This is a genomic window from Gordonia rhizosphera NBRC 16068, assembly GCF_000298195.1.
Taxonomy (GTDB): Bacteria; Actinomycetota; Actinomycetes; order Mycobacteriales; family Mycobacteriaceae; genus Gordonia; species Gordonia rhizosphera.
The window spans coordinates 1-57,152 of the sequence record NZ_BAHC01000118.1; the positions used below are offsets into that span (position 1 = coordinate 1).

Here is a 57,152-nt window from a genome sequence, read left to right on the forward strand (position 1 = left end):
CGGTGCCGCTCGCCGATCTCACCTCGGCAACCAGGTGATGCATGGTGTCGGCGTTGAGGTGTCGCCAGCGCAGCGTGTGTTCGAGCCGTCGCAGCCCGTCGGGGACCGCATTGAAGTCGCCGGCGAACTGCAGGCTCTTGACCAAGGAGCCCTGTGCGGCGACGAAGACCCGGACCAGCCCGTCGGGAGACTTGAACGTGGCGCTACCGGTGCCGTCCGGCTGCGCGTGCTGTTCGTCAAGCCAGGACGTGTTGGCGTAGCGGCTGACCACCAGGCCCGTGGCGGCGGTGCGCTCGGACTCGGCGGGTTCGTCGTCGGACAACGTGATGCCGAAACGCGCGGCGAAACCCTCGGCGATCACGTCACGGAGGACGTCCATGCCGATCGGGCGTCCGAGCTCCCGGCTGACGGTGGTGACCCGCTCGGCGACCGCAGCCGCGCCCTTGTCGGCCAGTTTGGCGGCCGGGATCCGCAGCACCCGGAGCATGAAGTCGATGTCGAGATCGACCAGCAGGCTGGTGTGGAACAGCAGCGCGCCGGAGGTGTCGAGATACATTCCGAGGCCGGCGATCTTGCGGCCGCCGGCGAGCAGGTCGTTCTTGCCGCCGAATTCGGCGCGCACCCCGAGTCGGCCCAGCCCTTCGACGACGCCGCCGCCGAGTTCGGGGATCAGCTGCCGAAACGATGCGGCCCCCGCCGGCAGGACCAGGGCGACGCCCAGTTGGCCCCGGCCCATGACGATCGCGCCACCACCGGTGGCGCGCCGGCTCACGGCGGTGCCGGTCGCCGCGCATGCATCCAGGTCCACCTCGGCGTCCAGGGTCTGATAGCGGCCGACGAGCGCGGCGTGATCGGCGTAGGTGTAGAGCCGCAATGTCGGTCGCGGAGTGGCGGCGTCGCGGGCGACCCGCGCCATCAACGCCTCGTCGAGCGCGAGACCCTCGGCCGCACCGGCCCCGTCATCGCTGAGCAGTTGCCACATGGTCATGTCAGCTCACCCGCACTTCGGCGTAGGCGTTCTCGGCGTCACCGGCCCAGGTGAGCGAGCAGCAGTACTCATAGCGATTTGTCGTGATGCCACGTGACTCGGCGTAGCCGATCACCCCGTCGGCCGGATAGGCGATCCCGTTGAGTCCGAGATCGACGGCCGCCTGGTCGAGGTCGACCTTGACCGACCCCATCGGCCGGGCGCAACCCAGGTTCACCGGGATCGCGGGTGCGGCTTCTCGTGCGGTGGCGAAGAACGCGGTGACGTCCTCGGTGGCCGGCGGGGGCAGATGCGCCATCGGGGTGCCGACCAGCGGGACGAGTACGACGAGAATCAGTGTGCTGACCGGGTATTCGGTCACCATCTCCAGCGCGCGGTACTCGCCGCGGAAGGTGCCGTAGTGCAAGCCGAGCACGATGTGCGGGATGATGCGCAGACCGTTGTCGGCGAGCACCGCCAGCGACCGTGCGAAATCCGCGGTGGTCAGGTCGAGGTGATAGACGTCGCGGATGGTGTCGTCGGAGCCGATGATGTCGAGCATCACGCCGTCCACACCGGCGGCGGCGAGTCGCTCGGCGAGTTTCGGTGAGACGACCCCGGAATGCACGATCACCTTCATGCCCAGTTCCTCGCGGATGCGCGGCACGTCGGCGAGGTGGGGTGTGAGGGGTACTCCCCCGGTCCGGGTCGATCCGCCCGAGACGAGGATTCCCTCACTGCCGCCGGCCTTCATGCGTGCGGCGACGTCGAACAGGCTCTCACCGGTGGGGATGCCGGCCATACCGCTCAACACCTTGGTCTGGCAGTGGTCACACGACAGCGCGCAGGCCGAGCCGGTGACCGACACCGGCAGAAACCGCTTCGGGTTCACCGGCTTCCATTCCGGGGTGCTCCACTCCTTGAGGCCTGGTGCATAGAAATCCATGACGTCGCCGAAGTGGCGGGTGCGGATCGCGAAACCGGTGGAATTCATTCCGCCACCAGGCCCTTGTCCCGGTAGGCGGCCACCTCGTCGGCGAACCACTCTCGGGCCGCTTCGCCCTCGAGGAGATCTCCCACGCCATCAGCGACGGTGAATTCCGCCAGCCAGCCGTGCCCGTAGGGGTCACGCAGCACAGTTTCGGGGTCGGCCAGTACCTCCGCGTTGACCGCGGCGATTACACCGGAGACCGGCGCGGTGAGCGGGCCGACGAATTTCGCGGCCTCCAGGCTGCCGAACTCGTCGCCGCGGCCGACTGCGGAGCCGGCGGGCGACATCACCAGTTGGGCCAGCGCACCGTACGTGTCGGCGGTGAGTGCGTCGAATCCGACCCGCACCCGCCCGTCGCCGACCTCCTGGACCCATAGGTGGGTGTCCGGGTGGTAGCGGCGGTCCAGCCGGATCTCGTAGCCGCCGAGTTCGAGTGGGGTGGTCATGCTACCTCCGCGTGTGCCGCACGTATGGCCGAGACGAGCGGTGCGGCCTCCCGCTCGCGCTCCAGTTCCCGTCGCGCCTCGTCGATTTCCATTCCGACCAGATGTTCGCGGCCGGTGGCGATTTCGATCTTTCCGTCGGCGACGCCGAGCACGACGCGGTCCGCCTCGTCTCCCCAGACGTGCACCCATACCCCGGCGCGCACCTTGACGGTGCGGACGGGCCGGACGGGGCCGGGCGTTCCGGTGAGGTACTCCTCGTCGAGCAGACGGCGGTCCATCCGGTGGACTTCCCGGGTCTCGGTGTCGGTGAGTCCGTCCTCGTGCGGGTCGGCGCCGAAGTGATCGGCGTACTCGGCCACCATCGCGGCCTGCCAGTCGGCGGGGTTGACGGCGGTCGGCGCGATGTAGCGACGCATCAACTGCGCCACGACGTCTCGAACGTCGGGATCGAGTCGCAGCACCCGGGTGGCCCGTGCGTGGTCGAAGTCGGTGATGAGGTTGCCCACGACGGTCGCGGCCTCGCCCAGTTGCCCGGCACCGTGCCCACACACCTTGGCCGGGCCGACACTGATCTCGCCGAATGCGTCGAGGTCCGCGTCGACGCCCAACCTGCCAAGGGCCCGGGCGGCGGGGCGCAGCAACCTGGCCAGTGCGGTGGCCCGGCGGGCGGGAAGGTGTGCGACGGGCACGGTGATCTGGAAGAACAGCTGGTCGGGGTCGCAATAGACCGGACCGCCGCCCACCATCCGTCGGTAGACCGGCAGACTGCCGGCACGGCAGTACTCGGTGTCGACCTCGGCGATGTCGCGGTGATAGCCGATGCACACGTAGGGCCGATCCGGGCGCACGAACGACAGCACGGGCGCGTCGCCGGCACCCATGGATCGACAGACCGCATGCCAAACCGTCTGGCTGCGTAGCGTTTCCACCGTCCCGAAGTCGATCACCCGCATCCGCATCACGCCTTCGGTGATCCCATGGCGGTGTCGAGCAGTTCGGCGATGTCGAGTACCTGCAGGTGCTCGTTGCCGGTGGACTTGGCGGCATCGGAGAAACGCGACACCTCGTAGGGGCAACAGACCGCCAGGATGTCGGCACCGGACTCGGCGGCCTCACGCACCCGGCGTTCGGAGAGGCGTTCGGAGACCTTGTCGCTCATGAAGCCGTCGAGCCACATGCCCCCGCCGCCACCACCGCAGCAGTAGGCGTTCTCGCGGCAGCGGCCCATCTCCACCAGGTCGATCCCGGGGATGGCACGCAGTAGGGTGCGCGGCGCGTCGTATTCGCCGTTGTGTCGGCCCAGGTAGCAGGGATCGTGGAAGGTCACCCTGGCCTCGATCGGCGTGGTGAGCTCCAGCCGATCCACGAGCGGGGCGAGGAACTGTGTGTAGTGGGCGACGTCGTAGGTGTGACCGTGCTTGGGGTATTCCTTCACCAGTGCGTTGAATCCGTGCGGGTCGGGCGTCACGATCCGGTTGAACTCGTATTTCGCCAGCGTGGCGGTGACGTCCTCCATGAGCGACTCGAAGAGTCCGCGTTCACCGGCGAGGCGCTGGGAGTCGCCGAGCGTCTTCTCCTCGGCGCCCAGGATCGCGAAGTCGACCCCGAGCGCGTGCATGATGCGTGCGAACGCCTGGGCGGCCTCCTGTCCGCGTGGGTGGTAGCTCCAGTAGTCCTCGACATAGAAGAGGACGTCCACGGGGGCGGGGTCCTTGGGCAACTCCCGCACCGGAACCCCGGCCTTCTTGGTCCACGCCGCGCGCCGCCGCGGGTTGGCTCCCATCGCGTTGCCCTGCCGGAAGGTCGCCTCGAATACCTGTGTGAGTTCGTTCGGGACCTCACCGCGGCTGATCGCCTCTTCCCGCGCGGCCGGCATGATCTCGACCATGTTGACCTCCTTCGGGCACACCCGAAGGCAGTTGGCACAGGTGGTGCACATCCACAACTCGTCACTGGCCAGCAGGTTCTCGCCGATCTGGACCTTCCGGTGCAGCTTTCGCGGCCCGTACTCGCCGACCACGTCGACCGGACACACCGGCACACATTTGCCGCAGCCGTAACAGCGTTCCAGTGATTCGGCTCCGGTCAGGGCGTTGAGCTCGGCGAAGCCGTCCGGTCCGGTGTCGGTGATCACCCGCGGTTCGAACATGCGGTTCCACATCGAGGTGAGTTCGACCTCGCGACCGCTGATCGTCGAAGCCACCGTGGCGACGTCGAATTCGACGACGTTCGGTGGAACCTTGCGTCCTCCGATCGGCATGGTCAGGCCTTCCTGTGCGGGGCGTAGTGCACGCCGAGCAGCCGCCGGGTCAGCTCGGGCAGCGCCGGCAGCATCTGGGTCAGTTCTCTGGTCGTCCGCATCGACAGCACGGTGTTCAGGTAGATCCCGTACACGGCGGCGAGAAAGACATCGGTGCCGAACAGTCCGCTGCCCAGGTCGGTGAAACCGGCCGCCTTGCCGGTCTCCTCCACGAAGGCCACGGCCCGGCCGACGTTCAGGTAGACCTCGCCGCGACTCGATCCCCACGTACCGAGGTCGGTGTCGTCGGTGGTCACCAGGGCGAGTGCACCGGTTTCGGCGGTGGGATCCCACATCCACCGGGTCCACAGCCAGTACCGTGCCGGATCGAGAAAGTGCAGCAGTTCGCCGGGCAGATCCTCGGCGATCTCGGGTAGTGGCTCGAGCAGTGCGGTGAAACGGTCATAGCGCGTGACGATTCCCCCGGTCCCGTGCAGGAGATCGGCGATACCGGTGGCGAGGTCGGCGGGATCGACCAGTGCGAAGATCTTGTTGGTCTTGCGACGTGCGCAGAAGACCCAGCCGAGCAACTCGCGCAGGCTGTCGACATCCATGACGGTGGCCGGGTCGTCACCGGCCAGCGACCTCATGGCCGCGGACTTGCGCTGCAGGTCCGCACCGATGGCCGCCAACTCGTCGGTGCTGCAGAGTTGCAGTACGCGCTCGAAGAACTCCGTCGCGGCGGGGGTGTCGACAACCTGGTCCTGCATCATCGGTGGTTCAGCTCCCTGCCGCCGCCGTGACATGACCGCGGATGAACGCCACCGCGCGCATCGCAGCGTTCGCCGCCGACGACACCGTGTCCTCGAGGTCGGCCGGACCCAGTGCGGCACCGCAGGCGTAGATGCCCTCGCGGCTGGTGGCGACCGGGTCCAGTGGGCCGCCGACCGCGTCGACGAAACCGAATCTGTTGGGACGGATCCCCAGGGTGCGGCTGACTTCTCGGGTACCGGCCGAGGGCTCCATCCCCACCGACAGCACGACCATGTCCATCAGCAGTTCCATCGGCCGGCCCATCGTGGTGTCCTCGCCGCGCACGATCAGCTGATCACCCTTGGCCAGCACCTCGGTGATGATGCCCTTCACGTACTGGACGTGATGCTTCTCCTGTGCCGCCCAGTAGATCTCGTTCTCCCAGTACCCGTACATGCGCATGTCGATGTAGAAGATGTAGACCTTGCAGTCGGGTAGCAGTTGGCGAACCTCGATCGCCTCCTTGGAGGCCACCCCGCAGCAGACCTTCGAGCAGTACTCGTTGCCGATCTGGCGATCGCGGCTGCCGACACACTGTACGAAGCACAACTTCTTCGGTGGTTCACCATTCGACGGTCGAACCACGCTGTGCGACTTCAGCATCGACTCGAGATCGGGCAGCGTGACCACGTCGTCGAACTCGTAGTAGCCATATAGCTGTGTCTCTCGGCCGGGATCGAAGTGCGAGAATCCGGTGGCCACCACGATCGCACCGCACTCGATGATCGCCGGACCGTCCGGCCCGGTCACCTCGAGCCGGAAGGCGCCCGGGTCACCGGAGAGCGCGGTGGCCGTGGTCTGCATGCGCACGTCGACCGCCGGGTTGCCGGTGACCAGGTCGGCCATACGCCGCAGCAGCGGTTCGGCCTCCTCGCCATGTGGGGTGATCCCCGCGTAGTTCTCCTGAATCGGTGTCCCGCCCAGGACGTCGGTCCGCTCGAGCAGCACGACGGGTGTGCCGACCTCGGCGATGCCCTGCGCCGCACGCAGGCCGCCCGGACCTCCCCCTATGACGACAACGGTGTCGAATGCCATGGCTTCCTCAGGGTGCACTCATCCCGCCGGAGAGCCCTCCGGCAAGAATTGTTTCCAATGTGATTGTCGGGTATGGACGTCCCTAGTCCATGTCGTCCCAGTCGAGATACTTCTTCTCGCCCCGTTCGAGTTTGGCGATTCCCTCTTGGAACTCCGCCCACGCCTCGTCGGGATCGATGCCCATCTTGCGGAGCAACGGTCTGTAATCGGCCGAATGCCAATGCAGCTGGCACACCTTGTACGGATGCGCGCCCATGGCCAGGGCCGCGAACTGCGCATCCGATAGGACCGCGACGCCGACATTGCGGTCGTGCGCCTGTGCGGCGAACTGGCTCTTGTCCAGCGTCGTCACGCATCCGGTGTCGTGGGTCAGCACCACATCGGGGTCGGCCTCCTCCTTCATCCGTTCGATCTTGCGCAGCGTGGAGAACGATCGGGTGAAGTCACGTTGCACCAGGATGTGGCGGAATCCGAAGCCGCAGCAGTCGAACCATGTCGAGTATTCGCGCACCTCGGCACCGACGGCCTGGGCGAGCCCGGTCACCACTGCGGTGCGCTGTCCTCCGTAGATGTCCGGGTCGTAGATCGCGTCGCCTTCGACGAGTTTGTAGTAGTGGCAGGCCGGGTGCACGGTCACCGCGATGTTCGACAGGTCCCGGACCTGGTGTGCGGCGATCTCGTCGCGCATGGCGTAAAACCACTCCGAGTAGTGCACGATCTCTTCGGGCAAGACCAGCGGTTTGCCGAGCTTGTCCATGACCTTGCGGACGTCCGCGCGGAGCTCGGGGTGGGCGAGCAACTCGTGGCGCACCTCTTTGTAGTGCCCGTACGAGGTCCCGCAGTGGATCAACGGGTAGTAGCCGGTCTCATAGGCGGCGGCGAAGTTCCGCACCGCGACCGCTGCCTGCGCCGCGGCGTTCGACGTGGCGCTGGCGTAGTAGTTCCAGGCCGTGCAGGAGGTCTGGTCCTTGGGGTCGTGGTAGTCGTAGCCCAGCTTGCGCATCACCCAGAAGATCGACGTCGAGTAGCCGGGGATGTGCCCGCACTGCCCGCACGATTTGTGATGCCACAGGTGGCCCTTCTGAATCGCCTTGGGCCGCCCGAATTTGGTGGGAACCTCCACGACGTCGCCGGTGGCGCGCTGCACGACGATCTCGCCCGCGCGCTCGAGTTCGTCGAGCTCTTCGCGGAAGTCCGGATAGCGCCCTTCGGTCCGGGTGAAGCCGGCCGCTTTCTTCGACCGGATCGCCTCGATCGGGATGGTTGTCATATCTCGATCCCTTCATCCTCGAGGAGCTCCTCCATGAGCTCGGAAAGAATGGAATGCAGTGACCGGTCGATCTCGGCGATCATGTCGAGCGCCCCGGTCGTCAGCCAGATGAGATACAGCTCGACCAGCGTCCGCTCGGAGACCTCCCAGCCGGTGGACGTCGTGTGCAGGGTTTCGGACGGGAGTGCCCGGCGCCAGAGATCCAGATTCTCCGACACGTCGCCGGTCTCCGGTCCCCAGTCCGGAAATGCGTCGCGCTGCAACATGTCCGGCGAGACCTGGGTCCCGGTGGACATGATCTTGTAGATGATCCGCGAGTATCCGGCCAGGGCTTCCTTGGCCGAGGCCAGCCCGTTGTTCACGGCGACCTCCCGCATGATGGTGATGATCCCGCCAGGGTTGTTGCCGCGCGGGCAGCGCAGACACGAGAAACACTGGGAGCACTCCCAGATGTCCTCCTGCATCTGTTGATAGACCAGTTCGACGTCCTCACGGGCCGAGGCCTGGGCGATGCGGCGCGGGCTGAAGTCGTAGAACCGTGCCGAGGGGCAGGCCGCGACGCAGATCCCGCACTCATAGCAGCCGTACAGGTAGTCCTTGTAGCGGATGTCGGACTTGACCTCGTCGAAGAGCCGCTGCTTCTCCTCGAACGGCACATCGGGGTAACCGGCCACATCGGGGCTTTTGAAGTACACCGACGGCATCGGCTGTGTCACCGTCATCAGAAACTCACCACCGCGTCGGCGGTGATCGCGAGGTCGTTGAACGCGGCCCCCCCGATCATCGTGACATCGTCTATCAGGTCGTCGAGTGTCAGGTCGTTGAGGTCCAGGGAGGGCTGGCACACCAGGAGCCGGACATCGAGTCCGGTGGCCTGGTCGATGAAATACGAAAGTGGTTGGCCGCGGTCTCCTTTGGGGCCGATTTTGTCGATGACATCGCGCTGGAGCAAGGTCGGCCCGTACATGGTGAAGTAGATCATCACCTCGGCGTCCATCGCCGCCGCCGAGGCGGCCAGGAAGAACGGCGTGGCGCAGCGACCGGGGTCGTTGACCCCGTGGGTCTGAACGTAGAGAACCTTCGACTCGCCCTCACCGGTCCACATCGGCTCAGCCCGCCTTACGGATCAGAACATGGAAGACGTCGCCATCCTTGGTGATGCCGACCAGTTCGTTACCGGTCCGCCTTGACCAGGCGTTCATGTCGGGTTCGACGCCGGGATCTGTCGCCAGTAACTCCAGCATCGATCCCGGCGGCAACTTCTTGATCGCCTGGGCTGTCTTGACGACCGGCAACGGGCAGTTCAACCCAATGCAATCGAGGACTTCTGTCACGTGTGACCCCCATCCAAAAAGTGATGCGAATGTGAACCAGGTCCCATCTGTATGCAAAGATTCTCATATAGTATGGCTCTCGTCAAGCACGAACGGACCCGATCGATGACGATGTCCAACCTGCGATGCGATATGTGTGATCGACTGCTACCTGGGCTTATCCCCGGCACCGGGGACATGCCGGGATCAGGCGTGCGTTTCTCGTACCATCCCGGCGATCCCGGGATGCGCGACGATTCCGGCTTGCTGTGCAGCGAGTGCTGGTCAGCGTGGACCGGCGGGCTCGGCGAGCCGACGCCCCGTGTCTGCGCGGTGTGCCGGACACCGGTGGCGCGTACCTCGAGCCTGTTCGTCTCCAGGATCGATGACCGCCAGACCTGGCAGTTCTGCGCCCCACACGCCGCCGAACTGCTGAACCGCCTACGCACCGTCGAACCGAAGTTCGACCCTGCGTCCTTTCGGCTTCCGCTGGACCGATCCGAGAAAAGGAGCTTGTGATGAATGAATCCGCCGCTGCCAGCACAGCGGTGCCGACCGACCGGATTCTGGAGGCACTGTCCGACGTCGTCGACCCGGAGATCGGCATCAACATCGTCGATCTCGGCCTCGTCTACGGGATAAGCATGGAGGGGGACGTCGCGATTCTCGACATGACCCTCACCTCGCCGGCCTGCCCGCTGACCGACGTCATCGAGGGCCAGGTCTTCGCGGTGCTCGACGGCCTGGTCGCCGACCACACCATCAACTGGGTGTGGGTGCCGCCATGGTCACCGGACAAGCTCACCGAATCCGGCCGAGAGCAGGCCCGCGCGATCGGTCTGCGGATATGAGGTATGGATTCGCGATCGATCAGCGCACCTGCATCGGGTGTCATGCCTGTACCGTTGCGTGCAAGACCGAGCACGAGGTGCCGGTGGGTCAGTTCCGGACCTGGGTGAAATATGTCGACCAGGGCATATTTCCGAACAACACCCGGGATTTCGGGGTGATGCGCTGTAACCACTGCACCGATGCGCCGTGCGTGGCGATCTGCCCGACCAAGGCGTTGTTCAAGCGCGAGGACGGCATCGTCGATTTCGATCGGGACCGGTGCATCGGCTGCAAGAGTTGCATGCAGGGCTGCCCGTACGACGCGATCTACATCGACGACGACACCCACACCGCCGCCAAGTGCAACTTCTGCGCGCACCGCGTCGACAACAACATGGAGCCGGCGTGCGTGGTGGTCTGCCCGACTCATTCGATCTGGGTCGGCGACCTCGACGACCCGACCAGCGGTATCTCCGAACTGATCAACACCAACCCCGTCACCGTCCGGGCCCCCGAGCAGAACACCGGTCCGAACGTCTTCTATCTGGGCGCGGACCGGGCCGTACTCAATCCCCTCGCGGCCCCGGTGGATTCCAACTACATGTTCTCCACCCCCGATCCGCACCGCCTCGAGGTCGCCGCTGATCTGGCATCCGACCCGATCAGCCATGCCCGCACCACGATGAACACCGCCCATCCGAGACCGTGGGGCTGGCGGGTCACCACCTATCTGTGGGCCAAGGGTCTCGGTGGCGGGGCGTTGGTCGTCGCCGCCCTCGCGGTGCTGCTGGGGATCGACCTCGGTGTGCTGACCACCATCGTCGCGCCCGCCCTCGGGGTGGTCGGCACGGCGGCGACCGGCGGCCTGCTCATCTGGGACCTCAAGCGTCCGGAGCGGTTCCACTACCTGCTGATCAAGTCGAACTTCCGTTCGTGGCTGGTGCTCGGTGCCTACGCGTTGGCATCCTTCGCGGCGGTGTCGGGGATCTGGCTGCTGTTCGGGATCGGGGTGGAATCGGGACTCATCGAGTACTCCGACACCGCTTTCACCGTCCTCGCGTGGCTGGCGTTGCCGACCGGGGCGATGGTCGCCGGCTACACGGCCTTCCTGTTCGGTCAGGCCGAGGGCCGCGATCTGTGGCAGTCGCCGCTGCTGCTGTGGCACCTGCTGGTGCAGGCGGTCATGGTCGGCGCCGGTGCGCTCGCGATCGCCGCCGTCTTCGCCGACACCTCGGCCACCGGGATCCGGCTGATCGGTGCGGCCCTGACGATCGCCACCATCGCGCATCTGCTGATGCTGCTCGGTGAGTACAGCGGCAGACATGCCACCGCCGGGGCGGCTGCGGCCGCGCACATGATCACCCACGGCCGGTACGCCCTGTCGTTCTGGGGCGGCGCCGTCGTCCTGGCGGTGATCGGCGGCGCGGTCGCGGCCACCGGGTGGGCGACCGAGACGGTGTGGCTCCTCGGCCTCGCCGGTGTGGCAGTGCAGATCGCCCTGCTGGTCTACGAGTCCGTCTTCGTCCGCGCCGGGCAGGACGTTCCGCTCTCGTGATGTGCCCACCATCCCTCACACGGTGCGCTCACCCACCGTCCCACCCCCAGGAGGTACCCCTGTGACCGACATCGCCGACGAGACACATCCGGCCGAGAAGCTACCCGGGTCCCGCACGCACGAACAGCTGCGCAATTTCCCGCCGGTCTCGCAGTGGGACAACCACGTCGAGTACGACGCCAAGGCGCACCCGCGCAAGGTGCCGCACAGCTACATGCTGGTCCCGACGACCTGCTTCAACTGCGAGTCGGCATGTGGCCTGCTGGCCTACGTCGACAAGGACGACCTGTCGATCCGCAAGGTCGAGGGCAACCCGGCACATCCCGGTTCCCGGGGACGCAACTGCGCGAAGGGTCCCGCCACGATCAACCAGATCAACGATCCGGAACGGATCCTGCACCCGCTGCGCCGTACCGGTGCGCGCGGCGAAGGCAAGTGGGAGCAGATCAGCTGGGACGAGGCGCTCGACGACGTCGCCGGTCGAATCCGGCAGGCCATCGTCGAGGGCCGCACCAACGAGGTCATGTACCACGTCGGCCGGCCGGGCGAGGACGGGTTCGCCGAGCGGATGCTGCAGGCGTGGGGTGTCGACGGGCACAACAGCCACACCAACGTGTGCTCGGCCGGGGCCCGGCTGGGGATGACGCTGTGGGCCGGCTACGACCGGCCGTCGCCGGACCACGCGAACGCCAAGGTGATCCTGCTGCTGTCCAGCCACCTCGAGACCGGCCACTACTTCAACCCGCACGCCCAGCGGATCATGGAGGGCAAACAGGCCGGCGCCAAACTCATCGTGATGGACCCGCGGATGTCCAACACCGCTTCGCATTCCGACGTCTGGATCGCGCCGTGGCCCGGCAGCGAGGCCGCGATTCTGCTGGCCATCGCCTCCTACCTGCTGCGCACCCGCGCCATCGACGTCGACTTCGTGCGCCGCTGGTTCAACTGGGACAACTATCTGGAGAACCGCCACCCCACCGCAGCCAGAACATTCGACGCCTTCCTCGACGCACTGGAAGCCGACTACGCGCAGTACACCTTCGAGTTCGCAGCACAGGAGGCGCAGGTCCCGGTCGAGCGCATCGAGGAAACCGCACGGCTCGTCGCCGAGTGCGATCATCGGCTGTCCGCCCACGTCTGGCGGTCCGCGGCGGCCGGCAACCTCGGTGGGTGGCAGGTGGCGCGTGCTCTGTGGTTCGTTCTCGGGCTGACCGGATCGATCGGCACCGTCGGGGGGACCAACCCCAACGGCTGGGCCAAGTTCATCCCACACGGCCCGGAGGTGCCGGCCCATGCCGGCTGGAACGAGCTGATCTGGCCGCGCGAATATCCCTTGAGCTGCAACGAGATGTCGATTCTGTTGCCGCACTTCCTCAATGAGGGACGTGGCCGGATCGAGGTCTACTTCTCCCGGGTGTTCAATCCGATCTGGACCTATCCCGACGGGTTCACCTGGATGCAGGCGCTGACCGACACGCAACGGGTGGGGCTGCACGTCGCGCTCACCCCCACCTGGTCGGAGACCGCGGAGTTCGCCGATCTCATCCTGCCGGTCGGCCACGCCACCGAACGCCACGACACCCAGTCCTATGAGACCCATGCCGCGAAGTGGCTCGGCTTCCGGCAGCCGGTGCGCCGGGTGGCGATGGAACGGCTCGGCGAATCGGTCGACGACACCCGGAAGGCCAATCCCGGTGAGGTGTGGGAGGAGAACGAACTCTGGTTCGAGTTGTCGTGGCGGATCGACCCCGACGGCTCGTTGGGCATTCGCCGACACTTCGAGTCGAAAGAACACCCCGGAGAGAAGGTCACCGTCGACGAGTACTACGGGTGGATCTTCGAAAACCGTGTGCCGGGTCTGCCCGAGAAGGCGGCCGCCGAAGGCATGACGCCATTGGCATACATGCGCCGATACGGTGTCGTCGAGGTCGCCGACAAGGTCTACCGGCAGGACGAACGCGAGCTCACCCCGACCGAACTCGAGGGTGCGGTGCCCGACGCCGCCGGTGTGCTGCGTAAGCCGACGACCGACGGATCGGTTCCGCCGCTGATCGGCGAGGCCGGTGCGGTCGGCGTGCAACTCTCCGACGGCAGCAAGGTCGCGGGCTGGCTCACCCCGAGCCGTAAGCTCGAGGTCTACTCGAACACCATGCGTGACTTCGGGTGGGAGGAATACGCCACACCCGGTTACATCCGCTCCCATGTGGCCCGCGGTGAGATCGATCTCGACCGGGGCGAGTTGGTGCTGATCCCGACGTTCCGGCTACCGACACTGATCCACTCCCGATCGGCCAACGCCAAGTACCTCAACGAGCTGTCGAACTCGCACCCGTTGTGGCTCAACTCGATCGATGCGGCCCGCCACGGGGTGGCGTCGGGGGACCTGGTCCGGCTCAACACCTCGATCGGCTACCTCGTCGCCCGGGTCTGGGTCACCGAGGGCATCCGGCCCGGAGTGTGCGCGATGTCGCATCACATGGGCCGGTGGCGCCTGCACGGCAACGAGGGCAGCCGCTGGGCGCAGGGGCTGGTGGACATCACCCATCCCGATGGCCCGGACACCCATCTGCTGCGTTACCGCGGCGGTATCGCCCCGTTCGACTCCGACGACCCGGACTCATCTCGCATCTGGTGGACCGACCCCGGGGTCCATCAGAACCTCGCCTTCGGGGTGCAGCCCGACCCCCATTCGGGGATGCACTGCTGGCTGCAGAAGGTCCGAATGGAGAAGGCGCACCGGGGCGATCAGTACGGCGACGTCTACGTCGACACCCGGCGGTCGACGGAGGTGTACCACCAGTGGCTGGCGATGGCCCGGTCCACGCTCGGCCCCGGCGGCCGGCGCCGGCCCGAGTTCCTGATGCGCCCGGTGAAACCGCAGCGCAAGGCATTCCGGATCGGAGGTGAGGACAGTGCGCGTTGACCTCGAAGCAGTGCAGGCCGCGGTCGAAGCAGTACGTGATCCCGAAATCGGCAGGCCGCTGGGAGAACTCGGCATGGTCGGTCCCATCTCGATGGGCCGCGGTGGCCGGGTGAGGATTCAGCTCCGACTGACCACGGCGGCGTGTCCGCTGGCCGACCAACTCCACGCCGCAGCCGTGGCGGCAGTCCGGGCGGTCGACGGTGTCGGCCGCGTCGAGGTCGAGATGACGACGATGCCGGCGCGCGAGCGCGCCGAACTCGCCGAACATCTCGGCCGGGTCGCCACGCCGTTGACGGGCGGGCTGGAGTCCGGCGACACCCAGATCTATGCCGTCGCCAGCGGCAAAGGTGGTGTGGGGAAGAGCACGGTCGCCGCGAACCTCGCTGCGGCGCTTGCCGCGTCCGGGAAGCGAGTCGGTCTGCTCGACGCCGATGTGTGGGGGTACTCGATCCCGCATCTGTTCGGCGTCCGCCGCTCCCCTGTCGTCCTCGGCGAGCTGATGCTGCCGGTGCCCGCCCACGGCGTGTCGCTGATGTCGATCGGTTTCTTCGTCGACGAGGAGCAGCCCGTCGTGTGGCGGGGTCCGATGATGCACAAGGCGATGGAGCAGTTCATCACCGACACCTACTGGGGCGACCTCGATGCGCTCTTCGTCGATCTCCCGCCCGGTACCGGCGATGCCACCTTGTCGCTGCTGGAACTGCTGCCCACTGCGACACTGCTTGCGGTGACCACGCCGCAGGAGACCGCACGCATGGTGGCGACCAGGGTGGCGCGGATGGCCGCCGAGATCGGACGTCCCGTTGCCGGGGTCATCGAGAACATGTCGACCGCTGAATGCGCCGAATGTCGCTCTCACACTGCGATATTCGGTACCGGGGGCGGTGCTCGGCTCGCCGCGGAGGCCGACGCACCACTACTGGGACAGGTTCCCCTCGACATCGCGCTCCGCGATGCCGCCGACCGGGGAACGCCGGTCGTCGTCGATTCGCCCCGGGCGGCGTCGGCGCTCGAGTTGCGCCGGATCGCCGGCTCGTTGCCGAGATCGCGACGCAGCCTCGCCGGCCGATCGCTACCGCTCGCGGTCGTCTGAGTGCCATGTGACCCGGGTTCGTCCCCGGCCTGAGCGGTCGTCAGGCGGACTCGGGCTGGCCGCGGTCGACGCCATCATCCGCGCGCACGGCGGTTCGGTCTCGGTGACCTCCGGTGAGCGCACCGAGTTCGTGGTCCGGCTCCGGCCGCGTATCGCGCACGAGCAGGCGACGACGGGGCAGGCAGAAGATTGACCGGCGTGGCAAACGAGATCACGGTGCGCAGTGACGAAATGCTCGGCGAATGCTCGGCGAATACGCCGATCACAACCAGTGCGGAGGCGTGAGTTCGGCACCACCGACCAGATCGACACTGCCCCGCCCGGCCGCCCACCGAACCACTGCCGGCAGTGGACCCGCGACCACCGCCGTGTCGTGTCCTGACTCGGTTCCGACCGCCACCGGCTCCCGGCCATCGACGTGCAGCACGATCCCGGTCCCAGTGCCTTTCCGGCGCCACATCCCGATGATGTCGTCGAGCAGCGAGTCGAGCACGACGTCGGGAAAGTCGCCGAACCGGCCGCCGTTACCGAGATCGACGGCGTGGATCCAGACCTCCCGGGTGCGCATCCAAAGGGTTTCCGCGGCCGGCACCGTGCGCCCCTGTGCGGTCCGGACCTGTGCCGACCACGCCGCATCCGGCAGGTTCCGCCACTTCTCGTCGAGACGGGCAACGGTATGGGCGAACAGGTTCCGCAACACCGCCGGGCTGAGCGTGGCGCCCTCGTCGATCTCCGCGGCGCGTTGCTGCGGCGAGGCGTACATGGGCGTCTCGACTCCGGTGGCGGCCCAGTCGAGCAACCGGCACAACGCCGCCGCGTTGTAGCCGACATGGGCGAGCAGGTGACGCCGGCCCCATCCCTGCAATGCCGACGGCGCGCCGAGGTCGGCATCGGTCAGTTCGGCGAGCCGCTGGTCGAAGTAGGCGGTGCCGCGACGGGCGATGGTCAGTCGCTCGTCGCGGTCCAGAGTGTGAAAACCCATGTCGTCTACTTGATCACCGTCTTGTTGCGCACGGTGCCGAGCCCACCGATGCTGACCTCGACGGTTTCACCGTCCTGGATGTAGCGCGGTGGTTTGCGGGCATGCCCGACCCCGCCGGTGGTGCCGGTGATGATGACGTCGCCGGGCCGCAACGTCACGATATGGGAGATGTAGTCGACCAGCCGGGCGGGCGTGAAGACCAGATCGTCGGTGGTCGACGACTGCACCACCTCGCCCTCCAGGCGCGCCTCGATGGGTGTGCCGAGCTGGTAGTCGGTGACCAGGAACGGTCCGAATCCGCTGGTCTTCTCGAAGGTCTTGCCCTGATCCCATTGCAGGGTGCGGTACTGGTAGTCGCGCATCGTGTAGTCGTTGATCACCGAGTAGCCCGCGATGTGGTCGGTGGCGTCCTTCTCGTCGACCTGGTAGGCCGTCTTGCCGATGATGACGGCGAGTTCGGCTTCCCAGTCCAGTTGCGATCCCGCGTAGGCGGGCACGACGACGTCATCATAGGGGCCGGTCAGCGCGTCGGCGAACTTGGCGAACAGCGTGGGATACTCCGGGAGTTCGCGTCCCATCTCGGTGATGTGGGAGGCGTAGTTGAGGCCGACGCACACGATCTTTCCCGGGTGCGGGACCACCGGTGCGAAGTTCGCACCGTCGAGGCCGATGCTCCGCCCGGATGCGGACGTCGCGATCTGCTTCCAATCCGAGTCGGCCAGCAGTGCCGAGAGATCCGGGAACCCGTCGATGACGGTGGCGGTGGTGTCGGAGTCGGCGCGGACGGCAACGGTGGTGCCGCCGTCGCGGAGGGTGGCCAGTCGCATGGTGATTCGTCTCCTGTGACGTGTGTGCGTTGAATGGGTCAGGCGTGTTCGGGGAAGTGCGTGCGGTTGAAGTGCAGGCGTTCGACGATCGGGGCGTCGGAGAATGCGAACAGGTCGATGCCGTCGTCGGTGTCCACCGACCATGTGGTCCAGGACGGAACGACGATCATGTCACCGGTGGCGACCGAGTGCTCCTGATCTCCCAGCGTGATTCGTCCCTTGCCGTCGAACACCTGGAAGACCAGCGAGCCCACGTCGCGACGGCTGCGGGTGTGCGAGCCGGCGCGGATCCGGTGGAACTCGGCACGGATCGTGGGCATGACATCGCCGCCGGTGGTGGGGTTGGTGTAGCGCACAGCGGCGTGGCCGGGTTCGACGGTTGCCGCAAAGCCCTCGTCTTCGAGCGCCAGTTGCTCGGCGAGGGCGGCGTCGGTGTGCTTCCATCGGTAACAGGCGATGGGCGAGCTCGTCTTGGCGTCCAGGCCGACGAGCGGGCGCAATCCGGGATGGGCCCACAGCCGTTCGGAGCGCGAGATGTCCGGGGTGGAGTCGTCGGTCACCCCGTCGGCGCCGAATTCGAAGAAGCCGGTGTCGGTGTAGTTCACGAACGGGATGTCGAGGCCGTCGATCCAGGCCATCGGCTGATCCGTTTCGTTGTGGTGGCCATGGAAGTTCCAGCCCGGGGTGAGGAGGAAGTCCCCGCGGCACATGGCCACCGGATCACCGTTGACCACCGTCCAGACTCCCTCACCCTCGACGACGAATCGGAAGGCGTTCTGGGAGTGACGATGTTCGGGTGCGGTCTCCTTCGGGCCGAGGTACTGGATGGCGGCCCACAGGGTGGGGGTCACATACGGCACGCCGCCGAGGCCGGGGTTGGCGAGCGCGATGGCGCGGCGTTCGCCGCCCCGGCCCACCGGAACGAGGTCCCCCGCCCGCTGCGCGAGCGGATAGAGCGTCGACCATCTCCACACGAACGGAACAGCTTTCGACGTCGGGACCATCGGCATCAGGTCGCCGAGCTGGGTCCACAACGGGTTGAGGTGGTTGGCCTCGAAATCGGCGTAGAGCGTGTCGAGTTCGGGGTCGGAGTCGAGGGCGTCGGTGCTCATCGTGTTCTCCTCGGGACGGGGGTGGCGGGCTGGCGGCTTAGTGGTCCTGTTCAGAACCACTTAGGTGGAGGACAGTTCACGTTCGAGGCGGGCGCGGATGTCCTCACGCATGGCCTTCTTGTCGATCTTGCCGACCTTCGTCGTGGGCATCTGGTCGACGAGGACGAGACGTTCGGGAATCTTGAAGCGGGCCACGCCCGCGGTCTGCATCAGGTCGGCGACGTCGGCGAGTGTGACCGTGTGTCCGTCCGCGACGGTGAGATACAGGCAGAGCCGTTCACCGAGAACCGGATCGGGCATGGCGACGGCGGCGGCCATCTCGACGCCGGTGAGCTGGTAGGCGAAGTTCTCGACTTCTTCGGCGGAGATCTTCTCACCACCCCGGTTGATCATGTCCTTGTCGCGGCCGGCGACGACGAGGTTGCCGTCCGGACGGCGGATCACGATGTCGCCGCTGCCGTACCAGCCGTCCGGGGTGAAGGCGCGCGCGTTGTGCTCGGCGGCCCGGAAGTAGCCGCGCGGGGTGTAGGGGCCGCGGGTCAACAATCTGCCGGGAGACCCGTCGGGCACCGGGTCACCGAGTTCGTCGACGATGGCGATCTCGTCGGCATCGCTGACCGGGCGGCCCTGCGTTGTTTCGATCGTCCCGGTGGGGTCATCGAGGCGGGTCATGTTGATCAGGCCCTCGGCCATGCCGAACACCTGCTGCAGGGTGGCACCGAGGACCGGTTGCACGCGGGCGGCGAGTTCGTCGGGCATCCGGGAGCCGCCGACCTGCAGGACACGCAGCGAGGAGCCTTTCAGCGTGTGGTGCTCCCGCTGATGTTCGATCCACGATTGCGCAACGGCCGGGACCGCCGCCGTGACCGTCACTCGTTCGGCGTCGATGGTCTGCAACGACCGCTCCGGCGCCGGGCTGGGAAGCAACACCACTCGCCCACCGGCAACCCAGGTACCGAGGATCCCCGGACAGGCGAGCGCGAAGTTGTGGCTGATCGGCACAGACGCGAGATAGACCGTGTCCGAATCGATTTCAGTGACCTCGTTGCATTTGCGGATGTTGTACGCGTAGTCGTCGTGAGTGCGGACGATCAGCTTCGGCAGACCGGTGGTGCCCCCGGAGAGGAGCAGACAGGCGATGTCCTGGCCGGCCGGCTCGAACGGCTCTCGCTTGGCCCCGGGCACCGTTGCGATGCACTCGGCGAGAGCGAATTCGGGAGTCGCGGAATCCGGCAGACCTGCACTGAGCTCCCCGAGCACGAAGATCGATTCGATGGTCGTGGCATCTTCGGCGACCTGCTGGGCCACCACGCGGAGATCGGTGGAGCGGTCGGTGGCGGCGATGACCAATGCGCGCGCCTCGGCCAGGCGCGCGAGGTGGGTCAGCTCGGTGCGGCGGTGCGCAGGAAGTGCCATCACGGGGATCACACCCGTGCGGAAGCACGCGATGGTGAGAGCGCCGAATTGCCAGCAGTTCGGCAGTTGAAGCAGTATGCGATCCCCCGGGGCCAGACCGTGGTCGAGCAGTCCTCGCGCACAGGATGTGGACGCATCCCAGAGTTCGCGATATGTCATCCGGACGTCTCCGTCGATCACTGCGGGATCGTCGGGCCGGATCTCGACCTGAGCAGCGATGAAGGACTGGATCGAGCGGTCCTGCCAGTACCCGGCATCGCGGTAGGCGGCCGCGGTGTCATCGGGCCAGCGGACGACGCCATCGATGGCCAGTGGTGTACGTGTACTCATGACTGCTTACCTTTGCTGGTCGATGTCGGCACGATGACCGCGTCGAGTGCGATGAGTCCGGACGTGGTGAGGCGCAGCGGGTTGATCTCGATGTCCTCGACTTCGGGGTGTGCTTCCAGGAATCCGATGAGCGTGGTTGCCACGCGCGCGAACGCCGCGCGGTCCAGGGTCGGGCCGCCACGCCATCCGTTGAGCAACGGTGCGCAGTCGAGGTCGTCGAGCATCCGGGCCCCGCCTGCGACGGTGAGTCGGCTGCTGCGGATGGAGATATCTCCGATGGCCTCGGCCGCGGTTCCCCCGAGGCCGGCGACGAGGATCGGTCCGAATGCCGGGTCTCGTCGTGCCCCGAGGATCAGTTCGACACCCGGTGGCGCCATCGTCTCGAGCAGATAGGCGGGCGCACCGATGGCATCGAGTGCGTCGAGCGCGGCATCGAGCCCGCCGGGTGTGCTGACACCGAGGTGGACTCCCCCGACATCGGTCTTGTGCAGCACCGTGGCGTCGAGGATCTTCACTGCGATCGGCTTCGTGAGCTCGGTCAGCGCACGGTGTGCCGCCTCCCGGTCACGGCAGACCCGGCGTTGCGGAGTGGCGATACCGAGATCGTCGAGCAGATCCTTCGCGGCCGCCTCGTCGAGACCATCGGTGACAGCCCCAGCTGTAGTCGCGGGGATGGCAACCGGTGCGTCGGCCGCGTAGAACCGTTGACGTGCGTCACGCACAAGCGCGTCGACGCCCACGGCGAGTGACGTCGGGGACAGCAGCGTAGGGGCACCGACCGACTCCGCATTCCGCACCGGGCCCTCGACGACCCCGGCGGGGCCGCCGATCCCGAGAACGACCGGGCACGTCTCGGTCACTCGCGACTGGCGGACTGCGTCACCGAGGTCGATCGCACCGGGTTCGGCCAGGCTGTAGACCGCCACCGCATCGATCTGCGGATCGGCCGCGGTCATCGACAGGACCCGGGCAAAGGTCGGGCCGGGGCGCCCGGTGTCCACCGGATTCTCCTGGAAGGTCAACGGCGGTAAGACCTTTGACAGGTTCCGTATCGTCTCGTCGGCCAGGCGGGGGATGGCCACCTTACGGGTCTGCAGTTCGTCGAGGATCATGAGTCCCGGCCCCGCCTGCGCGGTGACCACACCGATCGCGGGGTCGGGACCCGGGGCCAGGCGGGTCTGGCTGAGCACCGTGAGCGCGTCGACGAGTTCGAAGTCGTTGTCGACGATCACCGCGCCGGCCTCGGCGAGCAGCGCGCGACTGGTTCGCCAGGAGGTGGCCAGCGAGCCGGTGTGCGACTCGGCGAAAGCAGAGACGTCGCTACGGCCCACGACGATGGCGACCACCGGTTTACGGGTACTCACCTCGCGCACCGCGGCGAGCAGTGCGCGGCCGTCGTCGACGTTCTCGATGTGCAGGGCGATCGCCGAGATGGTCGGATCGTCGCCCGCATACCGCAGGACGTCGACGATCGAGACGTCGACGCTGTTGCCGAGTCCGACACCCAGGCCGATGCCGACGCCCCGCTCGGACAGCAGGAACGAGAGCGCATGGTTCATTCCGCCACTCGCGGCGACCACGGCCACGCTACCCGGGCGGATTTCGGGGACGGTGGGAACGAAACTCGCGATCACACCGTCGGGGCGGAAGAAGCCGGAGGTGTTCGGCCCCAGCACCCGAATGCCCGTCCGGGCAGAGATCTCGGCGAGCTGAGCCTGCAGCGCGGCACCGGGCTCCCCAGTCTCGGCGAATCCGCCGGAGCAGATCAGCGCCGACCCGGCACCCAGGCCTGCGGCCTCGGTCAGGGCAGCGGGTGTCGCCTCGGCGGGAATGCAGAGGACCGCCAGGTCGATGGGTGCGCCGTGGACGTCGACGGCCGCGCCCAGCGTCGGATGGAAGGGTGCTCCGTCCTCACGGGGATTGATGCCATACACCGAGGGCGTCGTACCGGAGACCGCGGTGAGCATCGCGGATCCGAGCTTGCCGGGGTTGGCCGACGCGCCGACCACCGCAACCGATGACGGCCGGAAGAGCCGATCGAGCGGGACCGTCGGGGGTGTCGGCGCGTGCCTGCTGGTCAGTGCGGTCATCGGTGTGCCTCCGCGAGTGCGCCGGACGGCGCCCCGGTCATGACCTGCGGCTCGTACGCCACCGCATCGGCGCGACCGGACAAGACCATCGTTGCCGCATTGTCGCGCTCGTCGACGGCTCGCCGGGCACGTACGGCCGACGGCGGGTCGACCACGATGACGGGAATCGCATGGCCGAAACGGATGTGTTCGGCAGCCAGGGCGCGCGACAGCGGTGTCCCCCCTCGGATGACGATTCCGGCCGGGCCCTCGGAGCACAGTGCATCGAGATGCGCTTGGGTTTCGGCGCTCAGCGACGTCGTCGCCAGGTCGGGGGCCGTGAACACGACAACCGCGCCGGGAGCGGTCCGCTCCGACGTGGCCACAGACGAACTGCCGTCGCCGATCTGCAGGGTTCCGCCCGATCCGGCATCGCGGAGGGACAGGAGTCGTGTGGAGAAGGTGACGCCACCGACGGTCAGTGGCGTGTCCAGGGGCCCAGCGCCGTAGGTCTCGAGCCAGCCCCGTTCTGCCGAGGCCACGTATTCGGGATCGCGCCGGGAGATCTTCTGTTCGGAGATCGCCCGGCTGAAGAAGTGAAATCCGAATTGCCACGGCGCGAAGGCCCGGTAGTACTCGCCGAAGTGATCCCACCACGACAGGCTCGGCAGTGAGGAGTCCTGGATGTGGGCCACCTGCGGGTGACGAACGGTCTCGAAGTCGGACAGCGCGCCCGCGATGTCGCCGGGCTGGGCCGACAGTGCGTCGGCCAGTGCCGCGGCATCTTCCATCGCCATCTTGGTCCCCGATCCCACCGAGAAGTGGGCCGTGTGAACGGCGTCGCCGATCATGACGAGGGGTACGCCGGACTCCGTCGTGGTGTGCCACCGGCGGGTGCGGCGGGTGCGGAAGTTCGCCCATCGGGAATTGTTGGCCACCAACTGATGGCCATCGGTCTCGTCGGCGAAGAGGTTCTCCAGATAGCGCTGAGTGACCTCATCCGACGGACCGGGCGGGGTGGACATGTCGAATCCGTCGAGTCCCGCCGCACGCCAGGCCTCCTCGTCGGTCTCGACGATGAAGGTGCTCAGCCCCGAACCGATCGGATAACCGTGGACGGCGAAGTTGCCGTGTTCGGATTGCTTGTGCAGGAACGTCAGCCCGTCGAACTGATAGGTCGTACCGAACCAGATGAACTTGACCGCCGCCTGGTCGACGGTGTGTCCGAGACCTGCCGAATAGCGTTCTCGGGTCACTGAGTTGGCGCCGTCGGCGGCGATGATGAGGTCGTACTCGCCGCCGGCCGCCAGATCGTCGACATCGACCGGTGTGGCGAAGAGCAAACGGGCACCCAACTGTTCGGCTCGCTTTCGCAGGGCGTCGAGCAGTACCCGGCGGTGGATCGCCGCCATCCCGTTGCCGCCGGCCGACACCGTCTCACCATGGGCGCGGACCTCGATGCGGTCCCAGTGGGTGCCGTTGGTGCGCAGTGCATCTCGGAGAACCGGGTCGACCGTGTCGATGTTGTCCAGGGTGGCGTCGGAGAACACCACGCCGAAGCCGAAGATGTCGGTGGCCTTGTTGCGTTCGAAGACGTCGATGCGTGCACCCGGAATCCGGTGCGCGATCGCGATCGCGGCAAACAAACCACCGGGGCCGCCGCCGATGCACGCGACACGTAACGGAGAAGAAGATGACATGAAAAGAAGCCCTTCGACGAGGAGCGGGTCGAACTCGCGGGGTACGTCCTACACACCGAGTATGTAACACCCATAGCGGAAAAGTCAATCACGATGTTACATATCGCGGTCGTCGAGCCCGACGCCGATCGTCGACACCACCAGATCCTCGGCGGGTTCCCGTAGAAGTTCGTGCGCTTCGACGAAGACCTCGTGCGCCAGCCGCCCGCGCCAGCCCGGCGGCAGGAGTTCCTCGGGTAGATCTGGGTCACGGAACGGGTATCGCCGATAGTCCTGGATGAGCCGCATGCGCTCGATCAGTGCGTCCCGGCCCGCCATGCCGCGTCGATAGCGCGCCATCCGGGGCTGATACGTATCGATGAAACCCTGGTAGTCGACTCCCAGGTCGGTCAGGTCCCAACACCGTTCGGCGATGATGCGGTCCACCGTCAGGCCTGCGGTGGAAGATTGCAGGAACTGCACACACAGCTGGTCGCCACCGCCGAGCATCTCGCTGAGCTGCTTGCGATTGTCGTGGGGCGAAAACCACACCGCGCCTGCGTAGTTACCGAACCCGAACCAGGTCAGCGCGGTTTCGATGCGCTTGCGCTGATCCCGGTCGATGCCGTCCCCGTCGAGAAGCGCCTGCGTCCAGACCCGGTTCCAGTCGTCGAATGCCCGATCGAAGATGCGACGCCGGCCATCGTCGAGGAGATGCCAACTCTTCTCGTTGAGTCGGTAGGTCACCTCGCGCCCCGATTTGTCCGAATCGAACCACCCGTCCTTGCGCAAACGTGTCATCACCACGCGGACGGTGGCGGGCTCGACATCGAACAGACCCATCAGTTCGGTGAGCGGCCCCAGGCGGACCGCTCCGCCGGCGTACCGGAAGTATTCTCCATACAAGTCGAAAACAATGGCGCGTGGACGCATCGCGCTCTCCTTCGTGTATCGACCGTGTCACCGGAGGTACGGACTTACGGGCGTGAGACCCCGAGTCGGCGTGTGTCCCGATCGGCCCGCTGGAAGACAATCTATCGCGATTTCGCCAAACCTGTAACAAAGACCTGAAAATTCCGGTATCGATGTTACATAGTGGTGATCGTCACACATGGCTTTGCACACGAGGCCGGCTGGCCGGGCCGCGCAAGGTCCGTCACCGAGATGATCCGGGCATGCTGTGTCGGGATCACCGGCCGATCCCCGCCCGTCACCGAGAATTCGCACAACAACACGGAGTATCAATGTCTGATCAAGTAGATGCGCTGTCGCACACCGAGACCCTCGCAACAGAATCAGCCGACGGTACGACGATCGGGTACCACCGGCTGGGCGAGGGGTCGCCGATCGTCATTGTTCATGGGAGCATCTCGGGCGCCGATTCGTGGCTGCCGGTGGCCCAGGAACTCGCCGCACATCACACCGTGTACGTTCTCGACCGGCGCGGTCGGGGGCTGAGTGGTGACGCCGAGGACTACGACCTCGGCACCGAAACCGATGACATCAACGCCGTCATCGATGTGGCAACCCGGGAAACCGGCGAACCTCCCGCCCTGTTGGGCCACTCCTATGGAGCCATCTGCGTGCTGGAGACGATCCGCCGGGGTGGTGCGGTCACGTCCATGGTGCTCTACGAACCGCCACTCGCGGTCGATGGCCCCGTGGCCGGCGAGCACCTCGCCGAGTATCGGGCAGCGGGTGCCGAGGGCGATTGGGATGGTGCGATGCAGGTTGCGTGCGAACACTTCCTCCGCATCTCGCCCGAGGAAACCGCCGGGCTGCGCTCGACCCCGCTGTGGGCCGACTTCGTCGCGCTTGCTCCGACGTGGTCCCGTGAGCTGGCCGAGATCGATGCGAGTGCAGCGGTGAATGCCGAGTATGGTGCGTTGACCGTGCGAACCGTGCTGCTCGTCGGCGGCGAGAGCCCGAGCCATCTCGTGGGTGCGTCGGAGTACCTCGCCTCCCGGCTGCCGGACGCGACCAAAGTGGACTTCCCCGGGCAGGGTCACTTCGCCAATCTGATGGCACCGGCTGCGGTCGCCACCGCCATCCACGAGTTCCTGGAACCGGTGGCCTGACACGCGGGCGGCGGGTCACTGCGTGCCCGCCGCCCGGTCAACACCTCGGCCCGAGCAAGCGCCCAACTGGCCGCAGAACGAGTCCCCGCGGAGGCGACGCGCATGCGGATGCTCGTCGACGAACTGCTCCTGCCGGCACGGATGGATGCGGGTCAAACCGCTCGATGAGGTGCCGGTCGATGTGTCCGCGATCGTCGAAGATATCTGTACCGACGCCGCGATCGTCCACTGGATCATCGGATCACGGTGACCACACCCGAGCACGTCGTGGTCATCGGAAATGAGCTGCGGCTACGTCAGACGTTCCGGAACCTGGTCGGCAATGCCGTATGGCACACCTCGCCCGGAACGCATGTCGAGGTCGAGGTGACCGACGGCAACCGGTGATCATCCAGGTGATCGACGATGGACCGGGATTGAGCGACGACCAGCGCGCGCATCGCGCGAAATCGATGGAGGTTTGCCGCGGTTGCCCGCGGCGCCCCACGGCATGGCTATCGAATCCTCACCCGGGGCGAGGCGAGAGGTCGGCATCGTCCGGCGTTATCCCATTGACAGCTGTCAGGGCCGCGCTTCGAAAATCAGGTTGAACGGAGTCTCTGTCGCGCGCCGGAAGGTGGTGAAACCACCGTCGTCGACCATCACTTTCCTCAACGCCTGCTCCCCAGCCTGCGCGCCCAGCGCCGGCCCACCCCGCGCCAATGACACGGGAACACAGATCATCGTTGATGCCGCGTACCAGAGTCGGCCCACCGGATTCAGATTTTCGGTGGTCTGGTCACCCGCGAACGGTTCGACGAGCATGCAGCGGCCATCGGGTTTCAGTGCAGCTCTTGCATGTCGAGCTGCACCGGATGGATCCGCCATATCGTGCAAGCAGTCGAAAAACGCGATGAGGTCATAATCGCCGCCGCCGTAGGACGTAGCCTCGGCAACCTCGAAACTCGCATTGCTGACACCTGCTTTCGCCGCCCGCTCGCGCGCAGTTTCGATCGACGGGCCGTGATAATCGATGCCGACGAACTGAGAGTGCGGGAATGCCTGTGCCATGAGGACGGTGCTGGCACCGTGTCCACAGCCGACGTCGGCCACACGACCGCCGACGGTGAGCTTGTCGATCACACCGTCGAGTGCGGGAGCCACGAAGAAACCAGGTTCGCGTTGTACCCGCCCCTGAAGAATCGCTCGGTGCCGTCGAACAGGCAATTGTGGTGCTCGCCCCATTCCATCCCCTCACCGGCCGGAAATTCTCCACCGCACGCTGATATACGTGGAAGAGATCTTGGACGACCTCGTAGGCACCGGGCAGATCGACAGGACCGTTCGGGTCGGCGAGGCAGAGCGTCTGTTCCTCGTTCATGTAGTACTCGTCATTGGACTTGTCGTATTCGATGTAGCCACCGGCAGCCTGATTCGCCAGCCACTCGCGGATGTAACGTTCGTTCGTTCCGGTCTTGGTCGCCAAATCCTGGGCTGACCAGCGGTTCCCGGCTAGTGTCTTGTACAGGCCGAGCTCATCGCCGATCAACATCAGCACCGCACTCGCCGACGTGCCGAGATCGCCGACCGCCTTGCCAATGAATGCATTGAGTCTGTCTTCAGTCACGGTCATTGCCAGCTCCTTTGCTTATCGCGACATCCATAGCAAAACCTGCGGGTCAGCCTGTGTTGATTGAACTTTGGCGTGATCCGTGCTTACCAATTCTGTTTCGTCTGGACACTCAGGCACATATCAATTCCGTTGCTGTCACCTGAGTGCTGGGTTCTCGGGGACTCAAAGGGACTTGAAAAAGGGACATTTCGAACATTATGCCTCCGGCACAACGGAACTCGACGACCTAATCCGGCGGCGGTGCTGCGACTCCGTGACGGACTTCCCGCCCCGCAACGCCGCATCTCGCGGCTTTCCGGCGGAGATGAGTTGTGTTGGGCACGGGGTCGTCATTTCGCCACGACGACCGGCACATGCGTCGCCCGTGTCACCGGCCGCCCCGCCGCCCGATCAGTACCTTCGGCCCGAGCAGATGGGCGATCTCGAGAGCCGTCATCACCGCCAATCGGCGGTCGCCCAGCGGGTGACCCAGCAACTCGGTTGCCTTGCCGACACGCTGCAGGACCGTGTTGCGGTGAGTGTGGAGCCGCTGCGCCGCCAGCGACGCGTTGTCCGCCTCCGAGAGGAACACCCGCAGGGTGGCACGCAGCCGCTCGCCACGTTCATCGTCGGCGGCGAGGGCCCCGAGAGTGTCGGCGACGAATCGTGCGGCTTCCTGTTCGTCCCGGGCGATGGGCACGATCGGCGCGACGTCGGCGAAGGAGACGAGCCGCTCACCGCCTGTGTTGTCACCGATGATCCGTTCGACGACGAGCGCATCGGCATGGGATGCGCGGAATCCGGCGAGTCCGGTGAGGGTGGGGCCGACCGCGACACGCATGGTGGCGGGCGCTCGCCGCATCGCGCGCGCGAGCGCAGCCATCGACGGTTGTCCCTCGCTCGCGATCCACGCCCACATCGTCCGCACTCCGGCGACGATGGTCAGTGGCGGACGTGCACCGGTGGCCTGCGCCATCGAGGTGGCGATGGACTCCAGTGCGCCGTCGTCGCCGGCCGAACCGTCGAGCCACATCACCAGCGCCGTGTGCCGGCGCGACAGCTCATAGCCCAGGCGACCACTCGCCACCCGTTCGTCGATCGGTGCGCCGTCGAGGATCAGCCGCACCGTCTCCGTCCGCCGCGCGAGCGCGCCGCCGAGCATCTCCTCGCGGAGTCGTTGCGCCTCGGCAACCAGCGCGATCAGGACCACGTCGATGTAGCTGAACATCACCTCGGCGAATCGGCCGATGACCGCGACCAGCTCGGGTCCTGGTGGCGCGACAGTGGGTGCGAGTTCCATGAATCGCTGCCACACGACCGTCTGACCGCGCCGGTACGCCTCGAACACCACGTCCATTTCGAGTCCCCGTCGCACCACGGTGCGAACGACATCGAAGGCCTCCGGCGGTGGTTCTGCGGGCCCCACGCCGAGCGGGTCGTCGCGCACGTGCTTCAGCACGACTTCGACGTTGGCGCGGTTGCTCGCCGACATCTCCTCGGCGATCGCGCGATCGGCGACGAGGGGCGGGACGATCTGGGCCTCGGCATCGTTCATGGCGTCGACGAGGTCATCGAGTTCGCCCAGCATTCGCGCGGTGAGATCGGCGATCAGCTGGGTCTCTGCTTCGCTCACAGGGCCAATCGTATGTGCATGTCGACATGCCGCGAACAATATTGTGGAGGAAATGCCATCGTCTGCGCCCCAAGCGCCCGAATATCGTGAGTGCCATCACGATCAATCGATCGCGTCGATATGCATCACAAAGGAGTTGCGGCATGGCCCCCAACACACGCACAACCGACACCGACTTCGACGTCGTCATCATCGGCGCCGGCATCTCGGGGATCGGTGCCGCCTACCACCTCAAGACCCGGCGCCCGTCGACCTCGTTCGCGATCCTCGAGGGTCGCTCAGGCCTCGGTGGGACCTGGGACCTGTTCAAGTACCCGGGCATCCGGTCCGACTCGGACATGCCCTCGTTCGGCTTCGGCTTCAAACCGTGGACCCATCGGCAGTCGATCGCCGACGCGCACGTCATTCTCGACTACCTGGACGAGGCCGTCGACGAAAACGGCATCCGCACCCACATCCGCTACAACACGAAGGTCGACGGCGCCGACTTCGACACGCGGACCGGCCGCTGGACGATCCGCACCACCGATGCCGAAACCGGCGAATCCTCCACCTACACAGCCCGATTCGTCTACTCCGGTACCGGCTACTACAATTACGCGGCCGGATACACGCCCGAGTTTCGGGGACGCGACAGGTTCACCGGCCGGATCGTCCACCCCCAACAGTGGCCCGATGACCTCGACTACACCGGCAAGAAGGTCGTGGTCATCGGTAGCGGTGCCACCGCCGTCACGCTGATTCCCGCGATGGCCGACAACGCCGCCCATGTGACGATGCTGCAGCGATCGCCGAGTTACGTGCTGTCGCTCCCCGGCGAGGACGCGATCGCGAACTCACTCAACAAGGTGATCGGCCCGGATCGGGCCTACCGGATCATTCGGCGCAAGAACGTCGCCCTCAACCGCGGCATCTTCAAGGCGAGCAAGCGAGCACCGAGGCTCGTCCGCAAGCTGCTGATGGCCGACGTCAAGCGACGGCTGCCGAAGGGCTACGACGTCGACACCCACTTCAATCCGAGCTACGACCCGTGGGATCAGCGTCTGTGCATGGTTCCCAACGGGGATATGTTCACCGCGATCTCGTCGGGCAGGGCATCCGTGGTGACCGACCACATCGACACCTTCACCGAGACCGGCATCGCCTTGACGTCAGGCCAGCACCTCGACGCCGACATCATCGTCACCGCGACCGGGCTGGACCTGTTGCCCCTCGGCGGTATCGACCTGAGCGTCGACGGCGAATCGGTCGACATCGCCGACACCGTCGTCTACAAGGCCATGATGCTCAGCGGGGTGCCCAACTTCGTCTTCGCCATGGGGTACACCAACATCGCCTGGACGCTGAAGGTCGACCTCGTCTGCGCCCATATGGTCAGGCTTCTCGACCACATGGATGAGAATGGTCAGACGATCGTCACGCCGGTCCTGAGCGACTCGGCAATGGAACGCACTCCCCTGCTCGACCTCAGCTCCGGCTACGTCCAACGCGGCATCGACGCTTTCCCGAAGGCGGGAACGACAGGACCGTGGACGGTCAAGATGGCCTACGAGGACGACGTCGAGCGTCTCGCACACGGTCCGGTCGAGGACCCTGCGCTGAGGTTCGAGTCGACCACGGTCGAGGCCGAGGTGCTCGTGTGATGACTGCTCCGTGCACCGACGACGTCACGTTCACCAGCCACGGTATGCGCTGCGCCGCCTGGCATGTGCGTGCCACCTCGGATGACCTGTCACACGATGGATTGCGACCATGTGTCGTCATCGCGCACGGGTTCGGAGGCACTCGCGACACCGCATTGATGGACTTCGCCGAAGGATTCGCTGCCGCGGGAATCGACTCCTTCGTCTTCGACTACCGCACCTTCGGCGCGTCCGAGGGCACTCCCCGTCAGGTCGTGTCCTACCAGATGCAGCGCCAGGACTACCGTGCCGCCATTGATGCGGCCCGGCGGATGCGGGGCGTCGACCCCGAGCGCATCGCGGTCTGGGGTACCTCGTACTCGGGCGGTCACGTCATGGCGGTCGCGGCGGACGACCCGCGGATCGCGGCGGTGGTCTCCCTGGTGCCGGCACCCGACGGTGTGGCGGCTGTTGCGGAGATCGCCCGCTACGCAGGACCCGTCGCGCCGCTGAAACTGGTGGCGCATGGCCTGCGCGATGCGTTCTCGACGATGACCGGTTCGGCGCCGCACCGCATCCCACTCGCTGCGAAACCCGGTTCGGTGGCGATCATCGCCACCCCCGGTGCCCTGGAATCCTACGAGGCTATCGGCGGACCGACATGGCGCAACGACGTGTGCGCCCGGACGTCGCTCGAGGTCGCATTCAACCGGCCGACCACCCAGGCGTCGAAGATCCGGTGCCCCATGCTCGTTCAGATCGGCAGCCAGGATCAGGTGGCTTCGCCCGGTGCGGCACGGAAGGCGGCGCGGCGTGCAGGTGGCCCGACGACCGTACTGGAGTACCCGGTCGACCACTTCGACGTGTACGCCGGCGCATGGCAGGCAAAGGTGCTCGCCGACGAGGTGGATTTCCTGGTACGGGTTCTGGCCTGAGTCGGATAGGCGACACATCCCGCGCCGCCGCGTCGTCGACCGGCGGAGATGCCTGGACCGCCGAGATGAGTGCGGCGTGGACCGAGGTCCTGACGGCGGTCTCGTCACTCATGATGGCCGGCTATCCCGAAGAAGAGGTCGATTCCGGCGCAGCGTGACGATGCCGGACCCGGTCAGTCACTCTTGGTGTGGGTGACGTCGACGGCCACGCGCACGTCGTCGGCGACCTTGAGCGCGCCCATCATCTGCGAATAGGGCTTGATCCCGAAATCGCTCTGGGTGATGCCGGTGTCCGTCGTGATCGCCCACCGATCGCCGCGGTCGTCGACGGTCAGATCGAGTCCATGCGATCTACTCTGCCCGTGGATCGTGAGTGTGCCGTCGACGTGGTAACCGTCGACCGACTTCTCGATCGAGCTCGCTTCGAAGGTGATATCGCTGAACCGGTCGGCGCGCAGCGTCTTCAATGCGTTGGCGCGCGCCACCGATTTCTCGACGCCGGTGAACGGGGTCAGTCCCCCTTCGCCGGATCGCACCTGCAGCGAATCGACCGGAATCGTCGCCTTCAGTCCCGTGGGCTCGCCGTCACGCCAGGTCACCGACGCCGACCATCGCTGCATCTCGATCGTGAGTCGATGTCCGGTGCGCGCCGCACGGCCGGTCACGCCCGTGTGGACGATGACCGAACCGTCGGCCGCGGTGAGTTCCCAGATGGCGTCCTTCACGTTCGGCATTCTAGTGAGCGCAGTCCGCGAAATCAGTGATCTGCGCCTTGGCCGGTGACTCGCCGCGACCGGCGGTCGGCACCGGGCGTCGTCCGCGGGCGACGGCCAACAGCCAGACCGTGAGAGCCAACTCGCCCACCACCGATGGCACGGCGACGACCGGCAGGAAGATGTCGGCATAGGACGCATAGTCGGCCAGCGCGATATGCGCGATGGTGTCGACGATGTACGCGGCACCGGCGACGGTCAGCACCGCGGCGATCCACCGAGGTCCGCCCGCCGAGGTCCACAGGAGGCGTGCCAACAGGATCAGGTGCACCCCGAAGGCCGCGAGTCCGATCAGCCACGTCATGTCGAACAAACGCATCGCGAGCTGGACGTCGCCAGCCGACGCCTGCCCCGGCGCGTCCTGTTCGACGAGCACGAGGGCTCCGAATGCGAAGACCAGGCCGACTCCCAGGAACACCGTATGCACCAGGCGTGACCAGGCGGTCAGTAGCGCGAGATCCCGCCGGACCGGGCGAAACAGAACGTAGAGGGCCCACGCGATCAGGACATCGATGAGGAACACCGCCAGGAACGCCAGGATACCCATCCGGAGCAGGCCGGCCGACGTGGCGACCCCGTCCAGCGTCGCTGACGCGTCGTCGGGGTCGTACACGGCTCCGATGGCGAAGAAGTTTGCGAACACTGCCAGCACGAAGATGGCGAGGTAGCCCAAGCCGGCCCAACGGGCGGCCGAGCGCGGTGGCGTGAGAACAGCGGGTGATGAGGCGGTCATCGGATCCTCCGATCGAAATGTGGGCGGTGTCTTACGGTGTAAGTTTTGCACGACCTCAATCTAGCCTTACGTTGTAAGACCGTCAAGTCCCGCCACCGAGGTCGATTGGCCAAATGACCGAGTGGCGCGCGGACGCGGCGGCCCTGGTGCCGTCGATCGTCGTGTCTCGCGATCTCTGGAACATCGTGCGGTGATGCAGAATTCGCCTCCTCCCTCGCTTGGACGCGGAGACATCGCGGTCATCGGCCGTCAATTGCCATACACAACTTGGGTTCCCGGTCGATATGCCGCTGGTCACTTCGAGTTGCAGAGAAGTGACCTGGGAGTGACCATGAAGTTATGGCGAAGTTGAGTCCGCAGGTAAGCGCCTTGAAGGCAGCCCACTGGAAGCAACGCCTCGCCCCGCACCTCGCCGACGGCGAGGTCATTCGCGGATTCGCATCCGCCTGTCACCTCAAACCTGCCACCGAAGGTGTCGCATTCACCAACGCGCGTGTCGTCGGATTCAACACCGATTCCGCGTCGTCGGATGGCATGTGCGTTGTCTTCGCGGTACCGGCCGACGAGATCGTGGGTTTCGACCTCGCACCGGTGCGGCTCGTACCGACCATGTCGGTTCGTACGCCCAGCGGACTGGTGACCTTCGGAGCGTTCGACAAAACCGAAACCGAGTTCATCGCCTACTTTCTCGAATATCTGCAGCGGGAGGGCGTTGATCCGGCAGCCAGGGAGGGAATCATGCAGTTACGGGATTTGGAAGAGCAGAGACGACGGGCCGAGTCCCAGTGGGAAGCCGCGCAGGACGGTGTTCAGGTGTTCGGCGAGCCGATGACCGCTGCGCAGTGGACGACCATTCATGAGCACTCGGCGGCAGGCGAAACGCCGTGGCTCGTCCTCAACAGCGGGCGTGCGGGTCAACTCGTGGCCTTCGACGACCGCGTCGTCCTGCTCAAGAAGGGTCATCCAGCAGACGAGGCGGAGGGCGTTCGCGAAACGACCATCCCGTATCCAGAGATCACCGGAATCGAGTACAACTGTGGTGCGCTCAGCGGCGACATCGAGGTGCTCACACCCGACCACCCGGAATGCAGCGACCGCGACCAATGGCTGAAGCTGCATCGGGATGACAAGGTCGTGTCCTACGGGTCGACATCCATCTCGAACGCGTTGTCCTTCCCCAAGCCCTACTACCGCCAGGCGCTGCCGGAGATCGACCAATTGAGGCGGCGGATCACCGCCACGCAGGAGCGTGCGGTCTCCAGCGCCTGATCGTGGTCGTTCGACCAGGTCTGAGCTGTCCGATCATCGTCACCTCGATGCCTCGTCATCGCCACCTGCTCGTGCCGTCGAGGACCAGGTGTGCACGGTGACGTGCGGTCGCGACCAGTCGAGCGTTCGGCTCGTCGACGTCGTCGACCCACGCCTGCGCGGCCGCCGCAGACTTGCCGGCTGCGGTGTGGCGCCGCAGTAGCCGCTCACGACGGACCTCGGTCGGGGCGTCGATGTAGTAGAGACGGTCGAGTAGTCCGAACACACCCGTCCACCTCGTGTCCTCGAGGCCGAGGTAGTTGCCCTCGGTGACGATCAGTCGAGCGGTCGCCGGAAGCAGCAGGCTCGCGGCGATCGGTTCGCCCGCGGTGTGATCGAAATCGGGTGCATAGACGTCATGATCGGCTCGCGTCGCCCTCGTCAGCAGCGCGACGTAACCCTCGACATCGAAGGTGTCCGGCGCTCCCTTGCGGTCGGCTCGTCCGAGGCGGGCCAGCACGGCGTTCGACAGATGGAAGCCGTCCATCGGCAGATATCCGACGGCGTCCTCGTCGTGGGCCCGACGATGGTGCTCGACGACGGCGCGGGCGATCGTCGACTTCCCCGCGCCCGGTGGACCGGTCACACCGATGACGACTCGGTCCCGACGGGCCTCGAGCAGGTCATCGACGTCGGACAGGACGGTCGGCACGCACATGGTGCGACGATAGGCGTAGGTCGTGACGAGCGACAACGCCCCTACACTCGCGCTTCCCAGGTGATCAGAATGACGATGCCCGCCCAGCAGATCTGGCAGACCCGCCCCGAAACCCCCTCCGATATCGGTGACATCCGTCGGATCAACCTGGCCGCGTTCGACACCGCGGCCGAGGCAGACCTCGTTGACGCATTGCGCGCGGACCCCGCCTGGATCGACGGACTGTCGATCATTAGCGCCACGGCCGACGGGGTTGCCGTCGGCTATGCCCTGCTGACCCGCTGCCACCTCGACGACACTCCCGCGCTGTGCCTCGCACCGTGTTCGGTACTCCCCGAGTATCAGCGCAGGGGTGCGGGGTCGGCTGCGATCCGCGCGGTGCTGACGGCCGCGAAGGCGGCCGGTGAATCATTCGTCGTCGTCCTCGGCCATCCCGGGTATTACCCCCGCTTCGGCTTCCGCCGGGCAAGTCAGTACGGCATCCGGCTCACCATCGACGTGCCCGACGACGCTCTGATGGCGACGAGCCTGACCGATCGGCCCCTCCCCGGTGGCACCGTCCGCTACGCGGCGCCGTTCGGCATCTGATGCGCCCGCCGGGCCACAATGGGAGCTATGGAACCCACCGACGTGGCCATACTCGACGAGCTCACTCTGACCGTCGTCGTCGACAACGAGACCGACACGTTGTCGAGCGTGGACCCGGGCGTCCCGCAACTCCCGGAAACGGCGTCACTGCTCGGCCGCACCCCACCGGGGCGGGAGTTCGACGGACACCCCGGCATCTGTGTGTTCGACCGGCTGTGCGTGGCCTGCCATGGATTGTCGGTGCTCGTCACCGCCTGCCGCGGCGACGAGACACGCACGGTCTTGTTCGACGTCGGCCCTTACGGACAGGTGTGGCTCGAGAACGCCGAACGGCTCGGGCTCGACCTCTCGACGATCGAGACGATCTTCCTATCGCACTGGCACGCCGACCACAGCGCCGGACTGCCCGCCGTCATCGCGGCCGTCGCCGCCGCCCGTCAGACCGCGGGTCTTGTGCCGCCGGTCGTCGACCTCCACCCCGACCGGCCCGACCAGCGCGGCGTGCTGACGCCGTCGGGGGCGCTCGCGCTGCTCCCGCCCGAGCCCACCGTCGCGGAGATCGAGGTGGCCGGCGGGGTGGTCGAGACGCATGGCGAGGCACACGCGGTCGTCGGACTGCTGGCGGCCAGTGGTGAGATCCCTCGGCTCACCGACTACGAGACCGGCCTCGACGGGCACCACTCGATCCGCGGTGAGGTCTGTGAGCCCGACCCGTTGATCCTCGACGAGCGGTTGCTGGCCGCGCACGTCCGCGGCCGCGGTGTCACGGTCTTGTCCGCATGCTCGCACGCTGGGGTCGTCAACGCCTGTCTCCACGCGACGGACCTTGTGGGTGACCTGCCCGTCGACGTGGTGCTCGGCGGCTACCACCTGGCCGGCCGATCGATGGAGCAGCGCATCGAGGCCACCGTTGGTGACCTGCACGATCGGATCCGGCCCCGGATCGTCGCGCCCGGCCATTGCACCGGCTGGCGGGCCAAGGCGGCGCTCGCCGATGCATTCGCGCCGGGGGGATACGGTCCGAGCGTCGTCGGAACCCGCTATCGGCTCACCGCGGAGTGACGGCGCCGGTGTCCATATCTGCGCGGAGAGCGCCGCGGCCACCCATGCCCGCCCCGACACCCAGCACATCCCGATCGACGGACCGCCGCAGCTGCGGGCCCGGGCCGTCGACCTGTGATCGCCCGGGCCGTGCGGCGGTGTCGATGGTGCTACAGACCCAGCCGACGGCGGCCCTTCGCCGCACCGGCCCGCATGAGCGCCAGGGCAGTCTTCACCTTCGCCGGCACATACGGGTACCAGATCAGTTCTTTGCTCTGAACAGGGATGCGTGGAGTGGTGATGGCTTGCTGGCGGCAGTACTTGAGGATTCCGTTCGGCCCGCCCCAGCGAGCACCGATGCCCGATTCCTTCCAGCCGCCCATCGGCAGCGCGAAGTTGAAGGTATTGGAGAAGGCGTCGTTGATGTTCACCGCCCCGGCCTCGAGTTGGCGCGCGATCCGTTGCCCACGTTGCTTGTCACGGGTCCATACCGAAGCGGACAGTCCGTAGCGTGAGTCATTCGCCAGCGCAATGGCTTCCTGCTCGTCGCGCACCTTGACGACCGGGAGGGTCGGTCCGAAGGTCTCCTCCTGAATGCACGACATGGATTGCTCGACATCGGCCAGGACGGTCGGGGCGAAGAAGGTGCCGACGCCCGTCGGAGCGCCACCGGTCACGATCCGGGCGCCACCGGCGACGGCCTCCTCCACGTGGCGCTGCACGATGTCGCGTTGTGTCACGGTCGCGAGCGCGCCGACGTCGTAGCGGTAGCTGCGGTCATCCTGACCCATGCGTAACTCGTCGACGTTCTTGGTGAGCTTCGTCAGGAACTCGTCGTACACCGACTCTTCGACATAGACCCGCTCGATGGAGATGCACACCTGACCGGCGTTGAAGAACCCTCCCCAGGCGATGCCGTTGGCTGCACGGTCGAGGTCGGCGTCGGCGAGCACGATGGCCGGGTCCTTGCCGCCCAGTTCGAGGCTGTAAGGAACCAGTCGTGCGGCGCACTGCTGCGCGATGATCCGCCCGGTCGGGGTGGACCCGGTGAACTGGACGTAGTCGACCGTGTCGACCAGCGCGGCGCCGGTCGCGCCGTAACCGGTGCTGATCTCCAGGACCGGCGGCGCGCCGATCTCCTTCCATCCGCGGACGAACTCGACGGCGGACAGCGGCGTCACCTCGGACGGTTTGAGCAGCACCGACGCTCCGGCGGCAAGGGCGGGGATGGCGTCGAACACGCCGTTCAGGAAGGGGAAATTCCACGGTGTGATGACGCCGACCACGGGATACGGCCGGTAGGTGATCTCCAGGTTCTTGGCCAGGCCGAGGGGTCCGTGCGGGTGCGGGTGCTTGTCGGCCAGGAATTTGGCGGCATTCTTCGACCAGTAGTTGAGCAGGTCCGCGGACACCACCGGCTCGAAGCTGGCGTCCACGCGCGACTTACCGGTCTCCGACTGCAGCACATCGGTGATGTGCTGGGAATTGTCGAGGACCCACTCCTGCAGTCGGAGGAACCAACGCCTCCGCTCCTTGGGGCCCAGGGCCTCCCACGCCGGTTGTGCCTCTCGGAGAGCCTTGACCTTCGCCACGACCGTCTCCTGCGAGTCGTTCGGAACCTGTCCGACCACGCCTCCGTCAGCAGGATTGCGGACCTCGATGGTCTCGGCGACATCGGGTGCAGTGGTCGTCATCTCGTACTTCTCCTCGTGGTCGACGACATTTGGTCAGATATATCTGACACTAACGGTCCACCCGCCCGTGGGGAATGTGCCACTGCCCAATCAAGCGGGATATCCGTTGGGCAGGCGCAGACTGCCCGGACATTGGGGAGGTCCGCGTCATCACCGCCGGACGATTGCCACACCGACCGCGACGGCGACGAGTTGGACGACCGCGACGGTCACCATCAGAGCCGGAATGGACACGTCGTAGAGCCAGCCGGTGAGGACGCCGCCGAGCGCGGTGGCTGCGCCGAGGCCGGCGGCGAAGATGCCGTACGCGGTGGCTCGTCGGGGTGGGGTGACGAGATCTGCGACGACGGCGCGCAGCGTGGACTCCTGGATCCCGACCGCAGCGCCCCACAGCAGAGTGCCTGCGATCACCAGAAGAGTCGCGTCGGTGAATGCCAACACCGGCGTCAGCGCCGCGAGCAAAGGCAGCGCGGCGAGCGTTCTGGCTCCGTACCGGTCGTACGCCCACCCGGTCGCCAGGGCGGCCACCGCGTCGGCGGCCATGGCGGCGGTGTAGATGAGCGGCACTGCGGGCGTGGGCACGATGTTCTGCTCGACCATGTGAAACGACAGCAGGCCGAAGGTGGTGAAGCCGATCATCGTGGTCGCGGTGAACCCGAGGTAGATCCAGAACCGGCGCGGCAGGGAGGGGTGCCACCCCGGGATCGTTCGGCGGGTGGGATGGGTCGGTCCGGGCTCGTCGGGCGCGGCCGGTTCGTACAGTGCGGGCTCGGGAACCCGGAGGCGAAGCCACACCAGCAGGGCGAGCGTCGCGACACCGGGAAGGGCCAGGATCCCCAGGGTTGGGCCGTAGTCGTCGCCGGTGAGTGCCAGCATCACGGCGACGACCAGCGGTCCGAGGACCGCGCCGATCTGGTCCAGCGCTTCGTGGACTGCGAAACCCCGGCCCCGGCCGGTGACATGGGTGGCGTGCGAGAGCAGGGTGTCCTTGGCCGGGCTGCGCACGGCTTTGCCGATGCGCTCGGTGATGACGAGGCCGCCGGCCACCCAGAGGGTGCCGGCGATGCCCAGCAACGGAACGGAGATGACCGTGATGGCGTAGCCGGCCAGGGTCCAGGCCCAGAATCTGCGGGTACGGTCGGCCAAGGGTCCCGACACCAGTCGCAGACCCAGTGCGGCGGCCTCCCCCACACCGGTGACGACACCGACCACCAGGCCCGTCGCCCCCAGCGACGCGAGCAGTGGCCCGGTGATGGACCGGGCGCCCTCGTACACGACGTCGGCCAGCAGACTGACCACACCGAAGACGGCAACGAATCGCCAGGCACTGAGCGGTACTCGGGGCGCGGATGTCACCCCCGCAATGCTACGAGGCGGATCTGCGGAGGCCACCTGCTGAAAGTGGTCCCGCGATGACCGTCCGAGGGGAATTCCTCCCGGGGAGCTACCACAGGACCACTGTCAGTAGCCGTGTCCTGAGCCGGTCGACGACAACGCACCGATCTCGTTCAGATACCCGACGATGGCGGGCACCGTCCTCTTGCGTGCCGATCCACCGACCAGCAGCCCGACATGTCCAGCCCTCAGGACGCGCTCCGCACCCGTCCCGTCGCCCACCAGTCCGGTCAACGGGGCCACAGAGGTCGGTGGCGTCACGTGGTCGGTGGTGCCGTAGATGTTGAGGAATGGTGCCGTGATGGAGTCCAACGACCGCACCGTGCCGCCCATCATCACCTTGCCGGAGACGAGGCTGTTGTCGCGGTTGAGCACGCGGATCATCTCGACGAAGACCGCACCCGGGAACGGGACATGGTCGTGCGCCCAGTGGGTGAGGGCCCAGATCGCCTGTGTCGCCTGACGGTCATGAAGCCTGTCGATCAGGGTGACATATCCGGTGAGGTCACCGAGCGGGCGCAGCATCTGGAATGCGCGCAGCATCGCCGCCGGCGGCACGTTACCGGTTTCGTCCAGGATGTCCTCGGGCTCGATACGTCCCTGCTGGGTCAGCCAGGACAACGGGCCCATCTCGGCCCAATTGGTCGGAGCCGCGAGCGTGATGAGGGCGCGGGGTTGCCGTGGCGGTTTGGAGGCCGCCCACAACAACGCGATGAGTCCACCGAAACAGTGCCCGACGACCACCGGATCCTGTCCGGACAGCTCGACGACCCGGTCGAAGGCCTGCTGCATGTAATCGTCGACGTAGCGACTCATCGTGGCCGACGCATCCCGCGCGTCCGGGGTGCCCCAGTCGAGCAGGTACACGTCATAACCCTCCGCCAGGAGGTGCTCCACGACGCTGTCGCCCGGACGCAGATCCCAGATGTAGCTGCGGTTGACCAGGCTTGGTACCAGCAGGAGCGGTGATCCGTTGTCCACTCCGGCCCGATACCGTTTCATCGATGCGCGCCCATCCGACCAGACGACCGTGCTCGACGTGCACCCGACTCCCGGACGGTCCAACCCGGCGAGCAGTCGGAGCCCGTTCACCGCACGCAGACGTGTTCGATCGACCCGGCCGCCGACGGCCTCGGGAGTGTTCACACCGGCGATTTTCATGACCGCACCTCCGCTGCCGTCGCGATCACCGAGTCGTGCTGCGCCTGCCTCGGCATGTGCCCCGACTGCTCGATCGCTCGGGTCAATCTGGCGATCTGTCGGCCGGTGGGTAGACCGAGGGACCCGGCGATCGCTGTCTGGCCTTGTCGGATTGCGCCTTTGGCGAGGCGCTGGATCGAGGTCCATGCGGTCAGCGCGTCGAGGAACGCGTCGGTGCGCACGATGTCCTCGAGGGGTGGTGACACCCGGCGCTCGAGTGTGAAGTAGACCTGTGTGGGGTCCACGATCCATCCGAGGGTGAGCTTCATCGGAAGTCCTTTCTGGGGAGATCGATTTCGGTCCACCGGATCGATCGGTGGGTGGTGGATGGCTTGGCCGTCAGTCGTTGGTGACGGCCGTGGCGTCGGTGGTGTGACCGGTGCTGGTCTCGTCGAGCGCGAGCCGATGCTTCTTCGACTGCGTCGACCGCGTCAGTGCGCGGACGGGCGAAATCCGCGGACCGCGCCAGCGCTCTGCCGCGAGTGTGGACAGGATCCGCGCGGTATTCGCCATCGGGGTGCGGAGCCAACTCTCGTCCAGTCGCCGTTCTGTCTCCGCAGCAAGGGAATACCACCGGATCGGGTGATCGGGAACTGTTGGTACTCCACCTGGCACGGGAGAAACGCCCGCCACCGTCTCAGCGATGCTCTTCAGTGCCGAGTGGCCCGACGGGAAGATCCCGTCCATGTCGACGAAGCCGTGCATCTGACGCGGAAACTCCTCACACAGAACCTGATTCCCGGCCGCTTCGAGAGCCCGGGCGTATGCGCGCCCATCCGGACAGAACGGATCTGCACCGCCGAGGACGATATGTGCGGGCGGCAACCCTGCGTGCGAGTCGGCGAACAACGGCGAGATCGTCGGATCGGTCCGTTCGATACCCGTCAGCGAATGGAGGCCGAACCACTCGATTGCGGCACCGTCGAAGAATCCGGAGGCAGCCGTGTGATCCATGTGCGCGAGCGTGAGGTCGGTCGCCGGATAGATCAGGATTTGTCCCGCGATGCCGGCACCCGCATGGTCTCGGAAGTGGCAGCACGCCGCAGCGGCCATGTTTCCGCCGGCCGAGTCGCCCGCCACGATCAATCGCCGTCGGTCCGCCCCGAGCTGGGCCGCATGTCGGTATGCCCAGGCGATGGCCGTGCGCGCGTCCTCGTGGGATTGCGTGATGGGTACTTCGGGTGAGCGCCGGTAGTCGACCGACACGACGACCGCAGAAGAATAGTTGGCCAGCTTGCGGCACGTGGCGTCGGCCGTGAACAGATCGCCGATCACAAACCCTCCGCCGTGCATCCACACGACGATCGGGGCACCGATACGACGGCGGCGCGGCCAATACACCCGCACGGGTACCTCATGGCCCTCGGGGCTCGACGCGATCGTGGATCGCGACCATCCTCCGATGGTTCTCCGAGTCGTGGTGGCAACGAGTATCTGATAGTCGATGCGCGCCTGCTCCGGCGTCCGGGTGACGATGTTCGGCCATCCGACGAGGTCAAGCCACGCCGCCAGCGTGCGCCCTCGAGGGTCCATCCCGCTGCGACCTTTGGTGGTGTGCTGCATCACGACGGCCACGATACTGACCGCACGTACGGTTAGGCAAGCGGATGTGATCCAATGCGCCCCGCCCTCGGCTGGTGCGGGTGTCAACAGCCCAGGGTTGGACTACCCCAGATGAACGCGCGAACAGGACCACCGAGGCGGAGGCATTCGTACGAACCTTGCGTACTGACCGCTCGTACGGTTAGCGTCACTGCGGGCGCCGAGAAGCCGTCGGTCATCTCCGCGCCGCATCCACGATTCGGTTCCGAGCAGGAGAACGTGACATGACCATCGCCAACGACGCCAACGCCGATGCCGATACCGTGGTGCCCATCGGGAACCACATCGATCGTTGGGTGCAGAGCAAACCCGATGAACACGCGGTCAGCTATGGGACAACGGACTACACCTGGGCCCAGTTCCGCACACGTATCCGCGCGAACGCCGCCGCGCAGGTGGCCGACGGCATCCGGACCGGTGATCGAATCGCATTCTTGGACAAGAACAATCTCGCGTGTCTGGAGACGACGTTGGCGGCATCGCTGACGGGTGCGGCCAACGCCGTCATCAACTTTCGACTCTCGCCCGACGAGGTCGCCTACATCGTCAACGATGCGCGGGCGAGGATCGTGATCGTCGGGTCGGAGTTCGCCGATCTGATCGCCGGCCTGCGCGACGAGTTGCCGACCGTGGAACGGGTGATCGTGACCGGCGGTGTCGACGACGACTACGAGAAGTGGATTGCCGGGGCGAGCGACGCCGATTTCGAGCCCGTCCGCTTCGACCCAGACGCCAGTTTTCTGCAGCTCTACACCTCGGGAACGACCGGGCACCCGAAGGGTGCGATGCTGACTCATCGGAGTCTCGGTGCGCACAACGCCGCGGCGGCCGTGGGCTTCGGCTTCACGCCCTCGTCGGTGAACATGGTTGCCATGCCGCTATTTCACGTGGGCGGCTCATCGTGGTCGCTTGCGGGGATCTCGGTCGGCGCACAGACCATTGTGGTCCGCGATGTCGACCCGAGCGCGGTGCTCGATGAGATCGTCGAACGCAAGGTCACACATGCGTTTTTCGTGCCGGCCGTCTTTGGCTTCTTCCTCGAGGAGCCCCGGGTCGCCGACCGCGACTACTCGGCCGTGCGCTGCCTCGGCTACGGCGGATCGCCGATGCCATTGCCGACGATGCGGGCGTGTCTGGAAACGTGGCCCGACGCCGACTTCTATCAGGTGTACGGCATGACGGAGATGTCCGGCGTCTTCAGCGTGCTCGGTCCCGAGGACCACCGCGACCTCGCGCACCCTGAACGGCTGGTGTCGGCCGGACGCCCGTTGCCCGGGGTGACCGTCACTGTCGTCGATCGGGACGGTAACGCGTTGGCGCCGGGCAGCATCGGCGAGTTCTGGGTGCAGTCCAAACAACACATGCTGGGCTACTGGGGCAATCCAGAGGCGACGTCGAAGACCCTGGTGGGGGACGACTGGTTGCGCACCGGTGACGCCGGGCTGCTTGACGACGACGGCTACCTGTACATCTCCGACCGCGTCAAGGACATGATCATCTCGGGCGGCGAGAACATCTACCCCGCAGAGGTCGAACGGGTGATCATCGAGAATCCCGCGGTCGCCGATGTCGCCGTGATCGGGGTACCCGACGAGAAGTGGGGCGAGACGGTCAAGGCGGTCGTGGTCCTCGCCGACGACGCCTCGACGACAGACGTCGAGCTCATCGCGTACTGTCGGGAACGTCTCGCGGGCTACAAGACCCCGAAGTCGGTGGAATTCCTCTCCGCCCTGCCGCGTAACTCGACGGGCAAGATCCTCAAGCGTGAGCTGCGAAAGCCGTACTGGGAGGGTCGCACCCTCCACTCGTAGCGCTCACCGGAGCGTGATGGCGAGGGGAGCCCCGAGCCCGCCGTTGTCGATCGGGGACTCGAGTTCCCTTCGCCACCAGGTATTTACCGGTGAAGGATCGATTCATCCACCGGGCTGTTCAAGCCGGGACGACGCCCGCGCGATCAGCAGATGGGCAGCCGCGTCGCTGCCTGTCACGGAGCGACGGCGAGTCCCGATCCGACATCCTCCTTCGGCAGCATCAGCCCCTCGGTGCCGTTGATGAGGGCTTTCCACAACTCTTGCCCTCGCTTTCCGGTGCTCTGCGCGATCAGCGCGGCGATACCGGCGACGTGCGGAGTGGCCATGGAGGTGCCACTGATCGTGTTGTAGCGGTCGGGCAACGGCCAACTCGAGTACACGTCGACTCCGGGGGCTGCGATGTCGATCGCCCCGCCCTCGACCGTGGTCGCACGGGCCGAGAACGAGGCGATCCGCAGATCGGAGGCCAGTGCCGCCACCGCGAGTATCGATGGTGAGTTGGCGGGGCTGCCCACGAATCCCGGATTGCCCGGGCGGGCTGCGTTGTTGCCCGCCGCCGCGATGATCAGCGATCCGGCGGCCAGGGCCCGCCGACCGACCTCCTCGTAGGCGCGGACCGGTTGCGGATTGTTGGCGCCCAACGACATCGAGATGACCGCGCAGCGGTTCGCCAGTGCCCATTCGATGCCGGCGAGAATGCCTGTATCCGAACCCGATCCCTGATTGCTGAGAACCTTGCCCACGAAGATGTTCGCCCCGGCGGCCACCCCGTAGCGCGGACCCTGTCCGGGTCTCTTCGGACCGCACGATGTGCCGACGCAATGGGTTCCGTGTCCGTTGCCATCCTGGACGTTTTGCCCGGTGATGAATGACTTCGTGGTGATCGTGCGGCCAGCGAAATCAGGGTGGTTGAGATCGAACCCGGTGTCCAGAACGGCGACGTTCACGCCGGTGCCGTCGAACTGGGACGTGGTGGCGCGGGTGGCCTGCAGCCCCCAGGTGCTCGACCGGCCGTCCCGCAGGTGGGTCTCGACGGCAAGCGGAGCGGCGAGCGCGTGCACGACGTGTTCCGGTTCGATTGCGATGATGACCGGGCTGACGTCGGCGACGTCGCCGAGCGATTCCAGCTGTACGCCACTGACGTCCGCGACGGCGACGCCGAGCCGCTCCAGAATTGTGGCGTCCGCCGATTCGATGTCGTCGACACCGACCGATTCGGGGCCGAGGCCGTCGCTCGACGCCACCGTGTTGATTCCCGCTACCTGCTGCAATGCCTCGACGCGCTGGTCGTGAGTGCTGTCCTCGGTGAACGTGATGATCTGACGACCGGTGGTTTCGGCGGGGTCGGTGTTGGTGGTGTCGTCGGAAATCATGATCTCTACCTGTCTTTCTGGATGGGTGGTGCTGAGCCGTCGATCGTGACCGTCACCCGGAACGGCCCGATCATGGTGGTCACGGCGGACGACGCGGCTTCGGTGTTTCGTACCGGATCGGCGGGTACTGATCCGGTGTTGCTGGCCGATTGACCGATGATCGGTGCGACCAGGTCTTGTTGGGCGGTCGAGTAATGCTGTGCCCGAAGCCATCCGATGATCTGGCTGATCCGGACGCCTTCGTTCAATACACCGCCGGTGTCGGGTCGATCGGGCGCCCGAACGCTCGCGTGGTGTAGGGCGACGACCTCCCATTGGTCGTTGAAGACCGGTGATCCCGAGGACCCGCGTTCGGTGTCGGCCGCATAGTGGAGGTAGCGATCGAGGACGTCGACGAGGCGGTTCTCCCGGAGTGCGATGGCCTTCTTGTCTCCGCGCGGATGCTGGACGATGGTGACGAACTCGCCGATCACCACAGTGCCCTGCATGTCGGTGAGGGGGTTGAAACCGAATCTGTGCACCTGTTGTGGAGTCGCCCGCAGTGCAACCAACGCGAAATCGAGATCGCGATCGGCGAGGTAGAGCCGATCGGCGTCGAAATCGAAACGCTGCGGTGTCAAGGGTCGGCCGTTGACGTCGTCCTGGTAGTCGAATTCCACTGCGCTCTGTCGCGCCACGTCGATACTCGGCAGGACGTGATGGTTGGTGAGCATCAGCTGTGGGGTGACCAGGAACCCCGTCCCGAAGCCTCGGCCGCCGGAGATCACCACGCGACCCACCGATCGCGCCGCGAGTACCCCGGCGTCGAGGTAGCGCACACCGATGAAGTCGCAGGTGTTGATGATCGCCTCGACGATCCGGCCGACATCCCCACTCTCATCGGTGAGGTCGCGGAGCCTGCCCATGGCAGCCCTCAGGTCGGGACGACGCTGCGGGTCGACACGCGCGGTGTCGCCATCCACGTAGTACCGCGCGAGGCGATCGATCCGTCGGGCGATGCGGTCGGCCGTATTCGCCGCCACGACACCACCATCGACCGACAGCGCCACCTCGTTCGTACCGCGGGGCATGGTGCGTTCGTTGACGCGTTGTCGCGCGGCACTTTCCTGGCTCTCACGTTCGTCGTCGAAGTCGGGATCAACCAGCGAGCGAGAAATGATGGTCATGCTCTGACCTCCTCTGCGGCGAGGTGGCGCTCAGTCCGGGCGTCGCGTGTGCACAAGCCTCGTCCACAACGACACGCCTGTAACGAGTACTCGCTACCTGAATCGAGTCGTCGAACTACTCGCAACCGACATCGGCTGGATACGTGCGCAGGCAGCGGCACACGGTGTGCTCACGTGAGCGGTCGGCCTGTGACTTCCGGACGCACGCATCATCAACAGCGCGGACAGTGTGGTGTGAGACCGGTCCGCATTCCCAGTGATACCGCGGCGCCGACGACCCTCGGCCACATGCTCGTGGCGGCCAGGGCGAAATCCTGGACCTGTCCAACGGTTGCGCGCACGACCTCGACGTCGACGTCGGTGTTCCACAACGCCAACGCTCGGCCGTTGGAGTGCGCCGCGTGGTAGTAGACACCGCGCACCCTACGGCGAGCAACGGGCTGGTCCTCGTAGATCGCCCGGGCCCATTCCTGCGTACGCGGTCGCGGGTAGTCGCCGGTCGCCAACGATGGGAGCGCGCCGATGCGCATGGCGGCACCTTCTCCCCGTAGATCGAGCACCCTGATCGGAGACGTCGGTTTCACCAGTGCCACGCGGTAATTCGGGCAGACAGCCGCGTCTCTCAGGTCGCCGAAGACCTCACCGAACGCCGTCGTGAGGTTGCCGGCGACGTAGAGCACCGACCGGTTGTCCGGGCAGTTCTGCGCGATGCCGGACGGGGCCGGAATGTGGTGGTCGAGCCGGTGCAGGGGACCGAAGGACCGGTGGGCGGCACCATCGAGTGCGTGCTCTGATCGGTGGTAGATGCGGCACCAATACCACGGATGAGAGGGTGCGGGCTCGCGCCAGCGCCATGTCCACGCCCTCCCACCGGTGAGAGGACGGACCGGCGTCGGCAGCGCCGCTACCACGCCGCCGACGTGGCGATGGCCGCAACCGCGATGACCTCGTCGACGCGGTCCCCGGCGAGCGCCTGGGCTGGTGTCGCGCCGTCGAGATCGACATTGGGCGCAGTGACCCATTCGGTCAGCGACACCAGGCCCCCGGGAAATTCGTCGCGGAGCCGTGCCAACCCCGGCACGAAGCCGTGGGCGCAGCCGGCATTGAACTGCCACAGGGGAAGTCGCCACTCGCGCCCCTTCTTCAACCCGAGGAGATCACCCGACTTGATGCGGTCGAGCACGGCCTGTTCGGACACCTCCAGCAGCTCCGCGGCCTCGGCACGAGTCAGCGAGTGTCCAACCACCGCGTGCCGCGCGGTGAATTGCCGGCGCAGATTCTCCAGTGCCGCCTCCTTGCGCTGAGTCGGTGTGGGACCCGGACCCCACAGGGCCGCGTCGAGATCATCGTTCTCGCCGACACCACGCAGGAAGCTCTCGCGCACGGGCTCGGAAACACTGCGCAACGCGTCATCGACGGCCGCTGAGAACCCGGGCGACCCTTCGATCACCGAGAGGCCGGAAGCGGTGCGGCCTCGGCCGGTCGAGCCTTTCGCCCGCGTCTGGGTGCGCCTGTCGCCGGCCGTCGTCCTGGTCGCCATGACAGCCATGATACCGGCGGCCAGAAGAGCCTGAACAAGCTAAACAAGCCCCCACACAAACACGAGAAGGAATTCGCACGCACCCGGCGACCGAAGATGTCGTCATCCGAAGGGCCGCGACTGGTGGCCGCGGCACACGCGCGGAAGCCATCGGACGCTACTGATCTCAGAGGTGACGGCCCTATTCGGCGCCGGCGTCGAGTACCGCGTAGACGGCCGCGCGGACGGGCCCGTCGACATCGAAGAGTTCCTCTGCGCGCTGCGGCTCGCGCATGAGCCCGCGCAGGATCAGGGCCACATACGATTGAGCGACCGCGTCGTTGGAGACCGGCCCGTCGGGAGCGAACCAGGTCCACATCCACTGTGTGCCACCGAAGATCTGCAGGGCCCAGATGGCGGCGGGACCGTCATGGAACAGCCCCGCGTCGACCCCTGACTGGAGTACCCGTTTGATGAGGTCGAGGTACTCGTCGCGCAAGTCCTTGGAGTGCCGCATCGATTCGGCGTCGTTGAAGCGGATGATCTCCCGTTGGAACGCGACTGTCTCGGTCCGGCCGTAGGTCTGATACATCGAAAAGGCCCAGACAAGACCGGCCATCTGCTGGTCGGGTGATGGCAGGCTGTCGACGATGGCGTGCGCTTCGGCGAGTCGCCGCTCCATGTACTGCTCGTGCGCGTCCGCGAACAGCTTCTCCTTCGTCCCGAAATGGTGGACGATGGTTCCTTTGCTGATACCCAGCTCGTCGGCGATGGCACCGAAATTCGTACCGTCGTATCCGAGTTCGGCGACGCGGCGAGTGAAGGCATTGCGGATCTCGTCACGGCTGCTGCGCCGACCCTTGGCAGCTGGGCGTTTGCGGGCCGATGTTGCCTGAGTCACGTTCAGCCTCCCTTCTGGGCATACGGCACCGGCGGGCGCCGTAGCTCGACACTACCGCCAGCACTGACCGTACGTACGTGTGAGTGCAGTGTCGACACTCAGTCGTCTCGGGTCACTGCAAAGGCGGGTACGGGTTCACCGTCGTCGAACGCCATGATCCGCAACACGACGGCCGTGCCCTGGGCCGGGCGGGCTCCGTCCGGGTCGGCGAGGATCTGCCCGGCGATCCAGGGTCCTTCGTCGAGTTCGACGAGTCCGAGGACCCGCTCGCCCTCCACGGCCCGGTGGTCGACGATCGTGCACACGATGCGCCCCTTCCCGCTTGACTCCACAGGTGTCATCGCGTCGCTTCCGCACTCGGCACACAGCGACGCCGAGGTGGGGCGCGCCCAGTGTCCGCACACCTCACAGCGCGGCAACTCGAGACGTCCCGCCGTCAGCGCGTCGAAATACCATTGCGAGTCTTCCGAGGCGACGGCTCCGCGTCGTGTCATCTCATTTCTCCCAACCTTGTTCGGGTGCACCGAGCACGACGGTTCCGTGGTGATCCAGCAGTCCACCGTTTCCGCTGACGATCGCGGTGGCGTACCGGTCCACCTGCCGTACCCCTGCCACGCCGCGGAGCTGGTCGATCGCCTCCATGAGCGGCGTCATCCCCCACAGGTAATACGACGACAGTTGTCCGCCACCGGTATTGGTCGGCAGCGCGCCACCCGGTGCGAGGGCGCCACTGGCCGCCAGCGCGCCCGCCTCCCCCTTGTCGCAGAAGCCGTAGTCCTCGAGGGTGACCAACATCGTGTAGGTGTAGCAGTCATAGATTTCCCGGACGTCGATGTCGCCGGGCTTCAAACCCGCCATGGCCAGCGCGGCCGGACCCGCCTGTGCCGCACCGGTGACGAGACCGAAGTCCGACCCGCGTTCCCATGAATAGCCCGGATGCGACTGTGCCCAACCGGCGATCGCGACCGACGGCCGCGGAGTGTCGGCCGCGCGCTCCGGGGTGGTGATAACGATGGCCGCCCCGCCGTTGCTCACCAGGCAGCAGTCGAACAGGTGCAGGGGCTCCACGATCCAACGCGATGAATGGTAGTCCTCCAGCGTCATCGGCGTGCGCATCGTCGCCACCGGGTTGTCGACCGCCCACGCCCGTTGACTCACCGCGACGGCACCGAACTGGTCCTGCGTGACTCCGTAGGTGGACATGTACCGGCTGGCGGCCAACGCATACCGATGGTTGACGCTCGTGAAGCCCGATGCCGTCTCGGCGCTGCGGAAGCCGGTGGCCGTCGACGACGACTTGCGGTATGCCGCGCCTGTGTCGCCGGCGGGCTTGAGCGGGTCGTCGGCGAAGACGCACACCACCACCTCAGCCTCACCCGACAACACCGCGTTCGCCGCCTGTGACACCATGAGTGCGGCCGACGCACCGAACGCGTTCACCTCGGCGAGCATGCGCAGGTCCCGCAGGTTAAGCGCCTTGGCCAGGCCCAGGTTGAGGTCGGTGCCACCCCGTGCGTTGATGAGCAGTCCGTCTACGTCGCCGAGCGTCATCCCGGCGTCGGCAACCGCTCGCCTCACGGCGTCGGCGGCGAACTCCCGGGCCGTGCGCCCGTAGACCTTCCCCACCTCGGTCAGGCCGGCGCCTACGATCATGGCTTGTCGGCTCATCCGCCGCACCTCCTCGTTTCTATCGCCGACCACCCTACCACTGACCGTACGTACGGTCTACACTCGGTTGAACACCACCGAGTGGGAGGACAGAAAATGAAGAGCACGATGCAGGACGTGGCACTGAACGTGTCCGGTCTGTTCGAGCATGGCCGCGCGGTCCATCCGAACAGCAGGATCGTCCACTACGACGACGATGTCGTGACCGAGTGCACGTTCGCGGAGTTCGGCGACGACGTGGTGCGGCTGGCAAACGGCCTGCGCGACATCGGTCTCGGTGAGGGTGACGTGGTGGCCACTCTGTGCTGGAACAACCCCGCTCACCTGGCCGCCTATTTGGCCGTGCCCTCGATGGGCGCCGTGCTGCACACGCTCAACCTCCGACTCCATCCCGATCAGCTGGCTTACATCGTCGAGCACGCCGGCGATCGCGCCATCATCGTCGACGAGACGCTGATCCCGACGCTGGCATTGATCATCGACCGACTCACCGTCGAGCACGTGATCGTTGTCGGTGATGCAGAACTCGCCGCTCCGCCGTCGATCGCAGTGCACCGCTATGCCGACCTGCTCGCCGGCGCGGCGACCACGATCGACTGGCCTGTCGTACCCGAGAACGACGCTGCCGCACTATGTTACACGAGCGGAACAACTGGCAACCCCAAGGGCGTCGCCTACAGCCACCGCTCGATCTACGTGCACACCCTGCAGATCTCCACCGGCAGCGCCTTCGGGTTCAGCGATGCCGACCGGGTGTTCCCCATCGTGCCGATGTTCCACGCGAATGCCTGGGGCTGGCCGCACGCCGCCTGGGTCGCCGGATCCGACATCGTGCTCGGCGACCGGCACCTCGGTGTCGATCACCTCGCGCGCGTCATCACCACGCTACGGCCGACGGCGACGGCCGCGGTCCCGACCCTGTGGACCGGACTGGACACCTATGCTCGGGAGAACGACGTGGATTACTCCAGCCTGCGGCTGGCGGTGTCCGGCGGGTCGCCGCTGTCGACGGCGCTGGTCAAGCGGCTCGCCGACCACGACGTCACCCTCACCCAGGGCTGGGGCATGACCGAGACCAGTCCCCTGCTGACCTTCAGCCGCCCGGAACCCGACACCGCACCGGAAGACCGCATCGTGAAGCAGGCCATGACGGGACACATCGTCCCCGGCGTGTCCGCGCGGATCGTCGGCGAGAACGGCGCCGAACTACCCTGGGACGGTGAGTCCGTCGGTGAGATCCAGCTGCGCGGCGCGACGATCACGGGCGCCTACGTCGGCGGTGACGGCGCCGACGCCTTCGACGAGGGGTGGCTGCGCACCGGGGACCTCGGCGCCATCTCCCCCGGCGGCTGGCTCTCGATCAAGGACCGCCTCAAGGACGGCATCAAGAGCGGCGGCGAGTGGATCTCGACCGTCGAACTGGAGGCCGCGCTCGCCGATCACCCCGATGTCGCCGAGGTCGCGGTCTTCGGTGTCCCCGACGAGAAGTGGGAGGAGCGACCGCTGGTGTGCATCGTGGTCAAGGAGGGCGCGCAGATCGGGGCAGCGGACCTCACCGAGCACCTGCGGGACCGTGTCGCACGCTGGTGGGTGCCCGAGCGGTGGGCCTTCGTCGCCGAGATCCCGAAGACGACGGTCGGCAAGCTCGACAAGCGGACGCTGCGTGGCCGATACGACACTGATCAGCTCGACGTGGTGACGCCCGTGCGCTGAGCACCGAAACACGACAGGGCCGCCACGGCTTGACGGCCGGGGCGGCCCTGTGCGGTGTCTGCCGCCTCCGTCGTGGTGAGCCATAAACGTGAAATAATCGGCAATTTCTCTGGCGGAAATGTAGCCTCCAGAACGCCGATCGGATATGACTTCTAGTTGCGCAATGAACATAACTGACTGGACACAAGATCATTCAGGACTCTACCTGTACCAATTGTCAGAATGATCCGTAAATGTCGGAATAGTCTGATCGTGGAAATTGATAAATGTTTTCATCCGACTCCGAATAACTGCTCTCGCGAAGTAATATTCAAAGTTGCCACTATCCCCCAATTACGTTTCCCTCGATCGAGGAGTCGCAGCAGCCAATGACCCTCCCAGCGCCCCAACAGCCCACCGCACCATCACCCGGCCAACCGAAACGACGTCGCTGGCCATGGGTACTCAGCATGGTTGCCGCATTGATATTTGGTTTGGCTATGGGGGTCCGCTGGGAATGGCGACTCAAAGACGTCATCTGCCGCTCCTGTGACGACAACCGTGACGGCCACAGCCTCGGCGCCTGCTGTGACCGAAACCGAGACTGTGACTACGTCCCCGCCGCCGCCCGGTCCCGAGACAACGTTCTCGGACGGAACGTGGGTCGTAGGAACGGACATTCGAGCAGGGACTTATCACACGGAGGGCGGTGATGGTTGTTACTGGGAGAGGGAATCGTCAACCAGTGGGTCCGCGGACGATATCATTGCAAACGACAACGCTACCGGACCAGCAACGGTTACGATCGAATCATCTGATGCCGCTTTCAAGTCTCAGAACTGCGGGACTTGGACGTTGCGATAATGAACATGCGGACAATTCAAGTTGTCGGAGTCACGCACCACGATTCACCGCCCCGGCGGAAATACGATCCGGAGTCTTTATTGACCACATTACCCAAGTCCAAATGATCACGCGTTTGTCGAGGTGATGGCACCCTACCCTTTTGGGCCCTCGGAACTCAAACACGAAAGGGCCGTCCCGGTCTGACGACCGGGGCAGTCCCGCGCGGTGTCGTTTCGGCCTACTTCCGCGGTGGCCGAAGGTAGATCGACTGGCTCACCCGATAGACGCCGAGACCTTCCGGCCCCAGCTCGCGCCCCAGCCCGGAGGCCTTCACCCCACCGAACGGGGCCCCGATGTCGAGGCTGAAGAAGTTGATCCCGACAGCACCGGTCTCGATGGTGCGGGCGAGGTCCAGTGCGCGCTCCTCATCGCGGGTCCAGATCGTGCCGCCGAGTCCGTAGTCGGAGTCGTTGGCGATCGAGATCGCCTCCTCGACGGTGTCGTAGCCGATGACGCACAACACGGGTGCGAAGAGCTCCTGACGCGCGATGGCGAAGGTGTTGTCGAGGTCGGTGAGCACGGTTGGGGCCAGGTAGTTGCCGTCGGGCAGGCCGTCGGGCACCTCTCCACCGGTGGCAACCCGGGCGCCGGCCGCGGTGGCCTCGGCGATTGCCGCCATGACTCGGTCGCGCTGTGTCCGCGAGATCAGCGGCCCGACCCGGGTGGCAGCATCGAACGGATCCCCGATGGGCATCGACCCCACCATCGACACGATGGCGTCGACGGCTTCCTGATAGCGGCTGTTGGGCACCAGGATCCGCGTCGACGAATAGCACGTCTGTCCCGCGTTCAGCAGGCTCGCCGACGCCAGGCCGCGGGCCATCGACGTCATGTCCGCATCGTCGAGCACGATCGCCGCACTCTTTCCGCCGAGTTCGAGCGTCACCGGACGCAGCAGACGACCACACACCTCACCGATCTCACGGCCGGCAGCTGTCGAACCGGTGAAGGCAACCTTGTCGACTCCGGGGTGGGCGACCAGGTGACGACCGATCTCGACGTCGCCCGGAATGACGCTGAGGACTCCGGCGGGCAAGCCCGCTGCGTGGGCCGCGTCGGCGAGCAGCAACGCATCCAGGGGTGTTTCCGGTGCCGGCTTCATCACCACCGGACAACCGGCGGCCAACGCCGGCGCGAGCTTGAACATCGCCAAGGACTGCGGAAAGTTCCACGGCACGATCGCGGCGACCACCCCGATCGGAGCGTGGCGCACGACGGTGCTGCCCGGCCGTCCGACCGCGGGGCGGCGGGTCTCGAGGTCCTCATCGAGGATGAGATCGGCGTAGTAGCGCAAGATCTCGACCGGTCCGTGGCCTTCAGCAGGGACCGACAACGTGATGGGCATACCGTTCTGCGCCGTCACGAGTGTGGCGATGTCGGCTGCGCGGGCGCTCAATTCGTCGGCCAGGCGATGCAGCACGGCCGACCGCTCGGCGGCGGCCAAACCCGCCCAGCCGGTGAGCGCCGTGCGGGCAGCCGCGACGGCGGCGTCGACGTCGTCGGTGTTGCTCACGCCCACAGACCCGACGGGTTGACCGGTCGCGGGCGACAGGACCGGCCGCGATCCGGCGCCACCGGTGCGCCAGGCACCCGCGACGTAGATCTGGTCGCGCTCGGTGATTGACGGTGACAGCGCCGCAGGCGCGGAAGTGGTGGACACGATTACTCCAGTCAGATGATGGTGGCAGTCAGATGACGTTGGGGAGGATGACGGGTTTGACGACCGTGCCGGCCCGCAGGTCGGCTTCGGCCCGGTTGATCTCCGAGAGCGGGTACGTGGTGATCAGATCATCGATCGGAAAGTTCCCGTCCCGCCACAGGGTGACGAGTTCGGGAATGAACTCCCCGGGGACGGCACCACCTTCGATGATGCCGAGAAGGGTTTTGCTGGGGCCGAGGGCACCGGCAGGAATCGCGAGATCACGGTCGACGGTGCCGACCATCCCGACGCGACCGCCCGGACGTACGGCTCCGATGGCCGCTTCGATCACCGCAGCACTGCCGGTGGTGTCGATGATCGCGTCGACCCCACCGCGCACCGTCGAGCGGATGGCTTTGTCGAAGGCCACCGCTGACGAGTCAAATACCATTGTCGCCCCGAGCTTCTCGGCTACTGCGAGACGTTTCTCGTTGCGATCGACGGCGATGATCTCCGCGCAGTCGGCCGCGCGGGCCGCCATGACCGCGGCAAGCCCGACAGCTCCCACGCCGATCACAGCAATTGTCGAACCGGCGGACGCTCGCAGGGCTCGCAGCACCGCACCCGCACCGGTCTGGAAACCGCAGCCCATCGGAGCGAGCAGTTGCAGCGGCAAATCCTTGGCGACGCGAACCACATTCGCCGCCGACACGACGGTATGGGTGGCGAACGACGACTGACCGAACCAGCTCGACGCGACCGGGTGGCCCGCCTCGTCGGTCATCGGGCCGTCGGAATCCGCGTCGCGTCCGGTCATGTTGAGTGCGAAGAATCGAAAGCAGTTGAAGGGCTCGCCGGCAAGGCAGGTCCGGCACTCCCCGCAGGATGCGTAGGAGATGAGGACGTGATCGCCAACCTGCACGCCGGTCACGTCGTCGCCGACGGCGGTGACGACGCCGGCGCCCTCGTGGCCGAGCACGATCGGCGGCTGTGCGAGGAAACCCGCACGACGCGGCAACATGTCGGTATGGCACACGCCGGTCGCGGCGATCTCGACGAGAACCTCGCCGCGGCCCGGAGCCCGCAGTTCCAACGTCTCGATTCGCAACGGTGCGCTGGAATCGCGTAGTACGGCAGCGTGAATGTGCATGAATTACTCCCCCTCGAGCCCGATGGTCAACGATCGGTGATCAGCCGACGGCCCACACGTCGACGTGATAGCGCGGCGATGCGGAAAGATCCGCAAACCATTTCTGTGCGACATCCGCCTCGACGCCATGACGGGTCTGATGCGCCGCGATGAGCGCGTTCGCCACGCCGTCGGCCATCGCATTGGCGCCACACAGGTAGACGTGGGCACCCGCGTCGAGCCTGTCGAGGATCTCGTCCACCATGTCAGTGACCCGGTCCTGGACATACACCCTCGGCGCGCCCGGCACCCGCGAGAACGCGTGCTCGATGCGGGCGATACCGGCCTTGTCGAAGGCACGGAACTCCTCGGCATAGAGCAGGTCCGCCCGTGGGTGGCGGGCCCCGGCGATCACGAGCGCCTCTCCGAGGGCGACACCATCGGCGGCCTGGGTGGCGCGTTCGGTGAGGAATCCGCGGAAAGGCGCGAGACCGGTTCCCGCACCGATCATGATGACCGGCACCGAAGGATCGGCGGGCAGACGGAACGTCGAGGAGGTGTCGCGGACGAACGCATAGACGTCGTCACCGGATTGCTTGCCCGCCA

At 66.3% G+C, this 57,152-nt stretch carries 55 protein-coding genes and 1 pseudogene (1 of these 56 running past the window's edge); 17 read left to right on the plus strand and 39 right to left on the minus strand.

All coding sequences use genetic code 11. The features are described 5' to 3' along the window. From GORHZ_RS13470 to GORHZ_RS13520, 11 genes are all read right to left on the minus strand, one after another. A partial coding sequence (locus GORHZ_RS13470; RefSeq protein ID WP_006333857.1) for a lipoate--protein ligase family protein occupies positions 1–988 on the minus strand: 988 nt, incomplete at its 3' end. A gap of 1 nt (position 989) precedes the next feature. After that, complete coding sequence (lipS1, locus tag GORHZ_RS13475; RefSeq protein ID WP_006333859.1) at positions 990–1,961, minus strand: LipS1 family lipoyl synthase; 972 nt, start codon at positions 1,959–1,961, stop codon at positions 990–992. After that, on the minus strand, positions 1,958–2,404 hold the full coding sequence (locus GORHZ_RS30860; protein WP_006333860.1) for a glycine cleavage system protein H: 447 nt from the start codon (positions 2,402–2,404) through the stop codon (positions 1,958–1,960). Before GORHZ_RS30860 ends, lipS1 begins: the two co-directional genes overlap by 4 nt. Beyond that, positions 2,401–3,357: a lipoate--protein ligase family protein gene (locus GORHZ_RS30865; RefSeq protein ID WP_157205173.1), complete on the minus strand. Its 957-nt coding sequence runs from the start codon at positions 3,355–3,357 to the stop codon at positions 2,401–2,403. Before GORHZ_RS30865 ends, GORHZ_RS30860 begins: the two co-directional genes overlap by 4 nt. A 5-nt stretch (positions 3,358–3,362) precedes the next feature. Beyond that, positions 3,363–4,664: a (Fe-S)-binding protein gene (locus tag GORHZ_RS13490; RefSeq protein ID WP_040531858.1), complete on the minus strand. Its 1,302-nt coding sequence runs from the start codon at positions 4,662–4,664 to the stop codon at positions 3,363–3,365. 2 nt (positions 4,665–4,666) lie between these two features. Beyond that, positions 4,667–5,416, minus strand: coding sequence for a hypothetical protein (locus tag GORHZ_RS13495; protein ID WP_006333863.1), 750 nt, complete (start codon positions 5,414–5,416; stop codon positions 4,667–4,669). Positions 5,417–5,423: 7 nt separating this feature from the next. Further along, on the minus strand, positions 5,424–6,491 hold the full coding sequence (locus GORHZ_RS13500) for an FAD-dependent oxidoreductase (RefSeq protein WP_006333864.1): 1,068 nt from the start codon (positions 6,489–6,491) through the stop codon (positions 5,424–5,426). Between the two features lie 82 nt (positions 6,492–6,573). Further along, positions 6,574–7,761: a heterodisulfide reductase-related iron-sulfur binding cluster gene (locus GORHZ_RS13505; protein ID WP_006333867.1), complete on the minus strand. Its 1,188-nt coding sequence runs from the start codon at positions 7,759–7,761 to the stop codon at positions 6,574–6,576. Beyond that, complete coding sequence (locus tag GORHZ_RS13510) at positions 7,758–8,483, minus strand: 4Fe-4S dicluster domain-containing protein (protein ID WP_006333869.1); 726 nt, start codon at positions 8,481–8,483, stop codon at positions 7,758–7,760. The genes GORHZ_RS13505 and GORHZ_RS13510 overlap by 4 nt, the downstream gene beginning before the upstream one ends. Beyond that, the gene (locus tag GORHZ_RS13515) at positions 8,483–8,866 is read right to left on the minus strand and encodes a DsrE family protein (protein WP_006333870.1); all 384 of its coding nucleotides are present in this window, start codon (positions 8,864–8,866) and stop codon (positions 8,483–8,485) included. The genes GORHZ_RS13510 and GORHZ_RS13515 overlap by 1 nt, the downstream gene beginning before the upstream one ends. Before the next feature lie 4 nt (positions 8,867–8,870). Next, a complete protein-coding gene (locus GORHZ_RS13520; protein ID WP_006333871.1) occupies positions 8,871–9,095 on the minus strand; it encodes a sulfurtransferase TusA family protein in 225 nt (74 codons plus the stop codon). 192 nt (positions 9,096–9,287) lie between these two features. Between GORHZ_RS13520 and GORHZ_RS13525 the strand changes: the two genes are divergently transcribed. The 6 genes from GORHZ_RS13525 to GORHZ_RS13550 all read left to right on the plus strand — a co-directional run bounded on the left by GORHZ_RS13525 (position 9,288) and on the right by GORHZ_RS13550 (position 15,669). Continuing rightward, positions 9,288–9,593 carry a hypothetical protein gene (locus GORHZ_RS13525; protein ID WP_217998325.1) on the plus strand — a complete coding sequence of 102 codons (306 nt, stop codon included), beginning with the start codon at positions 9,288–9,290 and terminating at the stop codon, positions 9,591–9,593. Further along, positions 9,593–9,925 (plus strand): metal-sulfur cluster assembly factor, encoded by a 333-nt coding sequence (locus tag GORHZ_RS13530; protein ID WP_006333873.1) that lies wholly within the window; start codon positions 9,593–9,595, stop codon positions 9,923–9,925. The genes GORHZ_RS13525 and GORHZ_RS13530 overlap by 1 nt, the downstream gene beginning before the upstream one ends. Positions 9,926–10,008: 83 nt before the next feature. After that, complete coding sequence (locus GORHZ_RS13535) at positions 10,009–11,460, plus strand: 4Fe-4S dicluster domain-containing protein (protein ID WP_245551418.1); 1,452 nt, start codon at positions 10,009–10,011, stop codon at positions 11,458–11,460. Between the two features lie 61 nt (positions 11,461–11,521). Then, a complete protein-coding gene (locus GORHZ_RS13540) occupies positions 11,522–14,383 on the plus strand; it encodes a molybdopterin-dependent oxidoreductase (protein ID WP_006333876.1) in 2,862 nt (953 codons plus the stop codon). Beyond that, positions 14,373–15,476 carry an Mrp/NBP35 family ATP-binding protein gene (locus tag GORHZ_RS13545; protein WP_006333878.1) on the plus strand — a complete coding sequence of 368 codons (1,104 nt, stop codon included), beginning with the start codon at positions 14,373–14,375 and terminating at the stop codon, positions 15,474–15,476. Before GORHZ_RS13540 ends, GORHZ_RS13545 begins: the two co-directional genes overlap by 11 nt. Positions 15,477–15,483: 7 nt before the next feature. Continuing rightward, positions 15,484–15,669: a sensor histidine kinase gene (locus tag GORHZ_RS13550; protein ID WP_040531863.1), complete on the plus strand. Its 186-nt coding sequence runs from the start codon at positions 15,484–15,486 to the stop codon at positions 15,667–15,669. Positions 15,670–15,738: 69 nt separating this feature from the next. Here GORHZ_RS13550 and GORHZ_RS13555 read toward each other — a convergent pair whose 3' ends face one another. The 7 genes from GORHZ_RS13555 to GORHZ_RS13585 all read right to left on the minus strand — a co-directional run bounded on the left by GORHZ_RS13555 (position 15,739) and on the right by GORHZ_RS13585 (position 24,824). Continuing rightward, on the minus strand, positions 15,739–16,458 hold the full coding sequence (locus GORHZ_RS13555) for a maleylpyruvate isomerase family mycothiol-dependent enzyme (RefSeq protein WP_006333879.1): 720 nt from the start codon (positions 16,456–16,458) through the stop codon (positions 15,739–15,741). Positions 16,459–16,463: 5 nt separating this feature from the next. Continuing rightward, entirely contained in the window at positions 16,464–17,285 is an 822-nt protein-coding gene (locus GORHZ_RS13560) for a fumarylacetoacetate hydrolase family protein (protein ID WP_006333880.1), read from the minus strand. A 38-nt stretch (positions 17,286–17,323) separates the two neighbouring features. Beyond that, positions 17,324–18,397 (minus strand): cupin domain-containing protein, encoded by a 1,074-nt coding sequence (locus tag GORHZ_RS13565; protein WP_006333881.1) that lies wholly within the window; start codon positions 18,395–18,397, stop codon positions 17,324–17,326. Between the two features lie 60 nt (positions 18,398–18,457). After that, positions 18,458–20,143 carry a (2,3-dihydroxybenzoyl)adenylate synthase gene (locus GORHZ_RS13570; protein ID WP_006333882.1) on the minus strand — a complete coding sequence of 562 codons (1,686 nt, stop codon included), beginning with the start codon at positions 20,141–20,143 and terminating at the stop codon, positions 18,458–18,460. Then, positions 20,140–22,233 (minus strand): acetate--CoA ligase family protein, encoded by a 2,094-nt coding sequence (locus GORHZ_RS13575; RefSeq protein WP_006333883.1) that lies wholly within the window; start codon positions 22,231–22,233, stop codon positions 20,140–20,142. The genes GORHZ_RS13570 and GORHZ_RS13575 overlap by 4 nt, the downstream gene beginning before the upstream one ends. Next, positions 22,230–23,912: an FAD-dependent monooxygenase gene (locus GORHZ_RS13580; RefSeq protein ID WP_006333884.1), complete on the minus strand. Its 1,683-nt coding sequence runs from the start codon at positions 23,910–23,912 to the stop codon at positions 22,230–22,232. Before GORHZ_RS13580 ends, GORHZ_RS13575 begins: the two co-directional genes overlap by 4 nt. Positions 23,913–24,008: 96 nt before the next feature. Next, complete coding sequence (locus GORHZ_RS13585) at positions 24,009–24,824, minus strand: PaaX family transcriptional regulator (protein WP_006333885.1); 816 nt, start codon at positions 24,822–24,824, stop codon at positions 24,009–24,011. 311 nt (positions 24,825–25,135) lie between these two features. Here GORHZ_RS13585 and GORHZ_RS13590 point away from each other — a divergent pair, with 311 nt between their 5' ends. Further along, on the plus strand, positions 25,136–25,969 hold the full coding sequence (locus GORHZ_RS13590) for an alpha/beta fold hydrolase (protein ID WP_006333886.1): 834 nt from the start codon (positions 25,136–25,138) through the stop codon (positions 25,967–25,969). Positions 25,970–26,215: 246 nt separating this feature from the next. Next, on the plus strand, positions 26,216–26,356 hold the full coding sequence (locus GORHZ_RS30870) for a hypothetical protein (RefSeq protein ID WP_157205174.1): 141 nt from the start codon (positions 26,216–26,218) through the stop codon (positions 26,354–26,356). A gap of 174 nt (positions 26,357–26,530) precedes the next feature. On the opposite strand, the gene GORHZ_RS31620 is transcribed toward GORHZ_RS30870, so the two are convergent. Further along, the gene (locus tag GORHZ_RS31620; RefSeq protein ID WP_245551419.1) at positions 26,531–27,091 is read right to left on the minus strand and encodes a class I SAM-dependent methyltransferase; all 561 of its coding nucleotides are present in this window, start codon (positions 27,089–27,091) and stop codon (positions 26,531–26,533) included. A gap of 148 nt (positions 27,092–27,239) precedes the next feature. On the opposite strand from GORHZ_RS31620, the gene GORHZ_RS31625 reads away from it, so the two are divergent. Next, on the plus strand, positions 27,240–27,446 hold the full coding sequence (locus GORHZ_RS31625; RefSeq protein ID WP_245551420.1) for a hypothetical protein: 207 nt from the start codon (positions 27,240–27,242) through the stop codon (positions 27,444–27,446). Here GORHZ_RS31625 and GORHZ_RS32245 read toward each other — a convergent pair. Continuing rightward, positions 27,363–27,581 (minus strand): annotated as a pseudogene (locus tag GORHZ_RS32245) (SAM-dependent methyltransferase); the annotation flags it as partial. The gene GORHZ_RS31625 and the pseudogene GORHZ_RS32245 overlap by 84 nt on opposite strands. Before the next feature lie 367 nt (positions 27,582–27,948). Next, positions 27,949–29,193 carry a PucR family transcriptional regulator gene (locus tag GORHZ_RS13600; RefSeq protein WP_006333893.1) on the minus strand — a complete coding sequence of 415 codons (1,245 nt, stop codon included), beginning with the start codon at positions 29,191–29,193 and terminating at the stop codon, positions 27,949–27,951. 143 nt (positions 29,194–29,336) lie between these two features. Here GORHZ_RS13600 and GORHZ_RS13605 point away from each other — a divergent pair, with 143 nt between their 5' ends. Together GORHZ_RS13605 and GORHZ_RS13610 are read left to right on the plus strand one after the other, a co-directional pair. Further along, the gene (locus GORHZ_RS13605; protein ID WP_006333894.1) at positions 29,337–30,836 is read left to right on the plus strand and encodes a flavin-containing monooxygenase; all 1,500 of its coding nucleotides are present in this window, start codon (positions 29,337–29,339) and stop codon (positions 30,834–30,836) included. Continuing rightward, on the plus strand, positions 30,836–31,750 hold the full coding sequence (locus GORHZ_RS13610; RefSeq protein WP_006333895.1) for an alpha/beta hydrolase: 915 nt from the start codon (positions 30,836–30,838) through the stop codon (positions 31,748–31,750). Before GORHZ_RS13605 ends, GORHZ_RS13610 begins: the two co-directional genes overlap by 1 nt. A gap of 173 nt (positions 31,751–31,923) precedes the next feature. Here the strand turns inward: GORHZ_RS13610 and GORHZ_RS13615 are convergent, their stop codons facing one another. Both GORHZ_RS13615 and GORHZ_RS13620 read right to left on the minus strand, forming a co-directional pair. Next, positions 31,924–32,484: a YceI family protein gene (locus tag GORHZ_RS13615; RefSeq protein ID WP_040531866.1), complete on the minus strand. Its 561-nt coding sequence runs from the start codon at positions 32,482–32,484 to the stop codon at positions 31,924–31,926. 1 nt (position 32,485) lies between these two features. Further along, positions 32,486–33,256: a DUF4386 domain-containing protein gene (locus GORHZ_RS13620; RefSeq protein WP_006333897.1), complete on the minus strand. Its 771-nt coding sequence runs from the start codon at positions 33,254–33,256 to the stop codon at positions 32,486–32,488. A gap of 339 nt (positions 33,257–33,595) precedes the next feature. Between GORHZ_RS13620 and GORHZ_RS13625 the strand changes: the two genes are divergently transcribed. Continuing rightward, positions 33,596–34,525 carry a hypothetical protein gene (locus GORHZ_RS13625; RefSeq protein ID WP_006333898.1) on the plus strand — a complete coding sequence of 310 codons (930 nt, stop codon included), beginning with the start codon at positions 33,596–33,598 and terminating at the stop codon, positions 34,523–34,525. A gap of 55 nt (positions 34,526–34,580) precedes the next feature. Here GORHZ_RS13625 and GORHZ_RS13630 read toward each other — a convergent pair whose 3' ends face one another. Continuing rightward, entirely contained in the window at positions 34,581–35,222 is a 642-nt protein-coding gene (locus tag GORHZ_RS13630) for a nucleoside/nucleotide kinase family protein (protein WP_040531913.1), read from the minus strand. Between the two features lie 75 nt (positions 35,223–35,297). Between GORHZ_RS13630 and GORHZ_RS13635 the strand changes: the two genes are divergently transcribed. Together GORHZ_RS13635 and GORHZ_RS13640 are read left to right on the plus strand one after the other, a co-directional pair. Next, a complete protein-coding gene (locus GORHZ_RS13635; protein WP_006333900.1) occupies positions 35,298–35,810 on the plus strand; it encodes a GNAT family N-acetyltransferase in 513 nt (170 codons plus the stop codon). Positions 35,811–35,837: 27 nt separating this feature from the next. Next, entirely contained in the window at positions 35,838–36,872 is a 1,035-nt protein-coding gene (locus tag GORHZ_RS13640; RefSeq protein ID WP_006333901.1) for an MBL fold metallo-hydrolase, read from the plus strand. A 149-nt stretch (positions 36,873–37,021) separates the two neighbouring features. Here the strand turns inward: GORHZ_RS13640 and GORHZ_RS13645 are convergent, their stop codons facing one another. The 5 genes from GORHZ_RS13645 to GORHZ_RS13665 all read right to left on the minus strand — a co-directional run bounded on the left by GORHZ_RS13645 (position 37,022) and on the right by GORHZ_RS13665 (position 42,703). After that, positions 37,022–38,545, minus strand: coding sequence for an aldehyde dehydrogenase family protein (locus tag GORHZ_RS13645; protein ID WP_006333904.1), 1,524 nt, complete (start codon positions 38,543–38,545; stop codon positions 37,022–37,024). A gap of 150 nt (positions 38,546–38,695) precedes the next feature. Further along, positions 38,696–39,910: an MFS transporter gene (locus GORHZ_RS13650; protein WP_373279607.1), complete on the minus strand. Its 1,215-nt coding sequence runs from the start codon at positions 39,908–39,910 to the stop codon at positions 38,696–38,698. Positions 39,911–40,006: 96 nt separating this feature from the next. Further along, complete coding sequence (locus GORHZ_RS13655; protein ID WP_006333908.1) at positions 40,007–41,101, minus strand: alpha/beta fold hydrolase; 1,095 nt, start codon at positions 41,099–41,101, stop codon at positions 40,007–40,009. Then, the gene (locus tag GORHZ_RS30875) at positions 41,098–41,409 is read right to left on the minus strand and encodes a hypothetical protein (RefSeq protein WP_006333910.1); all 312 of its coding nucleotides are present in this window, start codon (positions 41,407–41,409) and stop codon (positions 41,098–41,100) included. The genes GORHZ_RS13655 and GORHZ_RS30875 overlap by 4 nt, the downstream gene beginning before the upstream one ends. A gap of 70 nt (positions 41,410–41,479) precedes the next feature. Next, a complete protein-coding gene (locus tag GORHZ_RS13665) occupies positions 41,480–42,703 on the minus strand; it encodes an alpha/beta hydrolase (protein ID WP_245551422.1) in 1,224 nt (407 codons plus the stop codon). 263 nt (positions 42,704–42,966) lie between these two features. Between GORHZ_RS13665 and GORHZ_RS13670 the strand changes: the two genes are divergently transcribed. Then, complete coding sequence (locus tag GORHZ_RS13670) at positions 42,967–44,553, plus strand: long-chain-fatty-acid--CoA ligase (protein ID WP_006333913.1); 1,587 nt, start codon at positions 42,967–42,969, stop codon at positions 44,551–44,553. 173 nt (positions 44,554–44,726) lie between these two features. Here GORHZ_RS13670 and GORHZ_RS13675 read toward each other — a convergent pair whose 3' ends face one another. From GORHZ_RS13675 to GORHZ_RS13705, 7 genes are all read right to left on the minus strand, one after another. Then, on the minus strand, positions 44,727–45,926 hold the full coding sequence (locus GORHZ_RS13675) for a S8 family serine peptidase (protein ID WP_006333914.1): 1,200 nt from the start codon (positions 45,924–45,926) through the stop codon (positions 44,727–44,729). Positions 45,927–45,931: 5 nt separating this feature from the next. Beyond that, on the minus strand, positions 45,932–47,092 hold the full coding sequence (locus GORHZ_RS13680; RefSeq protein ID WP_006333915.1) for a trypsin-like serine peptidase: 1,161 nt from the start codon (positions 47,090–47,092) through the stop codon (positions 45,932–45,934). 212 nt (positions 47,093–47,304) lie between these two features. Next, positions 47,305–48,003, minus strand: a complete 699-nt coding sequence (locus GORHZ_RS13685; RefSeq protein WP_006333921.1) for an RES domain-containing protein — start codon at positions 48,001–48,003, stop codon at positions 47,305–47,307. Next, positions 47,997–48,632 carry a helix-turn-helix domain-containing protein gene (locus GORHZ_RS30880; RefSeq protein WP_245551421.1) on the minus strand — a complete coding sequence of 212 codons (636 nt, stop codon included), beginning with the start codon at positions 48,630–48,632 and terminating at the stop codon, positions 47,997–47,999. The genes GORHZ_RS13685 and GORHZ_RS30880 overlap by 7 nt, the downstream gene beginning before the upstream one ends. Positions 48,633–48,813: 181 nt before the next feature. After that, the gene (locus tag GORHZ_RS13695; RefSeq protein ID WP_006333935.1) at positions 48,814–49,512 is read right to left on the minus strand and encodes a TetR/AcrR family transcriptional regulator; all 699 of its coding nucleotides are present in this window, start codon (positions 49,510–49,512) and stop codon (positions 48,814–48,816) included. A gap of 98 nt (positions 49,513–49,610) precedes the next feature. Continuing rightward, the gene (locus GORHZ_RS13700; RefSeq protein ID WP_006333936.1) at positions 49,611–50,006 is read right to left on the minus strand and encodes a Zn-ribbon domain-containing OB-fold protein; all 396 of its coding nucleotides are present in this window, start codon (positions 50,004–50,006) and stop codon (positions 49,611–49,613) included. Between the two features lies 1 nt (position 50,007). After that, positions 50,008–51,180: a thiolase family protein gene (locus GORHZ_RS13705; protein WP_006333937.1), complete on the minus strand. Its 1,173-nt coding sequence runs from the start codon at positions 51,178–51,180 to the stop codon at positions 50,008–50,010. Between the two features lie 96 nt (positions 51,181–51,276). Here GORHZ_RS13705 and GORHZ_RS13710 point away from each other — a divergent pair, with 96 nt between their 5' ends. Both GORHZ_RS13710 and GORHZ_RS32390 read left to right on the plus strand, forming a co-directional pair. Then, a complete protein-coding gene (locus GORHZ_RS13710) occupies positions 51,277–52,893 on the plus strand; it encodes a fatty acid--CoA ligase (protein WP_040531869.1) in 1,617 nt (538 codons plus the stop codon). A 585-nt stretch (positions 52,894–53,478) separates the two neighbouring features. After that, the gene (locus GORHZ_RS32390) at positions 53,479–53,736 is read left to right on the plus strand and encodes an Rv1352/Rv1906c domain-containing protein (RefSeq protein WP_505677565.1); all 258 of its coding nucleotides are present in this window, start codon (positions 53,479–53,481) and stop codon (positions 53,734–53,736) included. A gap of 220 nt (positions 53,737–53,956) precedes the next feature. Here GORHZ_RS32390 and GORHZ_RS13715 read toward each other — a convergent pair whose 3' ends face one another. The 3 genes in view from GORHZ_RS13715 to GORHZ_RS13725 are tightly spaced (at most 40 nt apart) and all read right to left on the minus strand, a layout consistent with a single transcriptional unit that may run on beyond the window. Further along, positions 53,957–55,438, minus strand: a complete 1,482-nt coding sequence (locus tag GORHZ_RS13715; RefSeq protein WP_006333939.1) for an aldehyde dehydrogenase — start codon at positions 55,436–55,438, stop codon at positions 53,957–53,959. Between the two features lie 28 nt (positions 55,439–55,466). After that, the gene (locus tag GORHZ_RS13720; RefSeq protein WP_006333940.1) at positions 55,467–56,567 is read right to left on the minus strand and encodes an NAD(P)-dependent alcohol dehydrogenase; all 1,101 of its coding nucleotides are present in this window, start codon (positions 56,565–56,567) and stop codon (positions 55,467–55,469) included. A 40-nt stretch (positions 56,568–56,607) separates the two neighbouring features. Beyond that, positions 56,608–57,152 carry the 3' end of a cytochrome P450 gene (locus GORHZ_RS13725; RefSeq protein ID WP_006333941.1) on the minus strand. 2,518 nt of this gene lie beyond the right edge of the window, so only the last 545 of its 3,063 coding nucleotides appear in the window; its start codon lies off the right edge, out of view — the gene reads right to left on this strand; its stop codon occupies positions 56,608–56,610.

Bases quoted from the DNA above. Each gene is read 5' to 3' on its own strand.
- GORHZ_RS13630 (WP_040531913.1), bottom strand. From the start codon at position 35,222: ATGTGCGTGCCGACCGTCCTGTCCGACGTCGATGACCTGCTCGAGGCC.
- GORHZ_RS13710 (WP_040531869.1), top strand. From the start codon at position 51,277: ATGAAGAGCACGATGCAGGACGTGGCACTGAACGTGTCCGGTCTGTTC.
- GORHZ_RS13675 (WP_006333914.1), bottom strand. From the start codon at position 45,926: ATGATTTCCGACGACACCACCAACACCGACCCCGCCGAAACCACCGGT.
- GORHZ_RS30865 (WP_157205173.1), bottom strand. From the start codon at position 3,357: ATGCGGGTGATCGACTTCGGGACGGTGGAAACGCTACGCAGCCAGACG.
- GORHZ_RS13620 (WP_006333897.1), bottom strand. From the start codon at position 33,256: ATGACCGCCTCATCACCCGCTGTTCTCACGCCACCGCGCTCGGCCGCC.
- GORHZ_RS13615 (WP_040531866.1), bottom strand. From the start codon at position 32,484: ATGCCGAACGTGAAGGACGCCATCTGGGAACTCACCGCGGCCGACGGT.
- GORHZ_RS13720 (WP_006333940.1), bottom strand. From the start codon at position 56,567: ATGCACATTCACGCTGCCGTACTACGCGATTCCAGCGCACCGTTGCGA.
- GORHZ_RS13490 (WP_040531858.1), bottom strand. From the start codon at position 4,664: ATGCCGATCGGAGGACGCAAGGTTCCACCGAACGTCGTCGAATTCGAC.
- GORHZ_RS13655 (WP_006333908.1), bottom strand. From the start codon at position 41,101: ATGAAAATCGCCGGTGTGAACACTCCCGAGGCCGTCGGCGGCCGGGTC.
- GORHZ_RS13510 (WP_006333869.1), bottom strand. From the start codon at position 8,483: ATGACGGTGACACAGCCGATGCCGTCGGTGTACTTCAAAAGCCCCGAT.
- GORHZ_RS13570 (WP_006333882.1), bottom strand. From the start codon at position 20,143: ATGAGTACACGTACACCACTGGCCATCGATGGCGTCGTCCGCTGGCCC.
- GORHZ_RS30860 (WP_006333860.1), bottom strand. From the start codon at position 2,404: ATGACCACCCCACTCGAACTCGGCGGCTACGAGATCCGGCTGGACCGC.
- GORHZ_RS13670 (WP_006333913.1), top strand. From the start codon at position 42,967: ATGACCATCGCCAACGACGCCAACGCCGATGCCGATACCGTGGTGCCC.
- GORHZ_RS13610 (WP_006333895.1), top strand. From the start codon at position 30,836: ATGACTGCTCCGTGCACCGACGACGTCACGTTCACCAGCCACGGTATG.
- GORHZ_RS13585 (WP_006333885.1), bottom strand. From the start codon at position 24,824: ATGCGTCCACGCGCCATTGTTTTCGACTTGTATGGAGAATACTTCCGG.
- GORHZ_RS13605 (WP_006333894.1), top strand. From the start codon at position 29,337: ATGGCCCCCAACACACGCACAACCGACACCGACTTCGACGTCGTCATC.
- GORHZ_RS13515 (WP_006333870.1), bottom strand. From the start codon at position 8,866: ATGTGGACCGGTGAGGGCGAGTCGAAGGTTCTCTACGTTCAGACCCAC.
- GORHZ_RS13530 (WP_006333873.1), top strand. From the start codon at position 9,593: ATGAATGAATCCGCCGCTGCCAGCACAGCGGTGCCGACCGACCGGATT.
- GORHZ_RS13590 (WP_006333886.1), top strand. From the start codon at position 25,136: ATGTCTGATCAAGTAGATGCGCTGTCGCACACCGAGACCCTCGCAACA.
- GORHZ_RS13575 (WP_006333883.1), bottom strand. From the start codon at position 22,233: ATGACCGCACTGACCAGCAGGCACGCGCCGACACCCCCGACGGTCCCG.
- GORHZ_RS13680 (WP_006333915.1), bottom strand. From the start codon at position 47,092: ATGACCATCATTTCTCGCTCGCTGGTTGATCCCGACTTCGACGACGAA.
- GORHZ_RS30875 (WP_006333910.1), bottom strand. From the start codon at position 41,409: ATGAAGCTCACCCTCGGATGGATCGTGGACCCCACACAGGTCTACTTC.
- GORHZ_RS30880 (WP_245551421.1), bottom strand. From the start codon at position 48,632: ATGGCGACCAGGACGACGGCCGGCGACAGGCGCACCCAGACGCGGGCG.
- GORHZ_RS13500 (WP_006333864.1), bottom strand. From the start codon at position 6,491: ATGGCATTCGACACCGTTGTCGTCATAGGGGGAGGTCCGGGCGGCCTG.
- GORHZ_RS13635 (WP_006333900.1), top strand. From the start codon at position 35,298: ATGCCCGCCCAGCAGATCTGGCAGACCCGCCCCGAAACCCCCTCCGAT.
- GORHZ_RS13625 (WP_006333898.1), top strand. From the start codon at position 33,596: ATGGCGAAGTTGAGTCCGCAGGTAAGCGCCTTGAAGGCAGCCCACTGG.
- lipS1 (WP_006333859.1), bottom strand. From the start codon at position 1,961: ATGAATTCCACCGGTTTCGCGATCCGCACCCGCCACTTCGGCGACGTC.
- GORHZ_RS13665 (WP_245551422.1), bottom strand. From the start codon at position 42,703: ATGCAGCACACCACCAAAGGTCGCAGCGGGATGGACCCTCGAGGGCGC.
- GORHZ_RS13505 (WP_006333867.1), bottom strand. From the start codon at position 7,761: ATGACAACCATCCCGATCGAGGCGATCCGGTCGAAGAAAGCGGCCGGC.
- GORHZ_RS13580 (WP_006333884.1), bottom strand. From the start codon at position 23,912: ATGTCATCTTCTTCTCCGTTACGTGTCGCGTGCATCGGCGGCGGCCCC.
- GORHZ_RS13700 (WP_006333936.1), bottom strand. From the start codon at position 50,006: ATGACACGACGCGGAGCCGTCGCCTCGGAAGACTCGCAATGGTATTTC.
- GORHZ_RS13560 (WP_006333880.1), bottom strand. From the start codon at position 17,285: ATGCGACTGGCCACCCTCCGCGACGGCGGCACCACCGTTGCCGTCCGC.
- GORHZ_RS13705 (WP_006333937.1), bottom strand. From the start codon at position 51,180: ATGAGCCGACAAGCCATGATCGTAGGCGCCGGCCTGACCGAGGTGGGG.
- GORHZ_RS13640 (WP_006333901.1), top strand. From the start codon at position 35,838: ATGGAACCCACCGACGTGGCCATACTCGACGAGCTCACTCTGACCGTC.
- GORHZ_RS13555 (WP_006333879.1), bottom strand. From the start codon at position 16,458: ATGGGTTTTCACACTCTGGACCGCGACGAGCGACTGACCATCGCCCGT.
- GORHZ_RS13495 (WP_006333863.1), bottom strand. From the start codon at position 5,416: ATGATGCAGGACCAGGTTGTCGACACCCCCGCCGCGACGGAGTTCTTC.
- GORHZ_RS13645 (WP_006333904.1), bottom strand. From the start codon at position 38,545: ATGACGACCACTGCACCCGATGTCGCCGAGACCATCGAGGTCCGCAAT.
- GORHZ_RS13565 (WP_006333881.1), bottom strand. From the start codon at position 18,397: ATGAGCACCGACGCCCTCGACTCCGACCCCGAACTCGACACGCTCTAC.